Annotated in this window: 56 protein-coding genes; 1 reads left to right on the top strand and 55 read right to left on the bottom strand. The window is 36.7% G+C overall.

What is annotated here, in order from left to right; all coding sequences use genetic code 11:
- Positions 1–322: 322 nt before the first annotated feature.
- The 46 genes from LJD61_RS16580 to LJD61_RS16355 all read right to left on the bottom strand — a co-directional run bounded on the left by LJD61_RS16580 (position 323) and on the right by LJD61_RS16355 (position 49135).
- A complete protein-coding gene (locus tag LJD61_RS16580) occupies positions 323–2194 on the bottom strand; it encodes an amino acid adenylation domain-containing protein (RefSeq protein ID WP_255228660.1) in 1872 nt (623 codons plus the stop codon).
- A 51-nt stretch (positions 2195–2245) separates the two neighbouring features.
- Complete coding sequence (locus tag LJD61_RS16575; protein WP_255228659.1) at positions 2246–3211, bottom strand: cysteine peptidase family C39 domain-containing protein; 966 nt, start codon at positions 3209–3211, stop codon at positions 2246–2248.
- 25 nt (positions 3212–3236) lie between these two features.
- Complete coding sequence (locus LJD61_RS16570) at positions 3237–3860, bottom strand: uracil-DNA glycosylase family protein (RefSeq protein WP_255228658.1); 624 nt, start codon at positions 3858–3860, stop codon at positions 3237–3239.
- Between the two features lie 30 nt (positions 3861–3890).
- A complete protein-coding gene (locus LJD61_RS16565; protein ID WP_255228657.1) occupies positions 3891–4121 on the bottom strand; it encodes a hypothetical protein in 231 nt (76 codons plus the stop codon).
- Complete coding sequence (locus LJD61_RS16560) at positions 4118–5062, bottom strand: ACP S-malonyltransferase (protein ID WP_255228656.1); 945 nt, start codon at positions 5060–5062, stop codon at positions 4118–4120. The genes LJD61_RS16565 and LJD61_RS16560 overlap by 4 nt, the downstream gene beginning before the upstream one ends.
- A complete protein-coding gene (locus LJD61_RS16555) occupies positions 5059–6405 on the bottom strand; it encodes a B12-binding domain-containing radical SAM protein (RefSeq protein WP_255228655.1) in 1347 nt (448 codons plus the stop codon). The genes LJD61_RS16560 and LJD61_RS16555 overlap by 4 nt, the downstream gene beginning before the upstream one ends.
- On the bottom strand, positions 6377–7300 hold the full coding sequence (locus LJD61_RS16550; RefSeq protein WP_255228654.1) for an alpha/beta hydrolase: 924 nt from the start codon (positions 7298–7300) through the stop codon (positions 6377–6379). The genes LJD61_RS16555 and LJD61_RS16550 overlap by 29 nt, the downstream gene beginning before the upstream one ends.
- A 9-nt stretch (positions 7301–7309) precedes the next feature.
- A complete protein-coding gene (locus LJD61_RS16545) occupies positions 7310–8863 on the bottom strand; it encodes an NHL domain-containing protein (RefSeq protein WP_255228653.1) in 1554 nt (517 codons plus the stop codon).
- Positions 8863–9612, bottom strand: a complete 750-nt coding sequence (gene fabG / locus LJD61_RS16540; RefSeq protein WP_255228652.1) for a 3-oxoacyl-ACP reductase FabG — start codon at positions 9610–9612, stop codon at positions 8863–8865. Before fabG ends, LJD61_RS16545 begins: the two co-directional genes overlap by 1 nt.
- 11 nt (positions 9613–9623) lie before the next feature.
- Positions 9624–10373, bottom strand: a complete 750-nt coding sequence (locus LJD61_RS16535) for an enoyl-CoA hydratase/isomerase family protein (RefSeq protein WP_255228651.1) — start codon at positions 10371–10373, stop codon at positions 9624–9626.
- Positions 10324–11553 carry a 2-hydroxyacyl-CoA dehydratase family protein gene (locus tag LJD61_RS16530; RefSeq protein WP_255228650.1) on the bottom strand — a complete coding sequence of 410 codons (1230 nt, stop codon included), beginning with the start codon at positions 11551–11553 and terminating at the stop codon, positions 10324–10326. The genes LJD61_RS16535 and LJD61_RS16530 overlap by 50 nt, the downstream gene beginning before the upstream one ends.
- Positions 11546–12244 carry a hypothetical protein gene (locus tag LJD61_RS16525; protein WP_255228649.1) on the bottom strand — a complete coding sequence of 233 codons (699 nt, stop codon included), beginning with the start codon at positions 12242–12244 and terminating at the stop codon, positions 11546–11548. Before LJD61_RS16525 ends, LJD61_RS16530 begins: the two co-directional genes overlap by 8 nt.
- A gap of 22 nt (positions 12245–12266) precedes the next feature.
- Positions 12267–13040 (bottom strand): acyl-CoA dehydratase activase, encoded by a 774-nt coding sequence (locus LJD61_RS16520; RefSeq protein WP_255228648.1) that lies wholly within the window; start codon positions 13038–13040, stop codon positions 12267–12269.
- A complete protein-coding gene (locus tag LJD61_RS16515) occupies positions 13024–15192 on the bottom strand; it encodes a 2-hydroxyacyl-CoA dehydratase family protein (protein ID WP_255228647.1) in 2169 nt (722 codons plus the stop codon). Before LJD61_RS16515 ends, LJD61_RS16520 begins: the two co-directional genes overlap by 17 nt.
- 59 nt (positions 15193–15251) lie before the next feature.
- On the bottom strand, positions 15252–16871 hold the full coding sequence (locus tag LJD61_RS16510) for a B12-binding domain-containing radical SAM protein (protein WP_255228695.1): 1620 nt from the start codon (positions 16869–16871) through the stop codon (positions 15252–15254).
- 86 nt (positions 16872–16957) lie between these two features.
- Positions 16958–18295 (bottom strand): B12-binding domain-containing radical SAM protein, encoded by a 1338-nt coding sequence (locus tag LJD61_RS16505; protein ID WP_255228646.1) that lies wholly within the window; start codon positions 18293–18295, stop codon positions 16958–16960.
- The gene (locus LJD61_RS16500) at positions 18296–19564 is read right to left on the bottom strand and encodes a B12-binding domain-containing radical SAM protein (protein WP_255228645.1); all 1269 of its coding nucleotides are present in this window, start codon (positions 19562–19564) and stop codon (positions 18296–18298) included. It lies immediately after the preceding gene.
- Between the two features lie 32 nt (positions 19565–19596).
- Complete coding sequence (locus tag LJD61_RS16495) at positions 19597–20163, bottom strand: hypothetical protein (RefSeq protein ID WP_255228644.1); 567 nt, start codon at positions 20161–20163, stop codon at positions 19597–19599.
- Entirely contained in the window at positions 20156–21340 is a 1185-nt protein-coding gene (locus LJD61_RS16490) for a beta-ketoacyl-[acyl-carrier-protein] synthase family protein (RefSeq protein ID WP_255228643.1), read from the bottom strand. The genes LJD61_RS16495 and LJD61_RS16490 overlap by 8 nt, the downstream gene beginning before the upstream one ends.
- Positions 21333–21773, bottom strand: coding sequence for a 3-hydroxyacyl-ACP dehydratase FabZ (fabZ, locus tag LJD61_RS16485; RefSeq protein ID WP_255228642.1), 441 nt, complete (start codon positions 21771–21773; stop codon positions 21333–21335). Before fabZ ends, LJD61_RS16490 begins: the two co-directional genes overlap by 8 nt.
- A gap of 9 nt (positions 21774–21782) precedes the next feature.
- Positions 21783–22019: an acyl carrier protein gene (locus tag LJD61_RS16480; RefSeq protein WP_255228641.1), complete on the bottom strand. Its 237-nt coding sequence runs from the start codon at positions 22017–22019 to the stop codon at positions 21783–21785.
- A gap of 16 nt (positions 22020–22035) precedes the next feature.
- Positions 22036–23010 (bottom strand): beta-ketoacyl synthase N-terminal-like domain-containing protein, encoded by a 975-nt coding sequence (locus LJD61_RS16475; protein ID WP_255228640.1) that lies wholly within the window; start codon positions 23008–23010, stop codon positions 22036–22038.
- An 8-nt stretch (positions 23011–23018) separates the two neighbouring features.
- Complete coding sequence (locus LJD61_RS16470) at positions 23019–24230, bottom strand: beta-ketoacyl-[acyl-carrier-protein] synthase family protein (protein WP_255228639.1); 1212 nt, start codon at positions 24228–24230, stop codon at positions 23019–23021.
- A 16-nt stretch (positions 24231–24246) separates the two neighbouring features.
- A complete protein-coding gene (gene hemW, locus LJD61_RS16465) occupies positions 24247–25584 on the bottom strand; it encodes a radical SAM family heme chaperone HemW (RefSeq protein ID WP_255228638.1) in 1338 nt (445 codons plus the stop codon).
- 3 nt (positions 25585–25587) lie between these two features.
- Positions 25588–26760 (bottom strand): thiolase family protein, encoded by a 1173-nt coding sequence (locus LJD61_RS16460; protein ID WP_255228637.1) that lies wholly within the window; start codon positions 26758–26760, stop codon positions 25588–25590.
- 15 nt (positions 26761–26775) lie between these two features.
- Complete coding sequence (locus LJD61_RS16455; RefSeq protein ID WP_255228636.1) at positions 26776–28083, bottom strand: B12-binding domain-containing radical SAM protein; 1308 nt, start codon at positions 28081–28083, stop codon at positions 26776–26778.
- 15 nt (positions 28084–28098) lie between these two features.
- The gene (locus LJD61_RS16450; protein WP_255228635.1) at positions 28099–29016 is read right to left on the bottom strand and encodes an NHL repeat-containing protein; all 918 of its coding nucleotides are present in this window, start codon (positions 29014–29016) and stop codon (positions 28099–28101) included.
- 1 nt (position 29017) lies between these two features.
- Positions 29018–29917 carry an SDR family NAD(P)-dependent oxidoreductase gene (locus tag LJD61_RS16445; RefSeq protein ID WP_255228634.1) on the bottom strand — a complete coding sequence of 300 codons (900 nt, stop codon included), beginning with the start codon at positions 29915–29917 and terminating at the stop codon, positions 29018–29020.
- Positions 29918–29929: 12 nt separating this feature from the next.
- Complete coding sequence (locus tag LJD61_RS16440; protein ID WP_255228633.1) at positions 29930–31540, bottom strand: B12-binding domain-containing radical SAM protein; 1611 nt, start codon at positions 31538–31540, stop codon at positions 29930–29932.
- Positions 31537–31788: an acyl carrier protein gene (locus LJD61_RS16435; RefSeq protein ID WP_255228632.1), complete on the bottom strand. Its 252-nt coding sequence runs from the start codon at positions 31786–31788 to the stop codon at positions 31537–31539. Before LJD61_RS16435 ends, LJD61_RS16440 begins: the two co-directional genes overlap by 4 nt.
- Position 31789: 1 nt before the next feature.
- Entirely contained in the window at positions 31790–33322 is a 1533-nt protein-coding gene (locus LJD61_RS16430; protein WP_255228631.1) for a diguanylate cyclase, read from the bottom strand.
- 3 nt (positions 33323–33325) lie between these two features.
- Positions 33326–34687: a B12-binding domain-containing radical SAM protein gene (locus LJD61_RS16425; protein ID WP_255228630.1), complete on the bottom strand. Its 1362-nt coding sequence runs from the start codon at positions 34685–34687 to the stop codon at positions 33326–33328.
- Between the two features lie 5 nt (positions 34688–34692).
- On the bottom strand, positions 34693–35319 hold the full coding sequence (locus LJD61_RS16420; RefSeq protein ID WP_255228629.1) for a hypothetical protein: 627 nt from the start codon (positions 35317–35319) through the stop codon (positions 34693–34695).
- Entirely contained in the window at positions 35316–36620 is a 1305-nt protein-coding gene (locus LJD61_RS16415; RefSeq protein ID WP_255228628.1) for a B12-binding domain-containing radical SAM protein, read from the bottom strand. Before LJD61_RS16415 ends, LJD61_RS16420 begins: the two co-directional genes overlap by 4 nt.
- A gap of 18 nt (positions 36621–36638) precedes the next feature.
- Positions 36639–39185 carry a PEP/pyruvate-binding domain-containing protein gene (locus LJD61_RS16410; protein WP_255228627.1) on the bottom strand — a complete coding sequence of 849 codons (2547 nt, stop codon included), beginning with the start codon at positions 39183–39185 and terminating at the stop codon, positions 36639–36641.
- 16 nt (positions 39186–39201) lie between these two features.
- Complete coding sequence (locus tag LJD61_RS16405) at positions 39202–39885, bottom strand: HAD family hydrolase (RefSeq protein ID WP_255228626.1); 684 nt, start codon at positions 39883–39885, stop codon at positions 39202–39204.
- A 28-nt stretch (positions 39886–39913) separates the two neighbouring features.
- Positions 39914–40738, bottom strand: coding sequence for a DNA-formamidopyrimidine glycosylase family protein (locus LJD61_RS16400; protein WP_255228625.1), 825 nt, complete (start codon positions 40736–40738; stop codon positions 39914–39916).
- 67 nt (positions 40739–40805) lie between these two features.
- Positions 40806–42170, bottom strand: coding sequence for an aspartate aminotransferase family protein (locus tag LJD61_RS16395; RefSeq protein WP_255228624.1), 1365 nt, complete (start codon positions 42168–42170; stop codon positions 40806–40808).
- Between the two features lie 63 nt (positions 42171–42233).
- On the bottom strand, positions 42234–43211 hold the full coding sequence (locus LJD61_RS16390) for an ABC transporter ATP-binding protein (RefSeq protein ID WP_255228623.1): 978 nt from the start codon (positions 43209–43211) through the stop codon (positions 42234–42236).
- A 28-nt stretch (positions 43212–43239) separates the two neighbouring features.
- A complete protein-coding gene (locus LJD61_RS16385; RefSeq protein WP_255228622.1) occupies positions 43240–44019 on the bottom strand; it encodes an ABC transporter permease in 780 nt (259 codons plus the stop codon).
- Between the two features lies 1 nt (position 44020).
- Positions 44021–44818, bottom strand: coding sequence for an ABC transporter permease (locus LJD61_RS16380; protein WP_255228621.1), 798 nt, complete (start codon positions 44816–44818; stop codon positions 44021–44023).
- 49 nt (positions 44819–44867) lie between these two features.
- Positions 44868–45629 carry a 5'-methylthioadenosine/S-adenosylhomocysteine nucleosidase gene (locus tag LJD61_RS16375; RefSeq protein ID WP_255228620.1) on the bottom strand — a complete coding sequence of 254 codons (762 nt, stop codon included), beginning with the start codon at positions 45627–45629 and terminating at the stop codon, positions 44868–44870.
- Positions 45623–46849, bottom strand: a complete 1227-nt coding sequence (locus tag LJD61_RS16370) for a B12-binding domain-containing radical SAM protein (protein WP_255228619.1) — start codon at positions 46847–46849, stop codon at positions 45623–45625. Before LJD61_RS16370 ends, LJD61_RS16375 begins: the two co-directional genes overlap by 7 nt.
- Positions 46850–46983: 134 nt before the next feature.
- Positions 46984–48639: a B12-binding domain-containing radical SAM protein gene (locus LJD61_RS16365; protein WP_255228618.1), complete on the bottom strand. Its 1656-nt coding sequence runs from the start codon at positions 48637–48639 to the stop codon at positions 46984–46986.
- Positions 48597–48857: an acyl carrier protein gene (locus LJD61_RS16360; protein ID WP_255228617.1), complete on the bottom strand. Its 261-nt coding sequence runs from the start codon at positions 48855–48857 to the stop codon at positions 48597–48599. The genes LJD61_RS16365 and LJD61_RS16360 overlap by 43 nt, the downstream gene beginning before the upstream one ends.
- Positions 48858–48940: 83 nt before the next feature.
- Complete coding sequence (locus tag LJD61_RS16355) at positions 48941–49135, bottom strand: hypothetical protein (protein WP_255228616.1); 195 nt, start codon at positions 49133–49135, stop codon at positions 48941–48943.
- A 232-nt stretch (positions 49136–49367) separates the two neighbouring features.
- Here LJD61_RS16355 and LJD61_RS16350 point away from each other — a divergent pair, with 232 nt between their 5' ends.
- Positions 49368–50690, top strand: coding sequence for a helix-turn-helix domain-containing protein (locus LJD61_RS16350; protein ID WP_255228615.1), 1323 nt, complete (start codon positions 49368–49370; stop codon positions 50688–50690).
- 270 nt (positions 50691–50960) lie between these two features.
- Here the strand turns inward: LJD61_RS16350 and LJD61_RS16345 are convergent, their stop codons facing one another.
- From LJD61_RS16345 to glmS, 9 genes are all read right to left on the bottom strand, one after another.
- A complete protein-coding gene (locus LJD61_RS16345; RefSeq protein WP_255228614.1) occupies positions 50961–51158 on the bottom strand; it encodes a spore coat protein in 198 nt (65 codons plus the stop codon).
- 17 nt (positions 51159–51175) lie between these two features.
- Complete coding sequence (locus tag LJD61_RS16340) at positions 51176–51376, bottom strand: hypothetical protein (RefSeq protein WP_255228613.1); 201 nt, start codon at positions 51374–51376, stop codon at positions 51176–51178.
- A gap of 25 nt (positions 51377–51401) precedes the next feature.
- Positions 51402–52121 carry a DUF421 domain-containing protein gene (locus LJD61_RS16335; protein WP_255228612.1) on the bottom strand — a complete coding sequence of 240 codons (720 nt, stop codon included), beginning with the start codon at positions 52119–52121 and terminating at the stop codon, positions 51402–51404.
- 16 nt (positions 52122–52137) lie between these two features.
- Entirely contained in the window at positions 52138–52836 is a 699-nt protein-coding gene (locus tag LJD61_RS16330) for a YetF domain-containing protein (RefSeq protein WP_255228611.1), read from the bottom strand.
- A 69-nt stretch (positions 52837–52905) separates the two neighbouring features.
- Positions 52906–54096, bottom strand: a complete 1191-nt coding sequence (locus LJD61_RS16325; protein ID WP_303740804.1) for an SAM-dependent methyltransferase — start codon at positions 54094–54096, stop codon at positions 52906–52908.
- A 190-nt stretch (positions 54097–54286) separates the two neighbouring features.
- On the bottom strand, positions 54287–54511 hold the full coding sequence (locus LJD61_RS16320; RefSeq protein WP_255228610.1) for an SHOCT domain-containing protein: 225 nt from the start codon (positions 54509–54511) through the stop codon (positions 54287–54289).
- A 104-nt stretch (positions 54512–54615) separates the two neighbouring features.
- On the bottom strand, positions 54616–54963 hold the full coding sequence (locus LJD61_RS20825; RefSeq protein ID WP_255228693.1) for a four-helix bundle copper-binding protein: 348 nt from the start codon (positions 54961–54963) through the stop codon (positions 54616–54618).
- Entirely contained in the window at positions 54944–55225 is a 282-nt protein-coding gene (locus LJD61_RS16310; protein ID WP_255228609.1) for a hypothetical protein, read from the bottom strand. The genes LJD61_RS20825 and LJD61_RS16310 overlap by 20 nt, the downstream gene beginning before the upstream one ends.
- A 105-nt stretch (positions 55226–55330) precedes the next feature.
- Complete coding sequence (glmS, locus tag LJD61_RS16305; RefSeq protein ID WP_255228608.1) at positions 55331–57160, bottom strand: glutamine--fructose-6-phosphate transaminase (isomerizing); 1830 nt, start codon at positions 57158–57160, stop codon at positions 55331–55333.
- Positions 57161–57671: the final 511 nt, after the last annotated feature.

The raw sequence follows: 57671 nt of genomic DNA, 5'->3' as shown, positions 1-57671 counted from the left end.
CCATATCATCTCTAAAAATTGAGCCTATATCTCTTGTCACTAACAGTTGGTTGTTTTCGTCAAAGCACAATTCTGGGGGTTCATCATGTAAAAATTCCAGAAAGTGTTCTTTATCATATAGAAAGTCAAGATTTGTGTATGCAAGGGCTTGCCAAAGTATATTCTGATACTCAAAAACAGCTGATACATTCATAAAAAAACAATTAAATCCAATTCTATATTGCGGCTTCAAACTCTCCAAAGCATTTGATTTCATAGTATTCTACTTTATCTGCAAAGAGATAAAATAACCTCCCTTATATCATTATGTATTAATTTTTCATCACAGCTTACTTTTAACATATAGTATAAGGTTCTTAAATGTAACAAACCTATTCATGTCTAAATCTTCATCGTTGAATTCAATACCAAACTCTTTTTCTAGTGAGACAATGTATTTGATGAAGTTAATAGAATCAATACCTATAGTTGTCAAAGCTTCATCACTGCTGATCTGTTCAATCGGAATATTATAGTTTACAACACATGTAAGTAGTTGCTTCATCTTCTGCTCTATGCTTATAGCTGAGGTATCCTCCTCGTATGATTGTGGAATCGATTCTTCTGTACACATATCACACTCATTTAGTTTGGATAGCTTATCATAATCGACTTTTCTATTGATTGTCAGAGGAATCTCTTCAAGACAGACATAATTACTTGGTATCATATACTCCGGCAATGATGAATTAAGTCTATCTTTTAATTCATACAGAACGAAATTTGTATCTGGCACTATATATGCGCAAAGATATTTGTTGCCGTCTCTTCCTTCTTTGGCTATCACCACTGCTTGTCTCACATTTTTGCATTCTAAAATGGATACCTGTATCTCATTTAACTCTATCCTGTATCCTCTTAGTTTTAACTGGTTATCTGCTCTCCCTATATATTCTATGTCTCCATTGTTCAGATACCTTGCAATATCTCCTGTTTTATACATCACCTCATTTTCAACAAATGGATTTACCACAAATCTTTCTTTTGTTAAATCCGGCTTATTTATATACCCTCTCGCAAGCCCTAATCCGCTTATACATAATTCTCCTTGCTCTCCATTCGTCTGGTTAATGTTATTGTTATCAACAATATAAATGTATGTGTTAGCAATAGGTTTTCCAATGTTGACAGAATCCACATCGGTCAAGTCGCTGAGAGTGGCCCATACTGTAGCCTCAGTAGGACCATACACATTGTATATTTTACCTTTGTATGACTGCTTTAGCTTGTTCAACAGTGCAAGCGGAAATACTTCCCCACCTACTATCAATTCTTTCAAGGATGAAAAACATTCTGCTTGATCACCGTCATATACTAGTAATTGCAAGGTTGATGGCGTCGTCTGAAGAATATCTATCGAATGTGTCTTGATGAGCCCATTTATTAATCGCGGATTCCTATTCTGATTTTTGTCGGCTATAACTACCTTCAATCCGCACGAGAGCGGCAGTAATGTTTCGAGCAAAACAATATCGAACGATATAGTAGTTATACTTAGGATCGTTTTATCTGGGGTAAAAGATATTTTCTCTTTCATTCCCTTGATGAAATTTAAAACGGCTTTGTGCTCAATCATTACTCCTTTGGGTTTTCCTGTTGAACCTGATGTATATATGATATATGCTAGGTCACTATCCTTGTTGATATTTTCTAGGTCTGATATATCACCGATGTATATATCTTTGTTGTCAATATCAAGTATTTGTATATCACTGGCAAACATTTCTTCATGCTTTTTCTGAGTTAGTACAATATGGGCATTGCTATCATCCAGCATATAACATATTCGTTCCTTAGGGCAATTTGGATCAATGGGTAGATACGCCCCACCTGACATTAGAATTCCTAGCATACCAACCACCATATTGATTGATCTATCCACCATCAATGCCACAATGGACTCTTGAGATACACCCTTACTACGCAATTCGTAAGCTAGCTGTGTTGCTCTTTTTCCAAGTTCTTCATACGATATTTCATCATCATTGCAAACTAACGCTATGCCTTTTGGCGTTTTTCTTATCTGCTCTTTTATTAGTTCATGTACAGTCTTTATATTGCAGTCCATATCTGGTCCGTTCATATACACTACATTATAGCCGTCCTTCTTATCGCCTAAGCCATTTAATAATGTATTTACAAGATTCTGTCCCAAATTCAACCCTCCTTATAATCAAATATTTGTGATGCTTACTTATAGTTTCATTCATTTTATAGTATTCTGAAGCTTCATAATAAGACTTTGTTCATAGGCGGCATTATCTCGTATTTTATCTGCTACTTTTAGCCTTGAAGCTTTCCACTCCTGAGTGTAATACATTTTAATCAGCATACTTCTTGTTATTGACCAATTTTGTGATGCCACTTGTAATCCAAATTGCACTTCATTTATATTAGGCAACCCATACTTCTCATTGAGGTAACATAGCATTTGCGAATACTGAATTCTACGCCTTCCTAGATACTTAAGTCTCTCAAAAAGTGGTGTTTTAAGCAGATCATCATTTCCAGCAGTTTCATCATTGAGATCAAGACATTGTCTAATCTCATCAGAGAAGAGAAGCATTTTGCTGATCGGACTATCTGAATATGTATTACAGAAAAATTTACTCACAGTTTGATTTATAACATCTTTCCAATTGATTTGCGGGGTACTCTTATATGCGTTTCTGAATATGGCACATTGTGTGCTTCCCTCATAAAAGTCGCGATAAGGTAAAAACTGTTCATTTTTCGTTGTGTAAGGATCAATGCATATAAATGCTTCATTCTTTTCATCATTACCTATCACCAGACAGGTATGAGAAAAATGGCTCTTGTGATATACCCCTATCCACGGGCAGTTATACGCATTTATATACAATATTGTAGGATGCCTATTGTGTAATTCGGTGCAAATAATATCATTTATAGCCGACGGACCTAGCATTCCTGTTGCATTGATGTGAATCCCGTGATATTTTTCCAATAGGCTCCATGTATTATCGTGGCCTTCATGCAGTCGACTCCCAATTTCCGTTTTCTTTTTATCCCCATCACATACAAACTGAAAGTCCCAAGCCTCTGAAAACATCATCTCATATCTATAGCTCCACCAATCAACTGAAGATATTATTATGTCCTCCAGACAACTCCAGGCCTCATTATGCAACGGCTTAATATCAAGCAACATCTATCATCAACCTCATTACTTTTCTCTATTTCCTGTCATTCATTATCCCCAGCATCTCACGAATATCTTGTGCGATCATTACCCTCTTGCTTTTTTCTATCAAGTAATTCCCCCCAGTCATAAGGTATGAGGGTATCACTCGCTTTCCATGATAATAATAATTATTATATCTTATCTTGTATGTAGAACCGCTTGGTATTACTGACTTTTTTGTTTCTTCCTTCACAATATAGTTCATTGCCTTTATCGCAACATCACCCATTAACATATAAACCTGTAAGTTTGGAAACATTTTTAGCTCCTCTGCCAGTATATCCTTACAGTACTTAACAGTTGCCGTAGGAATACCATAGCCTACTTTTGCACATTTGACTGCAGTTGTAATATAAATCCCCATATTCAATATGTCTAGGATAGTGTCAACTTCTGCCCCAGCGTCTCTGAAAGCCTGTAACGTAGTCTTCATATATGATCCATCAGTATTTGCATAAAAGTAATCATATGGATTTTCCGGTGGAACCTCCGCTATCATGATAGCTTTTATTTTTTCTGTATCCACTTCCAGATCTGGAACCATAAAATTATCCCTTAGTATGTCGCTGCAACCTTCTTTTTTGCATTGCAGATAGTTAGATGGCTTAATTATCATATTTATTCACACTCCAATTCTGTTAGATTTTTATAAAAACTGCCGGCTAATAGCAGTCATTACCTTACTCTCTTTTAAGTACGTAAAGCTTTCCGTCATATTCTGAAATGAAAAGTTGTCCGGAATAGTAATCCATACAGCATTTCCTCCGCCACCTAAATAGCCGGGAATACCAGTCCTAACAACAGTAGTTACCATCTCATGATTTACTATTAACTGATTTCCGCTCCTATCACGGAACCCAAATACATTCCATTTCATTGGAGCACCTCATTGTTCTCAAGCCAATTTTCAATATCCTGACAATTATTCATCCAGGAGTAGGAAATATCCGGACATATGATTCTCGAGTTGCCAGAAACTGTACAACCCGGGCCTAATTCAAGAATATGAGACACATTTTTTTTGCTTAAATCATTTATTATCTTATCCCATAGAACTGGATTGCCAATCTGCTTCGAAAGCCTGTCCCTGATCTTCGCACCATTGATTGCACTAGATCCATCGACACAAGAATACACCGGAAATTCAGCATCTTTAAAGTGATATTTATCGAAATAATACTCCGCCTTATGCATAATATTCATACATAATGGACTGTGGAAAGCTCCATTATCCGTTAAAGGTATAATCCAGCGTGCGCCATTATGCTTCGCTAGTTTGCATACCCTATCCACATGCTCCTTTTCTCCAGATATTATATTCTGATCGTCTGATAAATAAATACCAAGCTTAACAAACGAACTCTTAGGATCAACCTGTTTACAGCATTCAATAAGTTTTTGTCTATCAAGATGAACGACTCTTACCATAGAACCCAGTTTAAGGTATTCATCATTATCGACCAGTGATTCAAGCTCGTATACTAGCTTCAATATATTTGGCAATTCAATGCAATTCGCTGCTGCTGCTGCCGTAAACTCGCCCTGACTAAATCCAATAGCAGCTAAAGGCAATCTCATGTATTTGGATATTACTTTATATATTCCGTAACAATGAGTAAGCAAACATACCATGTGCAGATCCGGCCTGCTGATTGTATCTATGTATGAGAATCTATACAGGTCTTCGCCGAAATAGTCGCTTGCATTGTCAAACACTGATCTAAATTCACTAAAGTTGTCATAAATAGTAGCACAAAGCCCTAATGAAAACACATCTCTGGAAGGAAAAGCGATTGCATATCCTGCATCTCCTATCATCGATATCCACCTTCCCCTTCTTTCGAGATAGCAGCCTCATATTTCCTTCTATTTTTTGTAAGCTGTCTTAGGTAGATAAGCCGTTTTTCAGCTGATACATTTGTGTTTATTCGATAGTATAAGTCTATCAGTCCGTCTTCTAGCTCTATAAGGGTCATCTTTTTAGGAGAAATAACAATATCCCATAACGTATAATAGCTCCAATCCATTTCTAGTACTCTATTCTCATTTAAAAGTTTTTCCCTTAGTTGTGTTCCTGGCAAGGGCGTTGGAACAGTGATATTTGCTCCATATAGCTTATTATCCAATATAAAATTGCTTGTTGCACGGAAGATATCGCGGTCATCATTATCTAGCCCGACAATAAAAGTTCCATATACTCCAATTCCATATTCTTGAATGATCTGAATTGATTCCTTATATTTATTTATCTGACCTAATTTCCAATTTGCGGCATCAAGGTTATGCAGACTACTCTTAGATACGCTTTCAAAGCCGATAACTATCCACTGACAGCCAGCCCTTACCATCAACTCCAATAATTCTTTGTCTGAGGCAATTGATATATCCGTTTGTGCTATCCATCTAAGATTCATGCCGATCATGTTTTTTAGAAGCTCTTTTGCTTCCCTGCGGTTTACAAATGCATTATCATCTGCAAATAGAATGAGCGTCCCAGGATAGAGCTTGGATATCTCGTTTATTTCTTTAAGTATCTGCTCATTGCTTTTTCTTCGGTATGATGCTCCGAAGACTTTTGAGGCGGCACAAAAAGAACAGTCATGAGGACACCCTCTTGTTGTTTGTATCGTTATCAATAGATATTCATAATTCCTCAATAAGTCATAACGAGGCATAGGTGAATTTTTTAGGTCATAGCTGCCTTTGTTTGCATCAGTATAGATTTTATGTAAATTATTGTTCTGAAGATCTTTGATAAACTTTGGCCATAATGCTTCACCCTCTCCAACCAACACAACATCTATATGTTGTGAGGCTTCTTCGGGCATTACCGTCGCATGAATTCCTCCCATCACTGTAAGTATTCCTTTACTGCGATAGGTTTCTGCGATTTCGTAAGCTCTTTGAGCTTGTTGTGTCATAGCACTAATGAAGACGATATCATAATCACTTTCAAAATTGATTGGGATACGATTCTCATCAATATACTCACATTCCCAATCATCTGGAAACGACGCAGCTATTGTCAACAACCCTAGATTAGGGCCTGTCCAAAGCGTCTTAAAACTTTCCATATATTTCGAATTCTCAAGAAATGACACCAACCTATTATTTTTTCCAAACATGTTTCCCTTAGGAGATATTAGTGCTACTTTCATCATCTATGTAACTCCTTTCAGATAAATGGAAATCGAAAAAATCAACTATTCTCTTTTCATATTCTTCTTTTTTCAAAAATCTGTTTGTTAAATGTCTGGACCCAGGTATGCTCCACAATTCTCCATTTCCTTCAGGCATTGAAGCCAAAGCGAACTTAGCATCAGATAGCGGAATTATGTTGTCCCTTTCTCCATGTATGAATAAAACTTTCTTTTCCTTCATCTTATTTAATACAAGAATTGTCATTCTTGACATCCTCCTAAAGCCTGCATAGTAAAGGAATATCAAGAGAAAGAAGATCCTGCAAATTGAGTTTTGAATTTTCTGATCTTTTAAAACATATTTAAAATAATCCTGGACCATGATCAACGGTCCACTATCTATAATTGCCGCCTTAATGTCCTGAAACCTATCGAGACCGAATATTGCTGATGTAGAGCCCATAGAAAAGCCAATAATTCCAAATGGGCCCTCATATCCTAGCTGCTTTATATGTTTATAAAAACAGAAAAAATCATCTTTAAGAGAAAACTTTATATTTTTTGCTGTTTCACTTTCTCCATGATTTCTAAAATCAAAACTGAGGACCCTATAGCCAGCTTTTAATAATGGATCAATAAAAGGAACAATCATTTCTTTAGATCCGCCTAGGTAATGACACGTAAGTATGGTTCCCTTTGGAGCCATTTTAGGTGCAATTTCAATCCCTTTCAGTGTGATTCCATCATCGGTTTTAAAATCAAATTTCTTAATTACCAATGACAAATAACTGTCAATTTTATCATCGCGTCGTTTAGGATGGCTCAATTCATAAGCTAGAATATACGCATGATGGCAATGATATAATAGATAGGACATCAACCCAACTGATATAAATATCAATAATATCTTAAGCATATTGTTTCCTCATAACTTTATATGATTAATTTTTGCTTTTCTTATGGCATTGTTTCCATAGTCAGCGATATACAGTGACTTTTCTATAGGGTCTATTGCCATTCCGGCAGGGATATTCATCTGTATATCATTGTTTAATAGCATCCCATCTCTATAGCCATAGTTCCCATTTCCAAGCAGCGTACTTATACTGTTGTATTTAATGTTGCATAGTCTTATGCAGTTGTTCTCCCCATCTGCTATAAATAGAATATCCCTTCCCCACACAGTAACCCAATATGGCCCATTCAGCATAGCCTTGTCAGCAGCGGTATCCTCTTCTGTATATCCAGCTACGCCTGTACCACAAATAGTGTTTATAATATCGTTATGAAAGTCCACCTGCCTTATGCAGTTGTTTCCATAATCAGCGATGTACAGCATATCTCCTTCTTTTGTTATAGCAAGTCCATATGGCTTGTTTAACGAAGCCTTGAGAGGGGAGCCACCGTCACCATCGTATCCAAAACTACCTGAACCAGCCACAGTAGATATTTGCCCTTCCTTCGTGATTTTTCTTATTACATTATTACCGTAATCATTGGTGTATATGTTTCCATAATCATCAACAACAACCCCGCCAGGGCGGCTTAACCTGGCTTTTACCGCTTGCCCTCCATCTCCATAGTATCCCTCCTCTCCGCACCCAGCGACTGTATGCATATATCCGTCAGTGTCTATATTTCTAATACAGTGATTTCCCGTATCTGCTATGTATATATTTCCGCATCTATCCACGGCAACCCCGCTTGGTTTGTTAAGTGTTGAATAGATAGCCGGCTTGCCATCTCCTGAGTAACCATAACCCCCTGTGCCAGCAATGGTATATATTATCCCTGATTTGTCAATCTTTCTTACAACATGATTACCTCTATCTGCTATTATGATTTCTCCATTCATAGAAATATCTACACCGTAGGGTTCAGAAATAGATGCATTGAAGGCCTGCCTGCCGTCTCCATCATAACCTCTGAGCCCACCTCCAACAATGGTATAGACACTTATATCGCCTTCATACCGAATATGCATATCATTGACGGGTGCAACTCCGATTCTGTTTCTTCCGAGCTTTTTTGCCATTGCCAGTGCAATCTCTGCCGCCTTTAGCAATTCCAACGTGCTATTATAGCCCATATAACTGTGCGCCACACCAAAGCTAGCGGTCATTGGTACTTTTGCGTATATAGAGTCGTTGCTCACAAATCTTTGTTTTCTGAACGATTTCCTTATTGCCTCAATATATTCATATAATTCATAATGAGATACATCTTCAAACATCAGAATAAACTCATCTCCACCATATCGCCCTATCTTGCATCTATCCAGGTGTTTTAAAAAAACGCCTATACGAATTAATATCATATCGCCCTCAGCTTTACCAACCTTTGAGTCAATATTGACAAAGAAGTCTACATCAACAAGTACGATGGACACTTTCTTGCTTTCATACAATTGCTTTTCTATAAAGCTTATGGATGCCTCTCTACTCCACATGTTAGTAAGTGTATCTATCTCAACCGCCATTAGCTACCTAAGCCCCCATCCAACGGAATTATAGTGCCAGTTAGGTATGCCGGGCAGCTATCATTATCTGATAAAAACAGAACTAACTGTGCTACCTCTCTAGGAGTACACATTCTCCCCATTGGAACACCAAGCAGCATCTTCTCCTGTTCTTTCTGGGACATGCTTTTCACCATATCGGTATCCACTCCACCAGGCGCTACAGCGTTTACAGAAATTCCATATGGAGCGACCTCCTTCGCAAGGGCACGTGTAAACCCTATTAGTCCCGCTTTTGAACTGGAATAGTTAACTTGTCCGGCGATTCCATTAATGCCGCTTATTGAGCTGATATTTACAATTCGACCTTTTTTCTTTTTCAGCATATAAAATATACCGGATTGTGTCAGATAAAATGCGCCTAATAGATTTACGTCGATTACTTCTTTAAATTCGTCGGCAGACATAAAAGCTAATGTTTTATCCTTTTTTATCCCTGCATTATTTATGATTACATCTATAGTCCCCCATTGTTTTATAACATCTGACACCATATTTTCCACTTCTGTCTGATTTGTGATATCAACTTTGCATGCCTTCACTTCTGTGCTATATTTGCTTGCTTCCTCTATGATTTCATTGATGCTTCCACTGGTATTGTTATAAGTAAATGCTACCTTTGCACCATGTTCCAACAATATTGATACGACCTCTCTTCCAATACCTCGGCTCCCACCAGATATAACAGCCACCTTTCCACTCAAAGACATATTTGTTCCCCCTATCCCATCTTCATAAAATATTTATTCATGCGCTCATGCAACTCGTTAGAATCTAAAATTTCATTTAGCTGCGTACTATAAAATTCCGTTAATAACTCTCTATTAATAATTTTCTTAGTTCTGCTAAGAGTGCTAGCAGAATACTGACACAATCTCTTCGCTAGTTTTAAAGCGCATTCGTCGATAATGTCGACTGGTACAATCTGATAAATAAGCCCCCATTCATACGCTGTTTTTGCATCAATCCGGTCATTTGTCAGGGCTATCATATTAGTCCGAGAAATTCCTATAGATTTACAAAGTAGTTCCAGCCCTCCCTCTGCAAGAAGACCCCCATACTGCGGATCTGGTAGCCAGAACCATGTCTTATGGCATGCAATTCTAATGTCGCAGCCTAATGCAATGGACATTGCAGAACCAATAGAATATCCTTTTATTGAGGCAATGTAAATATTCTTTGACGTAGTTATACTAGATATTATTTTATATATCGTTGAAACAGCATTATATATATTATCCATGGTTCGTTTTATATCATTCGTTACATATAAATTGCCAAGATCTAGCCCGGACGAAAAAGTTCCATGTATCTCACTGCTTAAAACAACTGTTATAATCTCCATATTTTCTTCCATTTCCCTGATGCAATCATACAATTCGTTAAGCATTTGTAAATCAAGGCTGTTTGTAGGTTTTTTATTAAGCCTGATTAATCCTATGTTCTCTGCAGTCGACATTTCTACTGACATCCTTCTTCCTCCTATTCAGTATTTCAAAAAAAGCGTCCAGCTTGTCCCATATGGTATCACTAAATCCTGATGGGTCAGCCACATCCCCGTTAATATCTACGATAGGTATCTTGTATTCAGAAAGCTCTGAGTACACCAGTGGCAGCATTGGTGGAAGAAACCTACAATTTTTCTGTGAAAAGTGTATTATCCCATCCACATTGTAGGTATCAATGTACTCAATGATATCCCGCATCCGCTGCTGCATAGTAAAAAAGTGCGTATTCATTATTCGTTTAGAAATACTGTGATAGATATTCCTTTTATCTATATGCTTGTTAGGATACTGAAATAACTCCTCATAAACTATTCTGCAGTTGTATCTTTCTTCTATATCTTTTATTAAATTGTTATAGTAAAGAGGAATCATACCAAGCCAGATTAACCGAATTTTATTTTCAGGCTCATAATGAGCAGCCTTGATTAATAATAAATCATATAATGTCTGCATTATTTCGTTTGCGTATGGTTTTCCTAAATCATTATATAAAGGGAAAAGTTTTAGAGCAGTGTTGCTATCCAAAATACCTGGATTATTCTTACGAACACTGTCAATTTTAGCTTTTATCTCCAACCCCTCATTGGATTGTTCTATTATACTATCCAGGCTCCGAACTGTTTTATAGTTTATCTTCAATATACTATCCAGTTCATACAACTGTTTACTTATATATAGTTCTGCTTCTTCTGAGTTGCTGCGAAACACATCAATTAAATATATATCCGTCTTATATCTCTGTGACATCTTATTGCAATACCACCACGCATCGTCACATGCAAAGCTAGAAGCAATTATTCTAGATGGGTGTGGAATATAGCATTCATCAATCAAGCCCTCATAATATATCTGATATGTGCAACTGCATGATGGCATACCGAGATACTGCCTCTTAATATCGATATTTCCCAGCAGTTTATTGGCCGCACCAAAACCTGATATTCTTTCTATGTATAAGACAGGTATATCAAACTGTGATAGTATTTCATTCGGTACATAATAAGTGGCAGCTATATATTCTTCTCCATTTATTACTCTCTCTAAAATTCTGTGCTGTTCTCGTAAGTATATTGCAATAGGTAATTCTCCAAGACCCTCTGCATATCTCGATGCTAAATTCATATAAGTTAGGAGCTTATTCATTATACTGATCAATCCTCCTATTATGCGAAATCATTGAAACTATGTAATACTGCTGATTAATACACATTTTATCAGCAGCATGTTCTAAGTCGCATATGTTGGTCGCGTTTTGTTCTTTTAGCATGCGAGGACAGTTTACTTTCTTCATTAGATCTCTCATAACTGCTATGACATTGCTGTTTTGATATTGTATAGCATACTCATCCGGCAGCTTGCAAAAACAACTGTTAGATGGTTCCTCTGGTCCATTTAAAACATTCTCTCCTTCAGATACTACTTCCTTGCCTCCAGCTGTTCTCTTTAAGTTATTTATCCAAGCCTTCAATCTATATTGCTCTCCTACAATAATATCTGAAAAGAAAATGCTCTCTTTTCTTGGCATTTGCATTAGATGTACTGAAGTACCATTGTCAATTCTAGATACATATTCATAAAAAAGATAAGACATATTGCAGCAATCGACCATAACAATCCCATCGTATATCTCTGCATTAAACAAAGCATCTAGAGTAGTCAATTTATCACACAGCTTAATAGGGATATACCTTTGGTCGTTATTTTTGATGAAGCTGTTATGTTGATGCCAGTGAAACTGTTGTAAATACTTGCTGAAATTTCTTTGTAACAGTGGAAAAGAGAAAGGACAGTACCACCCAATTTTAAATCTTGATTTGTCCATGACATCCGCCACTTTATTCCACCTCACATTCCTGTCAATTCTGAAAATCCTTTGCATATATAGCAGCCCCAATAGCTCCTATAATCTGGGGTTCTTCTGGTATTAATATCTTAACACCTAAGTATTTGGTAATCGCATTGACGACCCCCTTGTTTTTTGCAACACCGCCGGTTAAAGCAATTGGCTCCTTAATGCCTATTGCATATGCCATCCCGGTTATTCTTTCTGCTATGGCTTTATGTATACCAGCTACAATTTCTTCCTTTTTGCAACCCTCTGCAATCCTAGATATAACCTCAGATTCTGCAAAAACAGTACAAATGCTGCTTATTGACTGAACCTTTTTTGCTTTAAGGGATATTTCCCCTAAATCGTTGACATCTATTCCAATAGTATGGGCCATTACCTCAAGAAATCGCCCTGTACCGGCAGCACACTTATCATTCATCAGGAAGTTCTCTGCGAACCCTTCATGAGTAACTCTGATTATTTTGCTATCCTGACCACCAATGTCAATTACGGTTCTGACATCCGGGAATACACTATGTATCCCCATGGCATGGCATGATATCTCAGTAATCGTTTTGCATGTGCCAGGCACATTGCGTCTGCCATATCCAGTCCCAACAATTCTTTTTATATCTGCTATGTCAATGCTGCAACTATTACATATTTTATTTATTGCACTTTCAATCGCAGCTTTATGATCAAACCCACTCTTGACAATAGTGTATTTCATTATGGTACTATTCTCATCAATGAGTACAACATCTGTGCTGACTGATCCTACATCAACTCCTAAATACATACGAAACTCCTTCCAATGTTTCTTTAAACGCTTCAAAACGCATTTTCATTTGCTCCTCTGAGAATCCTCTTGGATCAATACAATCCCCTGACAATTCAAGATATGGAACATGGCATCTGCTGGCAATATCCCTAACTAACCATGAGGAACCTGGAATTGCTCGGCATCCATTATGCATAAAATGCACTATTCCATCTACTTTATACTCTTCTATAATAGTTTTATATATTTGCTGACGCCTTGTGGGATTATCCATGTAAAAGTGTGAAAGCATTCTATTTGCAAGACTCTCTATTGGTCTTTCTATGTCATAATCCTCCCAATAAATATATCCTGTTATATCGACCACAATATTGCAGTTCAGTTTTTCTTCAAGATATTCCATGATCCGATTGTTGTATAATGGAGCGAAATGAATCCATAACAAACGTTTTTTACCGTCACCACCTTTACTATCCATTCTTGTCTTTAATGCTACCAGCTCATCATAATAATCCCTTGCTACTTCTACGCCTAAATCCGAACCAAACAAGAAGGTCGTCCCAAACAGATTTCGTAAAGCCAGATGACCTGAAAACAGCGGCTCACCTTTTCTAAGCTCATATGCAGCCTTCCATAGATCCATAGCTTCATTAGATCGCTCCATGCACTGCTTTAGCCTGTCCATATCGAATGGTCTTCCAGAATACATTTCAGCCCATTTGATAAGTTCGTGAATTTGTTCAACTACATATTCTAGACTAGAATCATTTTTATTAAATGGCACATTTAAAATGAATGTATCTGTATTGAACTTGTGCTCACAATAGCTCGCGATACCGACTCCACCATCACATATGTTTGATGTAACGGCCATCCCTTTAGGAGTTGGAATGGCATGATCATTTATCAAACCGACCACAGTTTTATGATATGAGCATACACTGGTGCTCAGCTCACTTCCTTCGATTTTAGATATATATTGCTTCGATAGACCTAGCGATGATGCCCATCCCGCTATTAACTCTATATTTATTGGAATTAAGTCCGCTGCATAGAATATTTCTGCAGGCATTACCATATTGGTCATAACAATTTTTTCTGGTTGCAAATACAGTAGATTGCTAAAAATATCTGCTTGATTTGAGACCAGTTTCTGTATTGCCTTTAATGGTTGCTTATCTGCAACCGCTTTTATGAGATGCATCCTTTTTCTGAACATATCTGAACCGATATCGGGCATGGATATATCCTGCTGCTGCAAATTTTTCTTAACTCTAAAATCTATACACTCTATAAAAGCGTCCAGCCTTGTCATCATCTGCCCATATCCTGTTGCCCCATAGTTCACTTCTACACTCATTATGGGTATCCCAAAGCTCTCTGACACCTTTTTGATGGTATTAAAGCTAAAAAGATAACTATCACAATGCTGCGATGTCACATAAATGATGCCTGATATTCTTTCATGATGCTCTGCCAACATCATCTTAAACCACTTACCAAAATCTCTCATGCGTGCACATGGCAACACATTATTCACCGAACTTATAGATTCCGATTGAATATCGCTCATGTCCCCGGAATGGATAGCACTCAACAGGACAGAATCGCCATATTTTCTTGTGCTACATAAGTTATAATTCACTTGGTATTTAGATAAGTGTGTATTGAACACTTCCTTTAACTTTACCGGTATAATATTACCTATTACATAAATTGTTTTATCATTGATCTCATGCTGATCAAGTCGTATACAATCCAAATTTCCCAACGTACTTCCGGTAAATGGGATGTGAAAATAGTTACAAAGTGCTTTTATGCTATCTAGTACGCTTGACGTAAAATAATTAATCTCGGAATTACTATTTTCTCTCGGAATTTCTATAATGCTACAATATAAGTTCTTCCCATAGATTTTTAAATAATCGTAAAGACGCTGCACACCATTGCAACAATTTGTAAGAATTATTCCATCCAAATCTAGATTTTTTATCGTGTTCAAACTGTAACGTACGTAACTGCATATGTTTGTTGGTAATTCACAACTGCCCTTATACTGTTCCAGTTCCACATCGTATAAGGGATATAGTTCAAAACCAAGCCTGTTCAAAATCTGGAACGGTATATATGAGCACATGAAGCCAATTTTAGGCCTTGCTTGGGATTTCATATCGTTCACTCTTAACCTTTCATATTATGCTGCAACCATATCTTTGAGAATCAAAGTAATTACAGTATATATTTTTCATACTTATCACCTAGTCTCATATATTTGCGGTTCAGACCATTTTTTACCGATAATAGTCCGTTATACAACTCACTAATAAATTCATAACTCATGTTTTTATTAACTATTTCATTAGCAAGATTCGAATTCCAATTATTCTCAGCGGCATCCAGCAGTTGTGTATACCACACATAGTTCCTCTTATTGATCTCCCCAACAATTTCCTTAATGCTCTCCTTAGCTTCAGAAACCGCCGATAATGCTTTGCTGTCATCGTAATGCATGAACTGTCTTTCTGAATATGATAAAAACTGCATATAATTTCTTTCATAGAACTTTAGTAACTTGATAAGTGGATTTCCTTGTTCTGACCTAATGAAATAATCATCAAGAAAATTTACTAGATTTTTAATCCTAGCATCTTTATATTGATATGAATACCCGTGCTCAATTCCTCCATCAAATAGCAAATTATCATTTCTTAGTCTCTGATATATCGCGGCCCCCTTATCAACAATTAACTTTTGGAGCATGATAAAATATCCTGCGTACCCATAGTCTGATAGAAATTTTATGTTGTCCCGCTGTGCTTGAAAAGTTGAATACGGATGAAAATTTATGAATCCAATGGTTGTATTTATTCCCACATTTCTAAACATTTCAACCGCTTTTATGTTATCCTCTACGTTTCCAATCTTTCCAAATAGTTTTAAGTCCTGCTCGTTAGCAGATTCAACACCTATAAATACATCACACATGCCGGATTCTTTCAATCTTCCAATGAGATGCTCAGTGACCTTGCGCTGAAACACTGAACGTATGGCAAATGTATATGATATTATCAGTTTGCGCCTGATTACTTCATCTGCAAACTCCAGTACCCTATCATAACTACTCCCCGGATCTTCAAAGCTGTTATTTCCTATATCAAATGATACAACACCTGTGTTAGTGCTGATGTATTCTAATTCATCTACAAGGCTTCTAATTGTTCTTCCACGCCATCTATGGCTATTTTCTGCCCTCCAGAAGCCCGGACTATCGCAGAAGGTGCATTTGCCATAACATCCACGAGTAGTCGATATAGCCGCTATGCTAAGTTTGTTATTTTTTATAATATCTCTGCTAGGAAATGGCATTTTATTCAGATCCCTAATGAGACTTTCATTATCATTCTTTTGTACTGTTCCGTTTAGGCGATATGTGATACCTTTGACATTCCTTATATCACCATTGTTTTCAAGACATTGGAGAAGATTATGCATTATTAATTCTCCCTCTCCCCTAACAATATAATCAATCTCACTTATTTTACTTATCAATTCTTCATCATAATAAGTTGCCAATACTCCCCCTAGGCATAGTTTCACACTTGGGATCAATTTTTTTATATTCTTGCAGAACTTCTTTATTCCAGTTAAAGCCTCTCTATATACTGGCATACCAATAATATCTGGATTAAACTCACATATTGTTTTAAAGTTTATCTTGTTTTCATTCGGACCGATAATCAATACCTCATATCCTTGTTCACGCAAGTAAGCTCCAATATAGCCAATTCCTACATCATCAAGGCTTTGTAGCATCTGCTCACTGTATATGAGAATTAATACTACACGCATTTTTTTCACTCTATCTCCTCCAGAACATAATAGTGACTATCTAGTAAAATATGAATTCACCTCAATAATAGATTCTTATGTTGATTCTAGTTGTTTGACATATCAGCGGCTCTCACACAAGGCTTTGAGCTGTGCCTCATCTGATTTTTAAAGGCATTTATTCTCTCCATTACATTATTGTGTTCGTATATCCTGCTCAGAAGTTTTTGATATCCAATATTAAGTTCTTCTACCGACATATTTCTTGGCTCTATTACCGGCTCAAATATCGTATAATAGTTCCAATCAAAGGTTTTTATCCTTCCCTCATCATTCATCTGCCTAAATAGTATAGTACCAGGGTATGGCGTATTTACGGTAATATTTGCGCCATACAATGCATTCTCTTGAATGAAGCATGCCAGCTTATCAAATATATCTTTATTATCATAATCGAGTCCAATGATAAAGCTTCCTATTACTCCGATCCCCGTAGATTGGATCGTTTTTATTACCTCTTGATATTTCATACAATTACTGTTTTTGAAGTTGTTCTGATCAATGCCTTTTAAGCTTTCAGGGTTGATACTTTCGAGTCCTATCAGTACACTTCTGCATCCACTTTCATAAGCAGCTTCAACCAATTCTTGGCTTAACCCAAATTGTATGTCTGTGTTTGCATACCATGTGATTTTGAGTTCCCGGATGCTTTCCAGCACTTCCTTTGCTCGTTCTTGATAACAAAAGAAATTATCATCGGTAAAGTAAATAATAGCTCTTGGATTTGCCGTCAAAGCTGCCTTCAGTTCATGCACTATCGCCTCTGCAGTCTTTGGTCTATACCCATTTCCATAAATACTTCTTAGGTTACAGAATTTACACCCATGGGGGCAGCCTCTAGCAGTTTGTATTGGAATGATTTTTCTTGCATTTTGTGGTAGCATATCAAATGCAGGTATTGGAGATTTTGTAACATCAATTACCCCAATCGGCTGAGAATATATTTTTTTTGTTTCTTTCAATTCATAATCTTTTAGGAATTCAACCCATATGTTCTCAGCCTCACCTATTAATAAAGTATCTGCATATCTCTCTGCTTCATCTGGACAAACAGATGAATGCACACCTCCTAATACAACATACGTACCTTTGCTCTTATAAAAATCAGCCCACATATAAGCTCTCTTCACATTTGGTGTTACAGTATACATAGCGACAATGTCATAGTGCTTGTCCGCATCAACTTCATTAAACATTTCGTCAACCAGATCTATATAATATTTTGTTCTATCTGTGAGATTTGCAATCACAAGTACGCCGGGAGTGAACACCTTCCATAGAAGCTTATCAATTTTCTCCTCTAAGTCTGCAGGCCACGTGCTGTTCCATTTTTTCTCCTTTGACGGACCACTGCATTTAGGAACCAGGATCAATATGTTTTTCATCTATTTCCTCCTAAGAGATGAATAGATATTCTTAAAATATCTCATTCTTTTATCTACAGCTTCTGGAGAATATATTTGTTTCAATGTATATTCAAATCCATCCTGCAGCTCTTCAACAGACATCTTAGCGGGCTTAACAACAACATTCCATAACGTATAGCTCCCCCAATGCTTTGTTAGTATTCGCCCTTCGTTCTCCAATCGCTCATAAAGCTTAGAGCCTGGAAATGGCGTTGGTACCGATATCATCGCCCCGTACAGATTGTTCTCAAGAGTAAAGTCTATAACTCTCTGAAACACTGAAGTATCATCGTCATCTAGTCCTACAATGAATGTTCCCCATACTCCAATTCCATATGATTGTATTTTTTGGATTGATTCTCCGTAGGTTTTAAGACGGTTATATTTCCACTTTTCAAGTTTCTTCAGGGATTCCGCTTCAATACTCTCAAATCCAATAACCAGTTTTCTGCATCCTGATGAATAAAGGAGATCCAGTATACCATCATGGTCAGCTACACTAATATCTGTGTGCGACATCCAGCGAATCCTAGTTTTTTTTAGTTCTTGTAAAAGTTCTATTACAAAGGGTCTATTAACTAGCATGTTGTCATCTGTGAAGTATATATTGGGATTATGTTTTAGTTCTTTTATTTTTTCAATTTCTTTCATTACCATCTCTACATTTTTGTATCTATATTTAGGACCATAAACTTTTGTCGAAGCGCAAAACTCACAATTATGTGGGCATCCCCTAGAGATTTGAACTGGTATAGTTTTATATTTATCCATTTTAAGAAGATCATATCTTGGTAAAGGCACAGAATTCATATCGATCTCATGCTGATTTGTATATACTCTTTTGGGTGCATCAGCTAAATAATCCTCTATGAATTCATACCAGGTAATTTCACCCTCTCCTATGAAGACAGTATCAAAATATTTAAGCATCTCTTCCGGTGAGTTTGTCGGATGCATCCCTCCACAGATTAAATAACTACCATTCTTTTTAAATCTTTCTGCAAGCTCAAATGCTCTTGATGCTTGTTGAGTCATAAAAGACATTCCGACCATATCATAGTGCTGATTCCAGTCTATTTCCTCTATTTCTTCGTCTATATATATTATGTCTTCAAAGAATCTATCAGCAAGCGCTGCAATTGACAATAATGGTGAGTTCGGACATGACATCAACTCCTTTAAGGACTCTATGTTATTCAGCTGTGAATATATAGTAAAAGTCCGCTTGTTTTCTTCATCTGTTCCCATACCAACTCCTTTAGGGGATACTAGCGCTAATCTCATAGCCTGTCACCTACCTTATCTTTCTCTTGTTTATCGCCTAGGAGGAAACGCATATTAATTCCTCTTATTCTTGCGGCTTCTTCTTTCTCAACCAGCATACTGAAGCATGATTTATTCTCGTTGGTATACGTAATAAATACACTGTCACATCTTTTGCTCAGTATCTGTATATATGCATACTGAAATGCTTGTTCTATTCTCCCATTTACATACAGCGATATGGTGGGGCCCTTTAGCTGAAGAAATGTTGCAATGCGAGACAATGGTGTACTTAGCATAATATTAGGGTACTTGCTTGGATTTATCCCTATATATCCACTCTGTGCTATTTTGCCGTGCACCTCCATAATAGAATTATAAGGTCCAGTATCAGTTGCAAATACTAAACCCGCTCGCTCAGAGTCTATAGCTTCTCCTCGAACCATGTCATACAGGTGTTTTGTGTTAATCAAAGAAACCTTGGTGTACTGATCAATTAATCTTATGTCACGATATTCAAAATCATATTGCTCAACCTTGCTATAACTCATATGTAATATCTGTGTAATACCTATATTATTCATAGACAAATCCTTTCTCAATCCTTTTCAGCAATATCACAACATTTGTACCTCCGAATGCAAAGGTATTTACCATTGCAACATCCACTCTATGAGATTGAGGCTGCTTGTGCACTATTGGTATATCACACATTGAATCCACCTCAGTCAGATTAAGTACCGGAGGTACTAATCCATACGTAAATGCACCGATAGCGACTAGCATCCCCATTGCACCAGAGGCTCCCCCTGTATGACCTATAGCCCCCTTTGGTGACATAACACAGGTTTTATCAAGGTTATTCTCTAAGTAGCGATGAATAACATCTGCCTCAATTCGATCATTCAATGGTGTACCTGTACCATGGGCTATAATCAAATCAATTTTACTTTTAGGCAGTTGTGATTGTTGAACAGCTTGTTCCATTGCTCTTTCAATACCCACTCCGTCGTCTTTCATCTGAACAATGTGATATGCATCATTAGTAATCCCACACCCAATCACATAGCAATAGGCATTATTATGTATAAACACGCTGTCAGTATTGTATTTTTTTTCTAATACGAAAAATGCAGCGCCTTCTCCGACCATAATCCCCCTTCTATTCTTATCAAAAGGTTTACACTTACTATTATCGATTGCATTTAAACGCATAAAGCCAGCATAGGCAGTTTGAGATATGATATCGATTCCACCAGCGATAACAATGTCATAACATCCATAGGTCAGCAGTTCTGTCCCATAAGAAACAGCTTGGCTGCTTGCTGAGCAGGCATTGCCAACGTATATTGCTGTGCCTTTAATATTTGTGCAATCAAGCAGCTTATCTCCAAGAGATGATAGATAATTTCGGTCTATACTATCATGTGTATAATACAACTCATCTATTAATCCTAATCCCGAACCAACGACTAAGGCTATTTTTTTATAATCTGATAAACTCCTGCCCCAGTCTTTTAATGCATTTTTAATTGCGGTTCCTCCGATTTCTAGGATACGCTTCTCAGGATCAGAACTAAAATGATCTGAATCTATCGGTGCCCCTACAGGATCCTCAAACTTGTTTTTGTCAAATATCAAGATATTCCCTTGCACGTCTTTGCACTCTACTAAACCATGAAAAAACTCATTCAAAGTATTTCCTAAAGCAGATACTAAACCAATTCCGTTTATTGCCACTTGAAAACTTTTATCATTCATCTTTTGCTACCCCAAAAGATAGCTGACCCTCTGCTACCGTTGTGTCACCAACTCTGACAGCTGCTTTTATGAGAGCCATGTTATCAATAATTTTTATTGTATTTACTTCTATTCTCAGGGTATCGCCCGGCCTTACTATATTCATAAAACTAAAACGCTGCACTCCTCCAAGAACCAGATACCCATTTTGCTCTTTCTCTTGTTCTTGGGATAAAGAGAAAAGCAATGCAGATGTCTGTGCTACGCATTCAATAATCAATACCCCAGGATATATTGGGTTATTGGGAAAGTGATATTCAGAAAATGCCTCACTTCCTGTTATATTTTTAATCGCTACAATCCTTTTGCCGTAGTCTAGTTCCAGTACCTTGTCTACTAATACAAATGGAACTTTTTGCTTTAAAGCCTTACATATTTCATTAAAGTTAATCATTTTGTTACCTCATGCACTTACATACTCATCAACGATTTTAATAACATTAACCAATGAAGTCATTTCTCTAAGTCTTTCCGGATTGATAATTATTCCGAATGTATTCTCTACAGCCGCAAGTATTTCTAAAGCTCTTAGAGAATCTAATCCATAATCATCCATAAATGATGCATTGGGGTCAAGCTCCGACTCGCTTATACCTATTATTTCACTTACAATTTTGTAGATTTCCTTACTTGTATCCATTTTACAGACCTCCATATCAATGTTTTTTTATAATAAGAACGGAAATGTTATCCGAGCTTAGGTTTATAATAACGTGTGCGATTCCCTTATCAGTACACTTTCTCATCTCATACACTGATTCTATCGTTAGAATTATGCCAACAGCACCCATATAATCCGGTTGATTGGCAAAATACAAACCATTATAGTTTAGCGAATGTATTACATTTGTAATAAGACTTTCTATTATCTGATCATTCGAGGTACAGCACTTTATGCATGCAACCTTGTCAGTTCTTAAATCCGTGCCCCTTAGAGCAGTCTTTATAATGTTGCTTATAACCTCAGTATTGTCGGGTCGGTTATCGTAAGCTATACTTTGAGAGTAATATCCTACTATTTCTATATCACAATTTGAATGCCTTATATCCTCATTCGTTTGTAGAACCAAAGCACCACTAGCTTCATGTACATTTTCATCTACATGGTGTATTCTGATTTGTAATTCACTGATCTCATCGGCTCCAATTACGAACGCAGCATCTACATGGCCTGTCTTTACATGGTTATATGCAAGGCCTATTGCGTCAAGGCTTGCATTGGTACCATTACATACGGTATATATCGGCCCCTCGATACTTAACTGAATCCCTACTTGGCAAGCAGGTGCATTTAGTACTGTATTTGGAAATTGAGTGGGTTTAACTGTCAAGGCTCCTTTTGCCACAGCCTGACTATCAAAGCTATGAATACTATTTAGTGCTCCATACTTTGTTCCAACAAACAGTCCATATTCCTTATGCACATTTTTGTCTATCTCTACACTTGAGTCTGTAAGTGATAACTCTGAAGCTGCGAGCAATAGTTTACTAACCCTATCTAAAGATCTAGTCTGATATTTAGCATTTATTTTCTCACAAAGCTCATCATTAATTATGTATCCATTAGAAAAAGAATCCTTTACACTTCCAAGTAGAGCACCCACACCTGTAATAAAAACACGATTGGTCACTTCCTTTTTCACCCCTTCTTGACAACAATGCTACTAACTTGTCCACCAAATGCAAATGAGTTTGACATGACGAACTCAATGCTGGCATCACGAGCTACATTAGGTACACAGTCTATCAAAAGCTCCGAATCAGTTTCTACATGGTTTACTGTTGGCAATATTTTATCGTTATGCATCATTTGTATCGATGCAATCAGCTCTAATGCGCTAGCTGCTCCCATAGCATGTCCTAGCATCGATTTAATGGAACTTACAGCGGGTATAGAATTTGTACCAAATACTTGTTCCATCGCTTTTACTTCGATTCTGTCATTTACAGACGTTCCTGTGCCGTGAGCAGAGACATAATCTATATCACTGCTTAACAGTCCGGCTTCTTCTAGCGCACGCTTCATCGCCCTAATTGCACCATCCCCTTCTGGGTGAGGTGCTGTCATATGGTATCTGTCTGAAGTTAATCCAACACCTAACAGTCTGCCTAATATTCTTGCCTTTCGTGCCGTTGCCGTTGATTCTTTCTCAAGAACAACAATTCCACAGCCCTCACCGACTATAAGTCCTTTCCTGTTTTTATCAAAAGGCCTGCATAAATCAGGCGATAGTGACAGCAATCTTTGAAAGCCGGTAAATGCTACACGAGAGAAAGTATCTACTCCGCCGACAATAGCAATATCTGCATATTCCCATTCAATTAGTCTCTTACCTAATGCGAAAGCATAGTTGCCTGCAGCGCATGCTGTTGGTACTACATAAACAGGTCCACATAAACCCAATGCCTTTCTAACAGCATTCCCTATATTCTCTGTGTTATAGCTGTCTAGTAATACCCTATCAATATCAACAAAATCCTTACTGTACTTTAGCTCTGTTATACGCTCCTCTGCATTTATCTCTCCCATTGTAGTTCCAACGCAAACCGCTATACGAGCACTTTTTATATCCTCTGTCGTCAAGCCTGCATCTAAGATAGCGGAAGAAGCTGCACTTATTGCATAACTTGATACCCTACCATATGTATTTAAATATTCTTTCTCTACTCTGTCGCGCCATGACATGTCTTCTATTTTTGAACCTACACAGTATCTGTAGTTGCTGTTATTTGCGAATTCTTCAAGCGGTTTGTAGGTCACATGTCCTCTTAACAGGTTATCCCAAAATATTTCCAGGCTATGCCCGGCGGTAGAAACTACACCCATACCCGTTAATACAATATCTCCCATTTTCTCACCTCAACATTTATAGCACATCCGGTATGACATGTTTACCTATAGCCAGTTGTCTTCTCAATGTGCTTGAATTTCTGAAGGTCGTTTGCATATAATCAACACTTACATCACCCTGCAAGTATTCACCCTTCAATGTCAGCTTATATTCATGTTCATTCTCAGTGATGAGACCCTCCTCAATATGCTTGTGTAATATAGCTCCAAATACGTCCTTAATTTCTTTACCATATTGATCGCAGAATATTTTCTTCTCTATATGCCTTCTTCTTAACGCCAGAACCATTGTTCTTTCCAGTATCTGCTGATAATTTGCTCTGCTGCTGACCATTTGTATCGGAATCCTGTTCTCTGCTATAGCGTTGATATACGCGCTTACATCCTCAATATTTTGGTACGTTACTCCATTAAGATACCCATAACTTGATGTTCCAAATGAAAGGTTGTCACCATATCCATCATATGTAAGCTCCCAGAATCTTGCAGTCCTACCAGGCTTATTATATTCCGGAACAATATGATGGTGATATCCTGTATCGGTTAACAGCTTGTCCCCTGTCTTATACATTTCATACAAAATTTCATTGCTTCCACCAGGCATAACGATACCACTTTTTATATCATCATTTAGTTTAGACCCTGCCATTACATAAAGCTCATATAATGAGAAGTGATCAATCGACAGTGCCAATGCCGTCTTTAGGTCTGCAATCCAATTTTCAGTTGTCTGAGTTGGCAATCCATACATTAAATCTATAGCGAAAACTTTAAATGAGTATTTTTTAACCATTTTTATCCATTCTATGACATCTTCTTGAGTTCCTTTTAAACTCAAGATTTTTCTATGAGCAGGGTTAAATGTCTGTATTCCTGCACTTAATCTGCTTATCCCAAGTTCAGACAGAAATCCCACCTTTTCCTCATTCGCATTTATCGGATTTGATTCTACTGTAATCTCAACATCCTTACTAACAGGCAAATAATCCTTACATGCATTCATAACCATCTCTATTTGTTTCGATGATAAACAGGTAGGTGTACCTCCGCCGAAGAAAATAGCACCAATTTTTAGGGATCCTATATAAGGCGTTTTACTATACAGCATTATTTCTTTTACTAAGGCATTTGTATATCGTTGCGCTATATCATCACATTCATCAATAATCTGGCGATTATATATACAAAACTTACATATACTGCTGCAGAATGGTATATGTATATAAACTGGAACTTCCCAAGGGTCTGCGTTATGATAATACAGACCCAAATAATTCTCCATATCTTCTGTCGGGATTCTCGGATCCATAAGTGGATAGTTTAAAATTGCTACTTTGTGCTTCCTCTTAATCATTTTCTACCCCCTATAATTTCTGAAAAGCACGCCTTGTCCCATCCCTCCGCCAGCACACATTGAGGCTAGTCCTAATTCATATTTTTCTCTTTGCATCGTGTATATTAACGTAACGCATATCCGAATTCCACTGCATCCCAATGGATGTCCAAGCGCTATACTTCCGCCGCTCATATTCACCTTTTCTATATCCCAATCCAATATTCGCTGACATGCGAGAATTTGTGCTGCATATGCCTCATTACATTCAATTAAATCTATGTTCTTTAGGCTCAGCTTTTGTTTCCTCAGGATATTTTCAACCACCAGAGCTGGAGTTATACCCATATTTTTAGGTGAAACTCCTATTACATCAGATGTTATATATTCTGCCAAGGGTTTTATATCATATTTGTTTACAGCATTCTCTGACATAAGAAGCATGGCTGAGGCACCGTCATTGATTGATGATGCATTGGATTTGGTTACTGTACCATCCCTGACAAAAATAGGTTTATCATTATAGAATAATCCCTCATCGATATTCTGATTAACATTTTCATCATATGACAGTTCGATATTCTGATCTTCCTCAGTTATGCTTATTGGAAATATTTCATTATTGAAGCAACCTGATCTCATTGCTTTTGCAGCTCTTCTATGGCTTAGGATTGCATAATCATCTTGTTCTTTTCTTGTTATATTATATTTTATCGCAAGGCATTCTATGGTTAATCCTATATCATCCGTAGTATCTACTTTAAGACTGTCGAGCAATGGTAGTTCGCCATTTACCATAGAGCGCGCATTTTTAATAGCATTCCGCATAACATGCGGGGAACTGCTCATGTTTTCTACCCCTCCAACAAGCACTACATTAGCGTCTCCTACCATAATTTGCCTAGCCCCTTGCACAATGGCCTCCATCGATGAGCAGCAAGTACGGTTGATAGTTGCGCCAGGTACAGTATCTGCTATGCCTGCATAGAGTGTTGATTTTCTTGCGAGATTATAGCTTTCCTGTGGGAAGCAGCTGCCTACATAAACACTGTCTATCATTATACCTGCTATATTTGTTCTTCTTACTGTTTCTGCAAGTGTCAATGCCATTAGTTGCGTATCCCTTACTTTTGACAGGCTCCCTGCAGTCTTACCTATGGGAGTACGACAAGCAGATACCACAAATACTCTGTTCAAATCATTCTCCCCCAATCATTCATGGGTAATTCTTTTGTACTTTTCATTGAAAATGTGTTTAAAGTTATCCATAACTCGAATCATTCTTTCGGATGAATTCAACATATTATATATATATTTAAAGCCATTATCAAATTCTTCTACAGTGATGTTTAATGGTTTATATGTAAGCTCAAATCCATTATATCTGGACCAATCCTCAGTTATTATACGCCCCTCAGCCTTTAATCGCTCATAGATTCGAGTTCCAGGAAAAGGGGTTAAAACTGTAATATTCGTCGCATACAGACAGCTTTTTTGTATGAACTCGTATAAATCGCTGAAAACCGATGGTGTATCTGCATCCAATCCTAAGACAAAACTGCCTACAACTCCTATTCCAAAGGATTGGATAGTATCGATAATCATATTATAGTTTTTTCTTTTTCCTTTCTTCCATTGGGAATCATTTACCATTTTTAGATTATCTTCTGATAGACTCTCAAAACCGATGAGTAATTGATTGCACCCAGACTTAGAAATCTTTTTGAGTAGATTGGTGCGTTCGGCAATACTAGCATCTGTAAAGGCGTACCATCGTACTTTTAGCATTTCTAATAAATCTAACAATTGATAGCTATAAGTATCATCAATAAACATATTATCATCTGTAAAGAATATGAATGGATTCTTCCAAATATTAATAATGGAGAGAAACTCTTTCTTCACTTGTTCGATGGATTTCCTCCTGACCTTTTTCCCGTATAATGTTGAGGAAATGCAAAACTCACATTGATGTGGACACCCTCTTGATGTCTGAATGGGTATGGACTTGTATGGGTAGTCTCTGATTAGATCATATCTAGGCACTGGACTTTGGGCCAGGCACGGGAGGCCCTGAGCTTTATAGACCTGGCGCACTGTATTATTTTTAAGATCATTCAAGAACTCAGGAAATGTTTCTTCTGCTTCTCCAATAAAAATAGTGTCAGCATATCTTAATGCCTCTTCAGCTCTGACTGAAACATGCACGCCCCCCATAACTATCATTGTATTATTGGAACGTAGATAGCTAGATATATGGTATGCTTCATTTATCTGCGAGGTAGTAGGAGAAAGAAATGCTATATCATAGTCATTTGTAATATTATCTGTATAATTTAAATCAATATAATCAATTTGATATCCATCATCAAACATTCCTGCAACTGTTAGCAAACTTAAGTCCGGACATGACCAAAGTCTCATACGGGCTTTATACTCATGCATATCCTCCAGATTTAAAAATGACATTCTATTCTTGTCCATTATTTTATTTTGCGGAACTACTAATGCTACGCGCATGCTATCCCCTCGCCTTTACATTGTAATTCTATATATAAGATTTTTTATTGTATCAAGCCAATAAACTTCCCTGTTGTTCCGCACAAAAATTGCTCCTGCATAACATAATCTTTCTTTTAAATGAAAACATTGCATGTAATTTCTCCAGTTATCTTTGTTTATCAAAAAAACACAGCTATTTGTATTCGGATCTACACAATATATTCTTCTCTGTTCACAGACATATATATAACCTTTATTGTCTAGTGTTACTGCTATCGGACTGTTTAATTCTAAAATATCTTTGTCTATCCTTATAGAATGAAGCGTATTGTCATTTAGCTGAACATACCGAATCATATGGTTGCCTGTATCAGTGAAATATAGTCTATTATTACTTAGGTATATCCCATATGGCTTATCGATTTTTATAATCTCGTTTGTATCAGCATCCTCGTTCCCAATAGAGCTATCGATCAAGATATCTATTCTGCCGTCTGGTGCTATTCTACATATCCGATTATTTAAAAAGTCATTAGTATAAAAATTGCCATCATCGTCAACAGCCACACCACTAGGTAGGTTAAGATTCTTTTTTCTATCATTATTCACCATATAATCCTCAATAATAGGTATCCATATATCATTGTCCTTGTCTAAAACAAATATCATATTGTACTCAACGTCTGTGACTGCTAACCCTACCAACGGATTATAGCTTATTCCCAATGGCCTTTTAAGGTGCTGAATTCCGCTATTCATCATAATTCTAGTTGTTAGTGTACGCTTCTCATGTGTCTTTCTATTAAAAGAACAAATCCTACTATTATGCAAATCAGTTATATAAAATTCATCATTATCAGGATTAAAGCAGATACCGGATGGATAATTGAAATAACCATCCTCCCCCGCAATTACTTCTATTCTCTTAAATGTAATCTTTTGAATACTCATTTCACCGATTCCTTATCACTTTCTTTAACAGCTTTTTTGCTGCACTTTTCATGGACGCTATATGAACTGCACCGTCTAAGCTGGTTATGTCTTTAATGCTGTTAGCAATTTCTTCAATGGAGATGCTATCATTTCCTATAAAGACTCCATCCCCCTCAAATAAACCTATTCTAGAGAAGTAACCTCCGCCAGCAACATACACAGTGCCTCCAGAAGTACATTCACTTGAACATAGATATACAGTCATCGGTGCAACCAGTTCCGGCTCAAACATATCGAACATATTTCCATTTAAAGCACTTGATGTCTGATTTGTGCCGGCTAAAGGCGATATAAGATTGCATAATATGTTTTTGTCTTTCATTTCTTCATTTAGAGATAATGCTAGTCCAAATACACCCATTTTCGCTGCTGAATAAATAATATGATTGCTTAAGCCAAACATACCTGTAGATGAGGTAATTAGCACAATGCGGCCATAGTTGTTCCTTACCATCACAGGACAAATCTCTTTTATTAAATAGAATGCACCGTTTAGATGAACCTCCGATACCCTAATCCAATCCAATTCATCTGTTTCATTTAATGGTTTACTTATTAAAATACCAGCATTATGCACAAGTATATCAATTTTGCCAAAATGCTTGAGTGCTGCATTTTTTAGGCTGGCGGCTCCATCCATAGTGGATATTGAATCATGATTTGCAACTGCAATGCCTCCAAGTGCATTGATTTCTTCTGCTACCTTTACCGAAATAGGGTTGTTCTCAGCATCCTTTGCTATATCATTAATGATAACCTTTGCTCCTCTTGAAGCCATGAGTTTCGCATAAGATTTCCCCAAACCCTGACCGGCACCTGTTACGATCGCTACTTGGCCTTGAAATGATATTTGTCCCATGATATCCCTCCACTAGCTAAAGAATGAGTCTTTAAATTGCTTGATTCCCAGTGCCTTTCTTCCATAATCAATGACATCGAATGCTTCTTCGACTGTCATGCCACGGCTTGTCTGATACTTGTAACCTAATGCAAGATATCCTGAATCATCATATCGGATAGGATTATCGAAATCTATAGACTTCAGGCCATAGTATTCCTTATCCAAATACATATCGGAAATTAAGCCATAATGCACTAAGAATGCCTGGTCGTATTGTTGCTTATTATCGAGCAAGAAATTGACGGATTCCATTGCTTCCTCCCTAGTCTCTGTTGGAAATCCAATTAAGCAGCTTAACACTGGCTTAACATTAGCACTCTTCATATTTTTGAGAACAAACCGAACGTCATCTAAATGAATTCCTTTATTCATCAGCTTAAGTATCCTTGAATTTGCAGACTCTAACCCAAATAAAGCAGACCTTAAGCCACTTTTTGATAGATGAATGCACATTTTTTCGTCGAATAATCTATCAAATCGCAGATATGTTTCATATTTAATATTCATATTTTGATTTATAAGCCGTTCTGCAACCTTGTTAATTAGGTTTGGATGTATTGCATCATCAATAAAATGAAATAGTCTTCTCTTATATTTTGATTTCATTTCTTCAATATCGCTTATTATGTTATCAACATCTCTTGCCATATAGCCCTTTGTTTCTCGGTAGCTGCAAAATGCACACTTGCCCCAATAGCAACCCCGCGTCATCATGTAAGGGAGCTTCGGATAAGCATATTTCTCCAGCGGTAGATCACTGAAATCAGGAATAGGCAGTTCTCTTATATGTCCAATGTTTTTTTCGTCATTTTTACATACTTTCCCATATATATTGATATAGATCAGATTCGGCACGTCCCTGATATCTTTTGATTGCGTAACATGATCAAGATACCCTAATATAGCCAGCTCTCCATTTCCATATACAAGAGCATCGAATGCTTCATGAAATGGTTTGTGCTCCGTCAGTATCCTCCAAAACATGGATACCTGTGCTCCTCCCATGATTACTTTAATATTCGGAAAATTTCTTTTAATCAATCTACCCATTATTAGCGCATAGTATATCTGACTACCAAATGGTATTGTTATACCTACAACACCCGCTGGGTTATTTGTGAGATATTGAACCAAGTCTCTTTCAATGGCTTTTGTGATCGTATCCTCATACTCACCTTTAGTTTTTCTATAGAAGTTTTGCTTAATATCATCGAAACAGGCCGGAGAAAAACATACCTCGGATATATCAGAACCCGCAATCTTTAAGTATGTATTTATAATCATAAATGCCCATTCGTCTTTGCCTTGCTTATTTGTATCCAGCAGTACATTCTTTGCTAAATCAATATTCTTTCTTATCTCGGCAATAGTTATTTTTATGCCATTTTGAGCAAAGTATGCTTCTATCCTATCCAACCTACTGTCAATAATGTCTCCCATGATTTCTACATTAAAGTCCTTAATAACAATTTTATTGTAGCCATTTTTTTTCACAAACCCTTTTAGCAAGGGAAGAGCCATATGAGGAAATTCATGTACACTCAGTGGTGGGTAAATAAGACAAAGATCATTAGTTATCATACATAGCTCCCAATAAGCTCTGCAAAACTGTGAATAGTTCTAATTCTATCCATATTCAAGTCTTCATCATTAATCTCAATATCAAACGCCTCTTCAATCTCTACTAATATTGATAGTGCAAGAATAGAGTCAATGCCTAGTGATAAAAGTGGTGTCTCAGAGTTAATGTTATTGATTTTTTCCTGATTCTTAAGTCGCGATTTAATGATCTCCTTAACTTTGTTTTCGATACTTTGTAAATTTCCCATATCATTGCCTCCTAATATTATTTAAGTCAATCATACATATACGGTTATTAGATCCATCAAGAATATAAAGTTGATTCTTACTATTTACAGCCAGGCCATTTGGATTAGCCAACCTAAAGCAGTTTACATTTCCGCTCGTACCTGTTCCAGGTACTCCATCGCCTACCAAGGTGTATATTTTATTCTCATTCCTAGCAATTACTCGTATACAACTGTTGCCCGATTCAGCAACATATATATTGCCTTCTATATCCGTACATACTGCAACCGGACGATTCAGCTTGGCTTTAAGGGGTTCCAGTCCATCACCTTCATATCCAGATGTGCCATTGCCTGCAATAGTTCTGATAGTTCCTGTCGAAACTTCTATAAATCTTATACAATGATTAAAGTAGTCTGCTACATATATATTCCCATTACATTTATCTATACCTATTCCATATATCTCTGCAAATGTTGCATTCACAGAAGGTCCATGATCTCCCTCATATCCGTATTCGCCAGTTCCTGCATAAGTTGTCACTATGTTTTTGGTATCTACCTTTCGTATAACGTTATTCGCTATATCATTTATATACAGATTTCCGTTATGATCAGCAACAGCACCTCCGGGCTTATTAAGTAATGCTTTTGATGCAACATCTCCATCGCCGCTGTATCCTGGTATTCCCATGCCGACAGCCGTATCAATCAAATTTGTTTTAAGGTGAAATCTACGGACGGCATCATTCCCTGTATCTGTTATGTACAGGTAATTATCAAGAATTGCAATTCCTGTTGGTTTATTTAATGATGCGTTCTCTCCCAGTCCTTGATCTCCATCATATCCGTATTCACCACATCCAACTATACGTCTGACATATTTCCCGTCGCATCTTAATATTGAATGATTGTTTTGATCAACTATGTACAAATTGTCATCACCGTCAATGTCAATTGCTTGTGGTTCCCATAATAGTGCACCTTTATATAAAACAGGATTTGAGACGCTTCCAATCTTTCCATGCTCTCCGATAATTGTTTCAATTTCTAGGCTGGGATCATATAGGATTCTATTGCATCCTTCCTTCTTAGCCTCTATAGATCTAATGATTCTGTCTCGCCTTAAAGCTTTAGCCTGAAATAGTGCAACTGTTGCTTTTTTTATAACCTCCTCAGGAATTGCATTTTCTGAAGAATATTCTGCTATGCCAGCACTAAAGGTTATTGTAATGTTAGAATATTCTCTATTGCAATCTCGTGCGAATCGTTGTTTTTTAAAGGCTTTTCTAATGTCCTTCAGGATTTTTTCTACTTCACAGGTTCTTCTATTGTTATACAAAATAAGGTATTCGTCGCCAGAAGACTTCCAGATGTATGAATCCTGTACTAATGTACTTTTAAAGAAATCAGTAATATTATTAATTATGCTATTAATCTCATTTTTGCTAAATCGCATGCAGAACCTAATCAGGTAATCAATATCAACGATCGCAATACTATAGTCAGATGTGTGTCTTCCTATATGTATTCTTATTTCATCAACATCCCACATGTATCAAACATTTCCTCCTTGAAAAAACAATAATGCCTGTTCTGACATATCCTTAGTACCAAAGAAGCTTATATACCTGTTTATTTTTCTTCTAAGTCTATTGCTAATCCATGGAGTATTGACCTTATCATATGTATAATTTGCCCACCCCTCAAGACTTTCAGGGAATACCATGCCATGGCTGATAGCAATGTTATAAAGGCGGGTTCCGATATAGGGTGAGAATATGAATAATAAGATTTCTATTGATGCATCAATATTCTTTAGTGCTTCAATCAGTTTTATAGTCTCATTGAAGTCTTTTTCGGGATTCCATGGAAAGCCTACCATGAAAGATAATGAGGCCTGAATTCCCGCATTGGAACATTTTTTTACAAGCTCAACAACTTGTTTGTTTCTATGCCTTTTATTTATATGCGCCAAAACCTCCTCATCACCTGATTCAACTCCGATAATAACTCGATAAAAACCGCTTTCCTTTAGTTGTGCTATATAGGAATCTGTAAAGCCTAAGAACTGGTCAACAGTGGAGGTTCCATCCCATCTCATTTTCATATCTCTTTCTTTAATTAATCTGCTTATTTGTAATACACGCTCCTGATTAACAAAAAAGTTGTTATCAAAGAAATGAATTGCATCAATATGGTGTTTGGCATATAGATATTCGATTCCATTTACAACCCTCTCAGCATTTAAGCAATTCCATTTTCCATTATAAAGAGAACCTACAGAGCAAAATCTGCACCTCCAAGGGCAACCTCTGCTTGACTCATAACCAACAACTCTTTTACTGCCCCACATAGGTTGAATATAATCCTCGACGTTTACATATGCATAACTTTTCTCTATAGGTGTAGTCAGGTTAAATGCAGATAAATGTTTGATTTGCGTTTTAACGATTTTATTATTGTCTTTATATAGCAAATTGGGTACATTATTCAAGGATGTTTTATTAGCTAAACATTCTACCAGTACTAAGAAGCTCTCCTCTCCCTGACCAACCACAACAATATCCACATTTTTGTGAGCAATTGTCTGCTCAGGCATAAGGCTTGGGTGCCAGCCACCCCATATAATAGTGATATTCTTATTTAATGTTCTTACTTGCTCTGCAAAATTTAGCCCATCCCTGATTTGATTGCTTGTTATTGCGCTTATGCCAATGCATACAGTATTCTCATCAAGCCAATGCTTGTGTTTTTTAAAAGGGTCATCCTCTATTCTGCCGTCAACAACTTTTATGTCGTAAACAGATTCATCGAATTGTGCAGCTAATGAGAGTACAGAAAGTGGTAATCCTCTATATAAATCGTGAGTGTCATTTTTTCCACATATTCTGGGATAGTATAGAAGTATCTTTCTCAATTGTGCTAATTCACCTCCTTCAATACTGTAATTACCATTTTATAGATCGTATTAATAATAGATTCCATATCAATTGAGTCAGTCTGTAAAAGCGATTGTATATGCAATCCATCACTAATCACTACCATAATCCAAGCTAATGCATTTATCTCAGCCTGATGATCCGCTGCTAATAAGCCCTCGCCCTTTATCGTCGATATAAACAAATCTACATATGCTTCATAGATATTAAATAGTGATTGCCTAAAGAATGTTATTTCTTCTATGCTTTCTCTATTCATATCTCGCAACATCTTCCATGCATCTATATATGAGGATAAGGACTGGGAATACCCTACTGTTCCAGCAGCAAACTCTTTGATAAGCGTTTTTATTCTATCGTTTTGGTTCTCAATGTGAAGCAGTTTCTGTTTAGTCCTGTTGCACCATGTAAATGCGGCATAATTCATAGCGCTTAATCTGAGGTGATTATCAGATTCATATAATAGGTGTATGCTCTCTTCAGGAAGCATGATGCGCTCTGATAATGTCCTGATATTTAATGCATCAAGACTATATGTAAATGCAATGCTTAAGGCAGCCTCCAATATTGCTGTTTCTTTTCTCGAATACCCCATCCTATGATAGCTCATACAGTCCTGATGCTCCTTAATCGTTCCTTTAATCGTTTAGTCCTTGCCCTAACATTTTCTTTCGAATAAAAGCTGTCATAGACCCACGCAACACCTTGTGCTAGGTTGTCAGGAGACATATTCGTCGGCTTATACACTACGTCCCAGAATGTATACCTACTCCAATCATTATCGATAATACGTCCGTTACTTTTCATTTGGTTATATAGTTGGGTGCCTGGTAGTGGAGTTAATATTGTAAAACTGCCTGAGTATAGACCATTTTTTAATGTAAAGTTTAAGGTTTCTTGAAAAACTGTTTCATCGTCATTGTCGCCTCCGAACATGAATGAGCCCCAGATGTTTATTCCATTTTTATGTATCTTTTCGATGGAAGTTTCATAGTTCCTTAGCTGGCAGGCTTTCCACCTTTGATCATCAAGAAAATTCAATCCAGACTCCGATACGTTTTCAAATCCAATGAATAGCCAATGACAACCTGAAGCATACAATAATTTTAGTAACTCATCGTCTTCGGCCACTGAAATATCGGTTTGAGTGCCCCAAGTAATGTTTAGTTTTGATAGCTCCTTCAATAGAGCCTTAGAATATTCCCTCATTATGAACATATTATCGTCAGCGAAGAATATAAAAGGATTCGAGTCAATGCTCTTTATTGCTTTTACCTCATTTATTACTTGTTCTACGGATTTATGTCTATATGTTCGCCCATATATTATTGGAAGAGTGCAGTAATTGCATGAGCGCGGGCAACCTCTTGTAGTCTGAATACTATATGATTTATATAGCGTTTTATCTAGTAAATCGTAACGAGGTATTGGAGACTTTGATAAATCGGCATATTCTTTGCTTCCATACCTCTTTCTAGGACTACCATTGACAACATCCATCAGGAACTGAGGCCAAATGCTTTCCCCCTCTCCAATCATCACTGTATCTGCATGCTTTTCAACTTCATCTGGCATAATAGTCGCATGTATTCCACCAATGGCTACATATGTTCCTATTTTTCTAAATTCTGCACTTATCTCGTATGCTCTATTAATCTGTTGTGTCATAGCAGTAATAGCTACCAAATCATACCCTTGATCATATTTAACGGTCTGTCCGTGGTCTTCATCGATAAACGAAACATCATAAGACTTAGGGGTTAGGCCTGCAATTGTCAGCAGTCCTAGATTCGGTGTTTCCCATGCCCCATAAAAATTCGATACTACATCATTTCTCTCTAGAAATGATTTTAGGTAAATATTCTTGCCATACTTAGAACCCCGCGGGACAATTAGTGCAATTTTTAACACAGTAAAAACCCTCCTATTCTATCGCAGATGGGTTAAGCTATCTGATATACGTATCCTTCCCACCGTTCCGTCAATTTCCAGAATCTGTCCACTCTCAAACGTTTGTGTTGCCATATCATTGAAGACAACTACCGGAATACCGTATTCACGTGCAACTACAGCACCATGAGATAATATATTGCCATAATTCATTATCATCCCGCTCACAATATTCAATACTGGTGTCCAACTCGGATGAAATGTTGAGACTACGATAATATCTCCTTTTAATACCTTACCTAAGTCATTTACCGTAGATACTATACGAGCAGCTCCTATTGCATGGCCAGGACTTATCCCGATGGCTTTGAAGCTTTTGTGACTGCCTTTTTTCTGTAGTCTGTATATACTGCTGTCTTTAATCAAATAAGGAGGCGTTATATGTTTGTTACGTTCATATACGTTCTGACGACGTTCAATTGTTTGTTTTAGGTTTTTTGATTTATTACTTTCGCTTAGCAGTTCAAGAATTTCATCTATGGTCAGATGAAATATATCATGCGGCTCGTTTATGATGCTCTGCTTAGTAAATCTATCCCCAATAAACAGGAAAAGCTTTCTCAGCAGATCCCAGCTTTTATCGAAGTAATATCTTTGATCCTCCCTAAGTATCATATATTGAACCGTCACATCAATCAGCTTAGATACTATGAAATTCTGATAGTAACTATATACCCTGCCTGTCCCATAATGATTCATTATGTGGCTGTATATCTGCTTTTTAAAGTATCCTATCGTTTTTGTATTATTATAAACATCAAATAATTTATGATCATCTGATATCAACAGCTGTCTCATAAGTTCTATCACATAAGCCGGTTCTTCACACCAATGGGGAGTAAATAAGTCATCACAAGAAGTGCCCCTATGTCCATGCTTCCTCAAAAAATCATCCAATAGCTGCTTGAAGTCAGAATACCCTTGATCATGCTGAAGAATCCTATAAATATCCTTGCTGCTATTTTCTAACAGGAGTTTCCTTAAACTCTCACTTTGATATGCTTTCTCAGCAATTTTAACCATCTCGTAGTTTGATAATGTCGTCATATTCTTGCATAAATTTGTGTTCAATATGTCTGCAACCAATTCTTTCACACCCGGTACAAATGCTATTTTCTTCAAAAGCAAGTTATAGCAGACATGAGCCATTCCTAAAAATTGAAAATGATCTCGTCCTATATAATTGCAAAAATTATTTGTTATATTATAGAAATAATCAATCAGCTGTTTCGAATCCATAACATCCATATTCTGCGAAGCATATTTTGTAATAGTATAATCATAATGTCGAAGCCTTGAATACCAACTTTTATAGCCAAATAGCATCAGCTTGATTAGCTTGATTTTTTTTTGTATAGATTTGTCGCTCTTATTATCAAATGGAATATTATCAAAGTATTCTTTTTGATATTTTAGATTCCAATAAACTCTATTAAAGAAAAACTTAAGTGGTTTTTCTTTGTTATATTTCCCGCTTTTTGTCGAATAAAAATCTAAATAAACATCATCCTGCCAGCGATTTAACATCGATAAGTAACATGTACAAGCCGGCTCTGAGTATCTGTCCAACATACTGCATTCTATGTCTTCTGCTATATCATTATCAAAGTAAACAATGATCTTGTCTCTATTTGCATTTGTAGTTATTGGCCTTACCTGTAAAACGTATAATTTTTTGTCCGCAATTGTCCATTCTATATCACAAGGATATTTATATATATCTTCTATCCCTTTTGCAGCCTTCACAAGTTGCTCTATTTCTTCATCGTTCAGAGTGGATCCATGGTATAATTCATCAGGGATGTTTAATGTATCAATTGTTAATGATCGTTCGCCCATACTATACATAACTCTTTTTTTGCTTATAGCGCATTCTTTATGTAGGTCTTTCTTATGGACTACATACCTATCCGCTTCAGCCTGTCCATCCACTACTGCAAAATTAAGCCCTGGATATGCTTCAATAATCAACTCGTCTGCAAATCCATTAAGTGGATTCTCTGTAAATATTACTCCAGATTTATCACCATTGATCATTTTCTGTATAACAAGTCCCATTCCCGTAGCTTTTATATGACGGTTGCTTCTATATTCTATTGCACATTTATCGAAGTATGATGCCCAACATTGTTTAATTGCGCTCTCTAGATCAGCATATGTTTTTACATTAAGAATGCTATCATATATACCTGCAAAAGAATGGTCTATCCCGTCTTCCCCTATTGAAGACGAACGCACTATGACTCCCTTACCTGTCTGACTTATAGTTGTCCATATGCTCATTAATTCATGCTTAATATCATCAGGGATGCTGCCTTGCACAATGGTATCCTTATTCACCATATAATTTTCTATAACAATGTTGTTATAAGCGCAATATCTAATAAAACAATCCACAGATATTGCATAGCCCATCGGTACTGCATAGCCCGATTGTATGGCTTTAGATAAATTGGAGGCCTTCCCCCCAAAGCGCTCCCTATTGATGCTTTCTTTATTATTTAAGCTGCATACGTATATATTCATTGTTTACCTCATAAGCTTAATCCAAAATATTTACTAAATTCTTCACTATGCGTAAAGGAGGTACGACCCCATCCCTTAATGCTTCGTCATTGCGATTGACCCATATTGACGAAATCCCCATCTCACCTGCACCAAATATATCATCATTTTGTGAGTCACCAATCATAATAAGTTCATTGTTTCTGATTGAAAGCTTTTCCATCGCATATTCGAAGATTCGATTCCCGGGCTTGTTACATCTAGCGTCTTCAGATGTTATAATAAAATCAAATTCAAATTCTAGATCTTTCACCGACTCTTCCAATAGGTAATTGTCTGCATTAGTCAATAAACCAACCTTATAATCTTTTTGCAATTGATTTATCAGCAGGTGTGCATCCGGATAGGCGTTTGTATTTCTGAATATATCTTCCACGTAGGGTAGAAACTCGCAACAGAAGCCAGAAATACCAAAGCTCTTACATGTTCTATCCAAGCATTCTGCCAGTATATCAATTCCTAACATAAATGAATCGTCGGCAGCTATGACTGCCCTATTTCTGGTAAATCGGCTATTGAACCTTTTGATATCCACCTCTGAACAATTCACTGATAAATAATCTGTTATCCATCGTTGTATTCTCTCAAAAGGTTTTCTGAGTTCAACCAAAGTCATATAATAATCACAGCACACTATCTTTATTCGTTCATTAAAGTTCATGCTAATAAACCCCTTTATGCTGCAGCCATTATTGGTTATGGGTCTGGCATACAGGACATATGTAAGAGGAGGTGCTGCCTGTCTTAATTTTCTGAATAAGAGCAGTGCATTTTGGGCAAGGGCGATTCTCATGGTATCCAATCCTGAAATCTGTGTCCTTAAATCCACCTCTTGTACCAAACAAATCTCTCTCATAATATAATCCTTTTTTCTGATATACCTCTATCAAATAGCTTTTTATAATATAATATAGCCGTTCTATTTGTTCCGGTGTCATCTTATCAATCGGGGTTAAAGGATGAAGCCCACTTTCAAATAAAATATCATGTATATAGGCATTCCCTATTCCTCCAATTTTTCTTTGATCCAGGATAAGATTTTTTAGTCGCATTCTTTTGTTCTTGAACTGCTCTTTAAAGTAATCAAGGGTAAACTCCTCATCAAATGGGCTGTACGCAATTTCATTAGTAGCGTTATGTTTTGCTAACTCATGTGCCTTAAGCAGTTCAATACGCCCTATCCACCAGAATCTACATATAACCTCAGATGTATCATTAAATACGAATTTACACTGGTATTCCTTTTCATATTTCTGGCCGGATTCGTGATATAAAATGTCTCCGCCCATACCCAGGTTGAGTAGCAGATAATACTGATCGCTTAATTCAATAAATACCCATTTTCCTTTATTGAATGACCTTAGAATCTCTTTGTTAATAATTGCTTTTATGAATTCTTCTTTGCCTAAGTTCAGGCATTTTTCCTGTTTAATATCAACTTCAGAAATCCTTTTGTGCTTTAATGTTAAATCCATTTGCATACTTAGATTATAGATTTCAGGCAACTCAGGCATATAAATCCCTACCTTTAAATATTCATTAATTATGTATAGCCCTTCCAGGCCCTAAAATTAATATCTACTAAATAAGACTCTTGTTTTGATTACGGATTTTATTGATCACTCTATCGATTAATATTTTTGCATCTCTCAAGGCATGAGGTATTCGTTCATTAAAAAACTCTACATCTTTTTCGTTGAGACCGATATTTGTATACATCCTTGATAATGGAGCTATTATTATTCCATACTGTGCCAATTGTTGTCTTATGATCGTGTTCTTAGCATGAAGTATGCTGTCAATTTCGCTTGAGCTGTTGACGGCAGAGTCTCTGCAGTGATATGATGCACAACTTCTAGGTCCTTGAACAATCATATCAAGCCCTGCGTTATTCGCTTCCTTTATCAGACTTAAATGCAACTGCTCTGCATAGTGATTCATTTGCTTATAGGATTGTCCGCCATCTTTCTCCAATATTTTTATTGTTTCACATATTGCAGCTAAACCCAAGGGATAACCGTTAAAAGTACCAGCGTGTATCACTCTGCCATTGTCATAAAGCTCCATGATTTTTCTTCTGCCCATAAGAGCCGATATAGGAATTCCGCCACCAGATATACACTTACCCATTATTGTCAAATCCGGTAACACGTTCAGGATCCCCTGAGCGCCGCCTAGCCCTATCCTAATTCCAGTAATGACCTCATCGAATATGAGTACAATATCGTTCTCATCACAAATCTCTCTGACATGTTCTAGGTATCCCTTTGCAGGATATATACTGCCTCCATTAATGCATATTGGTTCTAGTATGATTGCGGCAATCTCGTCACCATGATGTTCTATCACCTTGTCTAATATTACAATATTATTCCATGGAATCAGGTATGATTGATCCTCTAGCACTCTGACTGCTCGTCCTTCTGTACTGGAGAATCCATCCCCTTTGTCTATTGGGATAGGATTATCATAATTCTCCGTGCTTCCTCCCAATACATTATCAGCGTTCCCATGGAAATGACCCTCAAACCTCAAAAATCTATTCTTATTTGTATAGGCTCTGGCTATTCTTAGTGCGTTTTGAATCATTTCTGTGCCGCTTAGGCCAAAACGAATCATTTCTGCGCTCGGTATATATTTACTCAATAATTTGCATGCTTCATTATCAATATCACACAAGTCTACACCTAATACCTTGTCAATCTGTTCTTTTAAAGCTCTATTAAAAGCTTCGTTACAATGTCCCAAAATCATTGCGCCCGATTTACAGTATAAATCCAAATATTCATTGCCATCTATATCCCAAAGTCTACTTCCCTGCCCTTTTGTGAAATGAACAGGAATCTTCCTTTCGGACATTCTGAAGTTATAGTGATAGCCACAAGGCAATATTTCTCTAAGGTTATCATTATAAGCCTTTGATTTGTTTATAAAGTATCCACCCATAAAATTCCCCTTCATCTATATAATCTTTCTACAATAAACATAGCTGCACCATGAGAAAACAGACTATTTTTCATAAATGGCTTTTATTGTATCCTCAAGTGACGGTTCTGTTAGCGAGAAATCAATTATTTTATACCCTTTCTCCAACAATAAATTTAACATTCCAGATGGTGTAATCTTTTTTCTTTCAAAGCTTATGCTGTACATATCGTTAACCTGTTTTACATCGAATCCTTCCAAATTAAAGGATTCTGCTTTGTCCTCTAGCTTTATCTTCATAATGCATTTATTGTTATTGTATTCACTGTTCAGATTGTCAATATTGCCGGAATAGATAATCTTACCATAGTCAATGACAATGACCCTGTTGCATATCCTTTCAATGTCAGCTATATCGTGGGAAGTTATTATAACAGTGGTCCTTTTCTCACTGTTGACAGTTTTGATAAACTCACGAATATGATCCTTTGCAACAATATCCAGACCTATCGTTGGCTCATCCAGATAAACGATTTTAGGATCGTGGAGCATTGAAGCTACAAAGTCTGCCCTCATTCGCTGTCCAAGGCTTAACTGACGTGCCGGCACTGTATGTAAGTCTTTGATACCTATTACTTCACTCAGCAAGTCCAAGTTCTGCTTATACTTCTTATCTGATATCTTATATATTCTTTTCATTAATTCAAAAGTATCTATAATGGGAAGATCCCAATATAGATTGCTTCTGTTTCCTGCAATCAATGATATCTCTTTGGCATTTCTAACTTTCTCCTTGTATGGTATAACTTCGTTAACAGTCACCTGACCGGATGTTGGATAAAGAATGCCCGCCATTATTTTTATGGTTGTCGATTTGCCGGCACCATTCGGACCTATGTATCCGACGATGTCGCCTTCATTTATTGAGAAGCTTATATCTGCCAATGCAGTTTTATCCTCGTACTCATGTTTAATTAAATCCTTAAAGGTATTGAGAAAACCCTCGCGTCTCTTAGGAATGCGATATACTTTCTTTAAATTTTCTACTTTAATAACTTCCATAAAAAATCTTCTCCCCTATGTTATATCATTAGCTTCCGGCCCCTTGATATTTCCTGACACCATACCACCACAATTTATAGACAAGTGTAAAAAACGATAGTCCGGCTGCCAGTATTAAAATCATTGTCCAGGAGTTGCTATTGCCTGGCTGTCTAAACAAATAAACAGTTGGATAATAATTCAGTAATGCGAAAGGTATGAAAAATGTTAGTAGTATTTGTATGCCTCTTGGATATATCGTAATGGGATAATTTATGACGCTCCATGCCTCTGTTAACACTCTTAAAAGAAAACTTGACCTTACTGTCCAAAATGATATTGCCCCTGAGAATACAATGAAGCCTCCATATATAAACATCGCGCCAATGAGGGAACAAATAAATAAAAGTGCTTTTAATAACGTCCAGTCTATAGGTATAAAGAATATTGATATAATTGCAACCATTCCACCCAGTATGACATGACTTAAAGCATATGTCATGAAATTGCTTCCAACTATATACATGAATGAGTTTACCGGAGAAAGCAAAAACTTATCTAATTGGCCTCTTTGCATATAGTCACTCATTAGCCACATTGGACGCCATAAGAACGCTGATGCTGTGGCACGTACAAAATAACCTAATGCATGCAGGAAAAGAATTTCAAAGAAGCTCCAACCTATAATAGAATTAAATTGGTTAATAATAATCCATACAGCTAGGAATTCAAAAATATAGCCAACCATACTGGTCAATATTTCATATACAAATGATCTACCATATTGCAGTCTGGCTTTGACATTAAGCCAGACAAGATGCATAAACATTCTATCCCCCCTGTATTACCAATTTACGAATACTGATTCGCCATACAATGTTATCGACTATGATTAAGCTTAGAATCCATATGAATTGAACAGCAATGCCTTTTACAATATCGCTACCCGCAGTCCTGCCAATATATATGGATATTGGGACGTCGAATCCATACCTTACTGGCAAGTAACTGGCGATAGTGTAGAGCCACTTTGGAAAGATCCAGATAGGTATTAAAGCTCCGGACAATAAGCGTAATATGTTCTCTATCAAAAGCCCTATAGCTCCTTGCATACCCATAAACCAAAATGTTGATAGACCTGCAATATAATATATACTGAAGAATATATAGAACGAACATATAGAAATTAGGATTGTTGCAAGGAGAGAAACCAAACTGTGTGGGGCTTGTATAGTAAAGAAAATACTTGATATTATGATCATTGGCATAATTACAAATAATAGCGAGAAGAATATTCTACCTAAACTTTTGCTGAGTAGTGATATCTTATACTTATAAGGCTTTGCTAGATAATTTGCTATAGTACCTTCCCTTATATCTTTTGCAATCTCATCCAGAACACTACTATTTATTAGGCAGAGTGATAACGCTGTACTTAATATGAAATATGTTATCATCTGATCAAATGAAACTCCTACATTACTTTCCCCATATTGAAATAGTGCTTTCCATAGAAATATCTGAATGGAAAGTGTCAGTACTGAAGTAAAAATGCCAAACCATACTTCTGCTTTATATGCTATCGATGATTTGAATGAAAGATATGCCATATAACAATAACGAGCCATTTTATCACCTCTTCTTAAGCTTTAACAATCTCATCCGTTACTGGAATTATCAGAAAGTGATTATCGATTGGTACAATCCACTCTCTACCATTTTTTTCACAATCTCGGCTAAATAGTTACATAAATCTCTACCATACCTTAATAAATATACGATTGAGTGTTCGTTCGCATAGTCACTTATAATGCGTATAGGCAGTGCCATTGTATTATACCTATGCGAAACATGGCATATACTCGCACTTTCCATATCCACAGATAAAGCATTAAATGTGTTGTATATTTTGTCTGCCGACAGTTTTGAGTCAACAGGCATATCGCCGCTTGCCATAAGTCCCGTCCAGACCTTGGGATACAGATTGTTGGACCTTTTCTTCACCATATCTGGCAAGGGTGGCAGCTCGTCTCTCAGCAAACCTGTCACACATCTTAATATATTTTCGCCTATAGTAAAGGGTACCGCCATATGAGATACTATTTCCACTTTAATACCTTCTGTCGGCAAATTAGATAAATAGCTATCATAATACATCAAACGCTCCCCAATAACTAAGTCACCAATCATTAACTCACTGTTGACAGCCCCTGCTAACCCTATTGAAAGTATTAGCTTTGCTGAGAAATGTTCGATGAGAACACATGCTCCAATTGATGAATTCACTTTGCCCACGCCTGACAATATAATTCCTACCTTAGTTATGCCAATCTGACCAATATAAATATCAAAGCTGTGATATGTTTCATGCTTTGCGTCCTTTAATTGTGATACCATAGCATTAAACTCATCTGATAGAGCACACACAATTCCTAACATTGGACATTCCCTACATCTCTTTTCCTAAACTTATGAATAAAGTTAGCAAACCTTTTATTTGCCTCCTTCTCGTCAACAAAAGCTCTGTATATCTTATATATGCAGTTCTGAACTTCATTAGGGGTTAATAGGTTGGGTTTTATCAGAACATCCCAGTGGGTGTAATATGACCATGGCAAGTCAATAAGCCTTCCGCTCTCTTGCATTACATTTCTATAACGACTTCCGGGAAACGGTGTAGGAGAAGTCACGTGAATACCGTAAAAATTACAATCAGCAATAAATTTAATGGTATCTTCCATAACAGAATAATCATCATAATCCAATCCAAATACGAAAGCTCCCATAACTCCTATACCATAGCTTTGAACCTTATCGATAGAGTCTCTATAGCTATCCAGTCTATCTGTCTTCCACTTGTTTATACCCTCAAGGCTCTTTCTGGCAATACTCTCAAGACCAATTACAACCCATTGGCATCCACTTTCAGCCATAAGTTTTAACAACTCATCATCGTCTGATATGGATATATCAGTCTGTGCAACCCACCTTACATTTAACTTTTTTATCTCGCGCAGTAAATCCTTTGACTCATCCCTGGAAACAAAAATATTATCATCACCGAACAATATATAGCTATTTCCAAATAGCTCCTTTATTCTCATGATTTCACTTATAATTTGCTCATTGTTTTTCCTTCTATATACAGGCCCATATACCCTTGAAGCAGCACAGAAACTGCAGTCATGGGGGCATCCACGACTTGTATTAATCGTTATTGTTGAATAATTATAGTCTTTTATAAGATCGTAACGTGGAATAGGAGAGGTACTGATATCTAACATACCTGGGTGCAACTCCTTGTAAATTTTTTTATATGTACCATTTCCCCAATCTTCTAAAAAAGTAGGCCATGTAAGTTCAGCTTCTCCTGCTATTACAACATCAACATATTGAGCAACTTCTTCCGGGCGTACTGTAGCATGTATACCGCCTATCACTGTTGTTATTCCTTTTTCTTTAAATTTATTCGCTATTTCATAGCCTCGTTCAATCTGCTGTGTCATACAAGAAAGACCAACAATATCATATTTCTGGTTAAAATCAATATCGCGCAAGTGTTCATCAATATACTCTATATCCCACTCGCTCGGTGTTAAGGCCGCTACAGTAAGCATACCTAGATTTGGGCTATTCCAAAGATTTCTTATGTTTTTCATTCTTAGTTCATCCTTAAGAAACTTTGATAATACTTCATTGCGAGAAAACTCTGCTCCCTTGGGCGATATTAATGCTAGTCTGGGCACATTAATCAATCCCTTCATACAATATTTAATTTGTCATACCTATAATGTCATCTAAAAAATATAGGGCCAGGTGGCACAGAGTTAACTCTTATTCTCGCCTCTCTCATTACCTCAAGAGATTCCTCAATAGACATACCTTCGTTAACTCTATAGCTGTATTCTAAAGAGACATACCCGTTTTTGTCATGCCGTACAGGATTTGTAAAATCAATACTATCCATTGAGAATTTTTCCGGGCAATCAACCATGTCAGACAATAATCTGAAAGGAGTTATATATGCCTTATAATACAAGTCTTTCCGCTCTTCTAAAAAGCGAATTGTATCATATGCCTCGGATTTGGTTTCAGTAGGAAACCCGATTATGCAACTGAGATAATTTGATATACCTGCGTTCTTAAAATTTGAAAGTACTTCTACCATTGTACTTAAATCCATATGCTTGTCCATTGTATCGAGAACCCTTTGGTTTGCACTCTCAAGGCCAAATAAAACAGCCTTTAATCCGCTTTTGCAAAGCACATCGCACACTTCTTTTGTAAATGCACGCTCTGTTCTTAGAAAAGCTGCATAAGTGATATCAAGCTCAGTCTTTATTATTTCATTTGCAACATCCAATAAATAACTCGGAGCAATTGCATCATCCATCAAATGATAAATTCGAATATTATGACGCTCCTTTAAAGTCTTTATATCATTGATAATTTTTTCCTTAGATGAGGTCAGATGCTTATTATGACTTCCTCGGTAGCCACAGAACGCGCAACGTCCCCAATAGCACCCTCTGGTCATCATATATGGCAGTTTAGCATATGAGTATAACTCCAAAGGCATATCTCGGAAATCCGGAATGGCAACATGATCCATCTCAATATTTGCTCCTATTGGATTTACTTTATAGGATAAAATCCCATCCTTAAAAATAATATTAGGGATATTCTCTAAGCTTCCGATTCCATTAATCCAGTAATTACATAGACTTAAAATAGCGGATTCACCCTGTTCTTTAACAATAACATCAAAATATGGAGTAAATATTTTGCTATTAATAAATGCTTTCCAAAACAGGGAGACTTGAGGCCCACCAAATACTATCTTTATATCCGGCTTCCACTTTCTAACTTCCCTACAAATTAGAAAAGTATAATAGATCTGACTTGCGAATATTAGAGAAAATCCTAGCACCCTAGGGTTATACTCAAGAATATCCTTTACAACTTCATCTCTAATATACTCAATCACCTTGTTATTACTGGCATTCATATCTGTTTTCTGGAATTCTTCTTCTATGGCACTAAAACTGACGGGATCAAAGCTTATCTCACCAATACACCCACCTGCGATGCGCAGATAGTTTGAAATAAAATCCATAGCCCATCCACTTTTTAGTTTATCAGATGATGTACAGCCTCTCATGATTTCCTTAGCGCCTCTATAAAGTCTTAGTACGTCAGTATCTCCCTTTCCAAACAATACCTTCTTATCTCCGGTCATTAAGTCGACCATGATTCTATCCATAATAACGACATTATAATCTCTTAGTATGCACCTACTAATACCATGATCAGAGAGATACGCTTTTAGCAGCGGCAAGCCTAAATGAGGATGCTCATGATTTCCAAGCGGTGCAAAAGCTAATAAAACTCCATCCATAGTACACCTCAATCTATTTTGTTTGTGTTTGCTAAAATTGTTTTTATGCAACTTTCCATGGAGCTGATATTGCTAAAGTTTATCATTAACAAATCCTCATCTCTAAACTCAAATTTCAATGCCTGTTCAAGTGTTACTATTACACGCATCATCTGTAAGGAATCTATTCCCTGGTCTAGTAAATTTTCATTTTCATCTAAGTTGTAAATACGATCTCCAATAACTGTGTTGGAATTTATGATGTCGCATATTATCGGTCTAACTTCCATTTTATCACCCCTTTTACACATTAATGTCTTAAGTAAGTATATCAAAAGTATTTCTTACCTAATGAATAGGGCTTCTTGCTTGCTTATATTACGCTAATTATTGAACACTTCGGATCTGGAATTTCGTCACTGGCAATCCAACTCTTAGAAAATAATTCTTGTTTAACGAATGTAGCTTTCATTACATAATTGTTTTTATAGCTTCCCAAGCAGTTTGTTAATAATCCTATGCTGATTACCAATAATATAGTTACTACTGATACTTTTATTTTTTTCATACAAATCCCCCCAATATTTAAAAAAATGTTAATTTAATAAACATTTTTTTAAATATTATACTACCATATATTCTATATTAAGTCAATATATAAATTATATTCCATTTTTTCAACAATTATGTTTGTTCTATTAACTTTTCCGCCCTTCCCCATGTTTACAATTACTTTTATGAATGTTATATTATTTATAAGCTTTATAGATTTGCAAATTTATTAGTTAGAAGGAGTTTAAATGAATATTCTTGGAAATAAAATTAAAAAGATAAGAAAAGAAATGGGATTAACACAGTCAGAACTGGCCGGAGATAAAATTAGCCGGAGCCAACTAAGTTTGATAGAAAACGGATATACTAATCCATCTTTATCGACATTGGAATATATTGCTTCCAAACTAAATAAGCCCTATTCATATTTTTTAGATGATAACGAGGATACAAATGATAAGTATATAATCCTCATTGATGAAATCGAATCGTTATTTTTGTCATCTTTATATGAAGACGTTGTAGATAAAGCGATGCGTGTGATCACTTACTTTAATAGCGAAAATTTTACTGATCCACAGCTTCTAGGTAAAACCCACGCATTGTTAGGTCTTTCATATTTCAAACTACAAGATGAGAGGGCCTATAAAACCCTTAAGTGTGCATTATCCTATTTTATAGCTCAAAATACCGGTATCTCCGAATACCTTATAAAGGTATCTAATTGCATAGCAACTATATGCTATAACAATAAGCAATTTGAAGAGATGGAGCAGACCCTCTTGACCGTTGACTCTCTGATATTGGATATTAATCTGGACAATATCAAGTACAAAATAGATGTCATGTACAATATATCCTTGTCTCTATTCTCTCAGGATAAAATATCTCAAGCAGAAGAAGTAATTTATAGAGCTCTCCACTATGCAAAAGAATATAGTGTTTTCCACAACTTTGGTGAGCTAAATATGCTTTTATCACTATGTTATAAGAGCCATAAAAAATACATCGACGCAATCAATAGTATAAATAAATCCATAGAGTATTTCAGCCTAATAGGCGATGAGGCTTATATTCATAGATGCTATATTAATCTAGGCATACTCTTGCGTTATGAAGCTAAATACGAAAAGGCTTTGTACTATCTTAATAAGTCCATGAATTACTTTAGAAATTCTCAATATACCTTAAAGTATAATAATTGTCTGGCAGAGATAATAAAAACCACTTTTCTACTTAATAAGGAAAGAATAGATATGGAACAGCTTAGACATGTAATTGATCTCAATCAAGACGACAAAAAAAACTTTAGTGAATTATTAATAATCTTGGGGATTATATACCTAAGACGTGGCAATATTGATAAGGCATTAGAAGTATTAAAGGAATCAGAGTGCTATTTTGAGCCCTCTGTTGATGCAGAGTTCAAACCTTACTTATATTACTCACTAAGTATAGCTTTTAGTATGCTAGGGCAAATAGACGACGCAATTAAATATTTACTAAAACACAGTGAGAATATTAATTTATTTACAGAGCCCATTAAATATTTCGTAAATAATATTCAGTAAGCTATACATACTATGTATTATTATTTTATTATCTTATAAAACAAAAGCTCTTTCGGCAGGTAATCTTACCTGTCGCAAGAGCTAGAATTTCTGTGTCATTTTTCTATCTAGTTGGTCTCTCAGTTCTTTCATTACATTTTGAATCTTAAAGTAGTCTTCTTTTATTAAATATTGTGAAATTGATATAACAAGTTATCTAAAGTTGTTAAAGGGATATATAGAACCAATATAAATTGGTCCTCACCAAGAAGCTTATTGTTCTCCTAATTTCTACTGAGTTTTCCCTTGTTGCATCATGGTTTTAATTTCTTGCTGCAGTTGTGTAATATTTTGCATTTTTGCATCTCTTAATTGGGTAAAAAGCTGACGGACCTCCGGATTGCTGATCTCCATCATATATTTATTGTACATAGCTTGCAGCATCATTTCATCCTGCAGAGAATCATGTAAAAAGTCCATATTATTCATACAATATCACACTCCATTTAAAAAATTGAATACTTTGACATGGTTTGTGTCAACGTATTATAGTTATTGCGCGAACCCTGCTCCATTCCTTTTATCATCTGCTTAAGCTTTGGGTCGTTAATTTGTTCTGAAATATTGGCATATTTCTTTGCCATACTGGTTTCACGCAATTGCAATTCCTTAAAAGCATTGTTCATTATTTCTTTTTCAGTAAGCATTTTTATATTACCTCCTGTATTTCTTCTATTCAGTTATTACCGAGTAGTATAATTCACCAGCAGAATCAATCAATGCAGCATAAACATATTTTGTATCTGATATACCTTTTTTAAGCAATTCTTCTTTCAGCCATTTCTTGTCATAACCTAATTCCTTCAAATTATTTTCTATAATCCTCCCCTCATTTATAAGAAGAATTGGAAGACCGCCTCCCATGGTTTGAACGTTTAAATCCTTTGGAGTTACAGGCTGATAATCAGATTTTTTTAGAACGCTTACATGACCGCTGGTTTCCAAAACTGCTGCTTCCACCTCACTAATATTAGGGGCATCTGCGCTTCTCATATCAGACAAAAGCAGTTCTAACGGGAAAAGTGCTTTTGCCATATTGGGTCTAAGGATTTTCCCTCCGGATATTAGTAGAATTGCTTTTCCCATTACTATCTTCGCAAAAGCTTTGTTTTTTACAGCAATATAAGATATAAGATAATGAATAGCATATATAACAGCAACTATAACAACAGTGTTAATAAAGCTAATTTTGGCTTCAAATAATGGCGCCGCTGTAATTCCATCCATCATCCAGAAAAATGCGAAATCGTACCCAGCGAATTGCCCTCCGGATCTATGAGGTAAAACTTTCCCTTCAATATATAGGAGACCTCCGACAACAATACTGCGTAAAGCAAATATAAAGGGACTTATTTTTTCAGCAGAACCGAATATATCTTTTATTAGCTCCATTATCATCCCTTCTTCACTATATACTTATATAAACAGTTCCATCCGATTCAAGCATAGCTAAAAATATATTTTGTGGACTAGAAATCCCTTTCTCTCTTAATTTTGCCATTAGCCACTTATGGTCCAAGCCCATGCTATTAAGGTTTTCTTCGTCTATTTTCCCATCATAAATAAGGATTGCAGGTAATGCTGCCATTTTAGACGGCAGGTTCATTTGCTTTCGTGTAAGAGGCAGAGCTTCAGGCTTTTTGATAACACTTATTTTACCATAGGGTTCTAATACAATAGAGTTGATTTCCGATAGATTATGAGCTCCCTTCAGTCTTAATTGTCCTAACAGATTATCAAGTGTTACATGGCAATCAAGCATATTTTGCCTGAGCATTATTCCATCCTTCATAAGAATTGTCGGTTTGCGATCGATTGCCCTAGGCCATTTTATATCTAAATAAGATAAAAAGATATTTACAAAGGCATAAACAAATACAATTACGATACCGGAAGTAAGAGAAGATTCCGGATTCAGCATTCGAATAGCGGCTAAGCTCACAATTCCGGCAGCTACTAAATAGTTGTGACCTGATAAAATTCCTACTTGACGGTGACCCATCAAGCGAGTTGCAATAATCAATGCTATATAAAGAATCACAGCTCTTATGGCCAAAGCAAATGTAGATAAGTTCTTGCTTCCTTCCATAAATGACTTCCAATCCAAATCAATACCTCCTCAGCCATTAACATTTATATAATATTTTATACGACTAAAAGTGTCAGGCGCTTTAATTCATTGGTATAGATAGTGCCTTGTCATCGGCAACTCGTTATTAATTCCTTTCGAGAAAACAATTTGGTGAATATTCAATCCACTAACACGAAAGGAAGTGGCACAGGCATTTAGATATAAGCGCCACATTTTAATAAAGCGCTCATCATACTTTTTTCTAACATAGTCTAAATTTTTTTCATAATTATTAGCCCAGTGTTGTAAGGTTCTAGCATAATGTAATCGTAGACTTTCTACATCTAGCAAATGGAAGTCGTTTTCAGGTAAAAGCCAAATCAGCTCACGTATTGAAGGAATATATCCACCTGGAAAGATGTATTTAAGAATCCACCTATTACACGGCCCCTCAATTTGTCCTGTAATACAATGTAAAACAGATAAGCCTCCAGGAACAAGAAGCTTATTTACCATTTCCATATACTTAGATATATTAGCTCTTCCCACATGTTCTATCATTCCCACACTGACTACTTTATCAAATTTCTCACTATTATTTTCTGCAAGAGTTCGATAATCCATCCGCTTTACGTCTACTTTTCCTTTTAATCCTAGTTCAGCAATTCGCTGTTTTGTTTTGGTATATTGTTCTTCACTTAAAGTTACACCCAATGCTCTTACTCCATACTGCTGAGCAGCACGAATAATCAGCCAACCCCATCCGCTGCCTATATCCAGTAAAGATTCTCCCGGATGAAGCTGTAGTTTTTTTAATATGTAATCAATTTTTTGTAGTTGAGCTTGAGGAAGAGAATCCTCCGGAGAACAAAAGTAAGCACATGAGTAGCTCATAGTCTCATCAAGCCACAGCTCATAAAAATCATTTCCTAAATCGTAGTGATGCTTAATATCTTTTTGTTGTTTTCTTAGAGAAGTTGATTTATTTTCATTTGAAAAAAAATTCTGCAATCCACTGAAGCTTTTCTTTTTAAAAGATGGAGGAATCATTTTGTAAAATGTTTCAATAATTCCCTGTAAATCACCCTCAAAGTCAATAATTCCATCCATATAGGCTTCTCCAAAAGCTAATGATGGATCCTTCAATAGCTTTACTGCTGGAATTTTTTCATGGAATATAATTTTAAAGGCAGGGGTGTCTTGACCATAATTAATGCTTGTACCATCCCAGTAATCAATAGAAAAGGAGTGCTCTTTAATTCTTTGAGAAAAATTGTGAAGAAGCATTTTCTCCATATTTTCACCTTCTTAGCTTTATCAAATATAATAGCGACCCTTTCTATTATTACCTTAAATTTTCCATATATGTATATTCATTTTTACTAACTAAATCTTATATTAAATCTTGCCATTTAATCAAAATAATCATTCCATCCTCTGTCTCTTTGGGATGATATCACCTTTTTCTTCGCAATAAATACTAACACTACTCTCTTATCATTTTCTTTTTACGTGTGTATTCTTCTTCAGATATTTCTCCCTTTGAATATCTTTCATTCAAGATATCAATGGCATCATTTTTTACATCTAATGTATTATTGCTTCTATTACTTCCCAGTGCTAACTTAACAGCTGCATACACAACTAATCCTATTAATAGTAGGGGTATAATCATTGCAAATACCATCATTCCATAACCATAGCCCATCATGTTCATCATTCCTTTCTATTGTATTACATAAAATATAACGCACCTATTAGTATCGTTTGCGTATATACTTAATAGGTGCGCTAAGATAATTGCTATTCAGCCTATTACATAGCAGCCATTTTTCTGCATTCATCTGCACACATACGGCAAATATCAGCACATTTCTTGCAGTGATCGTCTTTAAACATATCGCATTCTTGAGCACATTTATCACATATTTGAGCACATAGCTGGCAATGAGACTTTGAAAACTGGCCGTTCATAGACATCATTGCAGCGGACATCTGGCACATCATTGCACATTCAACCAATATTGCCACACAATTCTTCCTTGCATTAAGATCCGGTTCATTTAGACATGCATTAAAACACTCATAACATGCCTGTGCACATTTTGTACATGCATCTATACATGCTTGCATTTTGTCAGTCTTATTTGTTACTATTCCTATAATAAGGCTTCTTCCTTTTTAAATTTATGTTAAATGTATTGTTTGATATACTATAACTATTTATACTTATTTTGCAAAAATCTAAATAGTTGTTTTCTGTATAATCCATAAAGTTAATAGAATTATCCATATAAGCTTTATCTAACTTATATTCCTTCAGAAGCCATTTTGGTAGACAATCATTATCTTTAGCCAGCCTATAAATAAAACTTAACAAACTTTCGTTTTCATAAGGCAAGCACTTTCTTAATAACTTAACCATATGTATTACCCCCATTAAGTTTTGAGAGACCAACTACTTAGAGTCAGTCTCTCATTTTCAAACTTTTTGAGAACTCACAACAGCCGTCTTTGTGGCAGTCCACTTCTACTCCACAGTCACGCTCTTTGCCAAATTCCTTGGCATATCCACATCGCAGCCCTTTTCTACTGCCATATAGTAGGCCAGCAGCTGGAGGGGTATCACAGTTACAGTAGGTGAGAGCATATCTGATACTTCAGGTATATATAGGGTCTGGTCGGCAATGGTTTCTACTTCCCTGTTGCCCTCCTTTGCTATGGCGAATACATAGGCTCCTCTCGCTTTGACTTCTTTTACATTGCTGAGCATCTTCTCATACAGCTCATGCTGGGCCATAAGAGCTATCACTACGGTGCCCTCTTCTATCAGGGCTATGGGGCCATGCTTCAGTTCTCCTGCCGCATAGGCGTCCGAGTGTATATAGGATATTTCCTTGAGCTTCAGGGAGCCTTCCAGAGCTACTGCGTAGTCCAGGCCTCTTCCGATGAAAAATACGTCCTTTTCGCCGGAGTTCTTGGAAGCAAACTTCTGTATTTCTTCCTTGTTTCCCAGCGCCTTCTCTATCTTCGCGGGGAGGTTCAGCATTTCATCCTTGATGGCCTTTATCGCTTCTTTTGACAAGGTCCCCTTGAGATCGGCCATGTGAAGGGCTATCTCATACAGGGCGATTATCTGGGTTGTATAAGCCTTGGTGGATGCTACCGCTATCTCAGGCCCTGCCCAGGTGTAAAGCACATCGTGGGATTCTCTTGCTATAGAGCTGCCCACCACGTTTACTACGCTGAGTATCCTTGCGCCCTTGCCCTTCGCTTCCTTCAGGGCTGCAAAGGTGTCCAGGGTCTCGCCGGATTGGCTTATTATTATCACCAAAGTCTTTTCGTCCACCAGTGGGTTCCTGTATCTGAATTCAGAGGCTACATCCACTTCCACGGGGATTTTGGCAAGATGCTCTATCAGGTATTTGCCCGCCAATCCTGCATGATAGGCTGTGCCGCAGGCGACTATGAAAATCTTGCCAAACCTTGCCAGGTCCTCTGCAGTCAGCTTTATGTCATCTAATCTGATTGCATCGGAGTCTTTCGCGATCCTTCCGGTCATCGTATCCTTTATTGCTTTTGGCTGCTCGTGGATCTCCTTCAGCATGAAATGCCTGTAGCCGCCTTTTTCTGCTGCGGACACATCCCAATCCACATTGAAGACTTCTTTTTTTACAGGCTCGCCGTTTTCCGAGTAGAATCTGATGTCACACTTGGTTATGACGGCCAGCTCGTTTTCTCCCATGAGGTATGTTTTCCTCGTATGCTTGAGTATGGCGGGGATGTCCGAGGCGATATAGTTTTCACCTTCGCCTATTCCCACTATCAGAGGGTTTTCCTTTCTGACGCATACTATTTTGTCCGGTTCTCTGTTTGTTATAACTGCAAAGGCATAAGAGCCCTTGATTTTCTTTATGACCTTCCTTACCGCTTCCGCCAGGTCCCCTTCATAATAGTAGTCGATGAAGTGGGCCAGCACCTCTGTGTCCACCTCCGATTTGAACACATAGCCCTTGCTGATGAGAAAATCCTTTATCTTCAGGTAGTTTTCTATTATTCCGTTATGGACTACGGCAATATCCCCTTTTTCATTCGTATGAGGGTGAGAGTTGGCATCCGAAGGCTCCCCGTGGGTAGCCCATCTGGTATGCCCTATGGCCAGATTGCCGCTCAGTTTTTCTTTATCCAGGTGTTCTTCCAGAACGCTCAGTCTACCCTTGTATTTCCTTATTTCAACCTTTCCTTCTGCATATACTGCCACGCCGGCAGAGTCATATCCTCTATATTCAAGCTTTTTCAAGCCATCCATCAATACCGGAACTGCATTTTTATCTCCGATATATCCAACTATTCCACACATTAATTTCTCCCCTTTCACTAAGGAACGGGGTTACATGCCGCTGTAAATAATTTATGGGAACATATTTCTTTCCCTAGAGTCTGTACCTCAGAGGAATGTTCCCGATAATGACCTTACGGAATGTTCCCCGACTCTACAATATGATCAGCTCATTTCGGTTTATTTTGTACCTGCAATCGCTTGCGGTTTTGTAAAACCTCTATCGGCATTGAGCTATGCCGCAGGGCACCCGCCGAGTATTTCGATGAACCCTGTTCCTCGTCAACTTGCATAATGCAAGTCCAGGCGCTTATTTGATATCTTCAGACTTACAGCTGCCGATCACTTTTCCCCTCCTTTCCATATTACTTTTTCCATCACCTCCCTTCATAATACATCATGCAGTTTAGACGTGAAATTTTGAATTTTTACGGCAAAAATATTTTACATTGTTTATTATATTATCGCAAGGCCTTATTGTTGTATGGCATTGAAATATTGATGCATTTCATCACTGAATGAAGTCTCGTTC

This window comes from Lutispora saccharofermentans, assembly GCF_024363565.1.
GTDB classification, from domain to species: domain Bacteria; phylum Bacillota; class Clostridia; order Lutisporales; family Lutisporaceae; genus Lutispora; species Lutispora saccharofermentans.
Note: the sequence above shows the minus strand (reverse complement) of the source record. Positions and strands in the feature narration are given on the sequence as shown.

Excerpts from the sequence above, each read along its gene's own strand:
- LJD61_RS16325 (WP_303740804.1), bottom strand. The coding sequence starts at position 54,096 with ATGGAGAAAATGCTTCTTCACAATTTTTCTCAAAGAATTAAAGAGCAC.
- LJD61_RS16455 (WP_255228636.1), bottom strand. The coding sequence starts at position 28,083 with ATGCGCGTAGCATTAGTAGTTCCGCAAAATAAAATAATGGACAAGAAT.
- LJD61_RS16395 (WP_255228624.1), bottom strand. The coding sequence starts at position 42,170 with ATGGGTGGATACTTTATAAACAAATCAAAGGCTTATAATGATAACCTT.
- LJD61_RS16340 (WP_255228613.1), bottom strand. The coding sequence starts at position 51,376 with ATGCTTACTGAAAAAGAAATAATGAACAATGCTTTTAAGGAATTGCAA.
- LJD61_RS16480 (WP_255228641.1), bottom strand. The coding sequence starts at position 22,019 with ATGGATACAAGTAAGGAAATCTACAAAATTGTAAGTGAAATAATAGGT.
- LJD61_RS16350 (WP_255228615.1), top strand. The coding sequence starts at position 49,368 with ATGAATATTCTTGGAAATAAAATTAAAAAGATAAGAAAAGAAATGGGA.
- LJD61_RS16515 (WP_255228647.1), bottom strand. The coding sequence starts at position 15,192 with ATGAAATCCCAAGCAAGGCCTAAAATTGGCTTCATGTGCTCATATATA.
- LJD61_RS16530 (WP_255228650.1), bottom strand. The coding sequence starts at position 11,553 with ATGAATAAGCTCCTAACTTATATGAATTTAGCATCGAGATATGCAGAG.
- LJD61_RS16355 (WP_255228616.1), bottom strand. The coding sequence starts at position 49,135 with ATGAAAAAAATAAAAGTATCAGTAGTAACTATATTATTGGTAATCAGC.
- LJD61_RS16380 (WP_255228621.1), bottom strand. The coding sequence starts at position 44,818 with ATGGCTCGTTATTGTTATATGGCATATCTTTCATTCAAATCATCGATA.
- LJD61_RS16570 (WP_255228658.1), bottom strand. The coding sequence starts at position 3,860 with ATGATAATTAAGCCATCTAACTATCTGCAATGCAAAAAAGAAGGTTGC.
- LJD61_RS16335 (WP_255228612.1), bottom strand. The coding sequence starts at position 52,121 with ATGGAGCTAATAAAAGATATATTCGGTTCTGCTGAAAAAATAAGTCCC.
- LJD61_RS16550 (WP_255228654.1), bottom strand. The coding sequence starts at position 7,300 with ATGCTTAAGATATTATTGATATTTATATCAGTTGGGTTGATGTCCTAT.
- LJD61_RS16420 (WP_255228629.1), bottom strand. The coding sequence starts at position 35,319 with ATGAGCTATCATAGGATGGGGTATTCGAGAAAAGAAACAGCAATATTG.
- LJD61_RS16565 (WP_255228657.1), bottom strand. The coding sequence starts at position 4,121 with ATGAAATGGAATGTATTTGGGTTCCGTGATAGGAGCGGAAATCAGTTA.
- LJD61_RS16430 (WP_255228631.1), bottom strand. The coding sequence starts at position 33,322 with ATGTGGGATGTTGATGAAATAAGAATACATATAGGAAGACACACATCT.
- LJD61_RS16490 (WP_255228643.1), bottom strand. The coding sequence starts at position 21,340 with ATGAATGATAAAAGTTTTCAAGTGGCAATAAACGGAATTGGTTTAGTA.
- LJD61_RS16500 (WP_255228645.1), bottom strand. The coding sequence starts at position 19,564 with ATGGGAACAGATGAAGAAAACAAGCGGACTTTTACTATATATTCACAG.
- LJD61_RS16370 (WP_255228619.1), bottom strand. The coding sequence starts at position 46,849 with ATGAAAAACATAAGAAATCTTTGGAATAGCCCAAATCTAGGTATGCTT.
- LJD61_RS16390 (WP_255228623.1), bottom strand. The coding sequence starts at position 43,211 with ATGGAAGTTATTAAAGTAGAAAATTTAAAGAAAGTATATCGCATTCCT.
- fabZ (WP_255228642.1), bottom strand. The coding sequence starts at position 21,773 with ATGATTAACTTTAATGAAATATGTAAGGCTTTAAAGCAAAAAGTTCCA.
- LJD61_RS16470 (WP_255228639.1), bottom strand. The coding sequence starts at position 24,230 with ATGGGAGATATTGTATTAACGGGTATGGGTGTAGTTTCTACCGCCGGG.
- LJD61_RS16405 (WP_255228626.1), bottom strand. The coding sequence starts at position 39,885 with ATGAACTTTAATGAACGAATAAAGATAGTGTGCTGTGATTATTATATG.
- LJD61_RS16385 (WP_255228622.1), bottom strand. The coding sequence starts at position 44,019 with ATGTTTATGCATCTTGTCTGGCTTAATGTCAAAGCCAGACTGCAATAT.
- LJD61_RS16410 (WP_255228627.1), bottom strand. The coding sequence starts at position 39,185 with ATGAATATATACGTATGCAGCTTAAATAATAAAGAAAGCATCAATAGG.
- LJD61_RS16450 (WP_255228635.1), bottom strand. The coding sequence starts at position 29,016 with ATGAGTATTCAAAAGATTACATTTAAGAGAATAGAAGTAATTGCGGGG.
- fabG (WP_255228652.1), bottom strand. The coding sequence starts at position 9,612 with ATGTCTTTGAGTGGAAAGGTGGCTGTTATATCTGGTGGGAGCCGAGGT.
- hemW (WP_255228638.1), bottom strand. The coding sequence starts at position 25,584 with ATGATTAAGAGGAAGCACAAAGTAGCAATTTTAAACTATCCACTTATG.
- LJD61_RS16345 (WP_255228614.1), bottom strand. The coding sequence starts at position 51,158 with ATGAATAATATGGACTTTTTACATGATTCTCTGCAGGATGAAATGATG.
- LJD61_RS16495 (WP_255228644.1), bottom strand. The coding sequence starts at position 20,163 with ATGAATAATATAGGTATTACACAGATATTACATATGAGTTATAGCAAG.
- LJD61_RS16320 (WP_255228610.1), bottom strand. The coding sequence starts at position 54,511 with ATGATGGGCTATGGTTATGGAATGATGGTATTTGCAATGATTATACCC.
- LJD61_RS16310 (WP_255228609.1), bottom strand. The coding sequence starts at position 55,225 with ATGGTTAAGTTATTAAGAAAGTGCTTGCCTTATGAAAACGAAAGTTTG.
- LJD61_RS16440 (WP_255228633.1), bottom strand. The coding sequence starts at position 31,540 with ATGATAACTAATGATCTTTGTCTTATTTACCCACCACTGAGTGTACAT.
- LJD61_RS16445 (WP_255228634.1), bottom strand. The coding sequence starts at position 29,917 with ATGGGACAAATATCATTTCAAGGCCAAGTAGCGATCGTAACAGGTGCC.
- LJD61_RS16435 (WP_255228632.1), bottom strand. The coding sequence starts at position 31,788 with ATGGGAAATTTACAAAGTATCGAAAACAAAGTTAAGGAGATCATTAAA.
- glmS (WP_255228608.1), bottom strand. The coding sequence starts at position 57,160 with ATGTGTGGAATAGTTGGATATATCGGAGATAAAAATGCAGTTCCGGTA.
- LJD61_RS16535 (WP_255228651.1), bottom strand. The coding sequence starts at position 10,373 with ATGTCAGTAGAAATGTCGACTGCAGAGAACATAGGATTAATCAGGCTT.
- LJD61_RS16375 (WP_255228620.1), bottom strand. The coding sequence starts at position 45,629 with ATGTTAGGAATTGTGTGTGCTCTATCAGATGAGTTTAATGCTATGGTA.
- LJD61_RS16560 (WP_255228656.1), bottom strand. The coding sequence starts at position 5,062 with ATGATAGGAGATGCAGGATATGCAATCGCTTTTCCTTCCAGAGATGTG.
- LJD61_RS16360 (WP_255228617.1), bottom strand. The coding sequence starts at position 48,857 with ATGGAAGTTAGACCGATAATATGCGACATCATAAATTCCAACACAGTT.
- LJD61_RS16520 (WP_255228648.1), bottom strand. The coding sequence starts at position 13,040 with ATGTATTTAGGAGTTGATGTAGGATCAGTCAGCACAGATGTTGTACTC.
- LJD61_RS16505 (WP_255228646.1), bottom strand. The coding sequence starts at position 18,295 with ATGAAAAACATATTGATCCTGGTTCCTAAATGCAGTGGTCCGTCAAAG.
- LJD61_RS16575 (WP_255228659.1), bottom strand. The coding sequence starts at position 3,211 with ATGTTGCTTGATATTAAGCCGTTGCATAATGAGGCCTGGAGTTGTCTG.
- LJD61_RS16555 (WP_255228655.1), bottom strand. The coding sequence starts at position 6,405 with ATGATGAAAGTAGCACTAATATCTCCTAAGGGAAACATGTTTGGAAAA.
- LJD61_RS16510 (WP_255228695.1), bottom strand. The coding sequence starts at position 16,871 with ATGCGTGTAGTATTAATTCTCATATACAGTGAGCAGATGCTACAAAGC.
- LJD61_RS16400 (WP_255228625.1), bottom strand. The coding sequence starts at position 40,738 with ATGCCTGAGTTGCCTGAAATCTATAATCTAAGTATGCAAATGGATTTA.
- LJD61_RS16545 (WP_255228653.1), bottom strand. The coding sequence starts at position 8,863 with ATGGCGGTTGAGATAGATACACTTACTAACATGTGGAGTAGAGAGGCA.